The organism is Streptomyces sp. NPDC055966 (assembly GCF_042269865.1).
Lineage (GTDB): Bacteria > Actinomycetota > Actinomycetes > Streptomycetales > Streptomycetaceae > Streptomyces.
The window spans coordinates 906,903-954,654 of the sequence record NZ_JBHJYK010000001.1 but is presented as its reverse complement, the minus strand read 5'-3'; the positions used below and the strand labels follow the sequence as shown (position 1 = coordinate 954,654).

Here is a 47,752-nt window from a genome sequence, read left to right as displayed (position 1 = left end):
ACGCCCGGTTACATTCCGAACCCGGAAGCTAAGCCTCACAGCGCCGATGGTACTGCAGGGGGGACCCTGTGGGAGAGTAGGACGCCGCCGAACAAATTTTGGGAAAGGCCCACGCCATCAGGCGTGGGCCTTTCTGCGTTTCACCTACTTTTGTTCCCGAAGAACGGCGGGGCGGGCTCCTCTCAGAGCCGGCCCGCCGCTTTCAGAGCGAGATACGCGTCCGCCAGCGTCGGCGCCAGGTCTTCGGGGGTCGCGTCCACCACCGTCACCCCATGACGACGGAGCTGTTCTGCGGTGTTCCGACGCTCGCTCTGTGCCTGAGCCGCCGCCGCGGCCTCGTACACCGCCTCTGCGTTGCCCCGGGCCTTGCCCATGCGCGCGATGTGCGGGTCCGCCACCGAGGCGACCAGAACCGTGTGCCGTTGCGTGAGCTGCGGGAGCAGTGGGAGAAGGCCCTGTTCCATCGGAGCGGAGTCGAGTGCGGTGAGCAGGACGATCAAGGACCGGCGTGGCGCCGTACGGAGTGCCGTGGCGGTGAGGCCGCGTGCGTCCGTTTCGACGAGTTCCGGTTCGAGCGAGGCCATCGCGTGGACCAGGGACGGCAGGACGTCCCCTGCGGAGCGGCCCTGGACGAGGGCGCGTACCCGGCGGTCGTACGCCAGGAGCGCCACACGGTCGCCGGCCCGGGAGGCTAGCGCGGCGAGGAGCAGGGCCGCGTCCATGGAGGCGTCGAGGCGCGGGGCGTCGCCCACGCGGCCGGCGGAGGTGCGGCCGGTGTCCAGAACCAGCAGGATGTGCCGGTCGCGTTCCGGGCGCCAGGTGCGGACGGCGACGGCGGACTGCCGGGCGGTGGCTCGCCAGTCGATCGAGCGGGTGTCGTCGCCGGGAACGTACTCGCGCAGGCTGTCGAACTCGGTTCCCTCGCCGCGTGTCAGCACGCTGGTGCGGCCGTCCAGTTCACGCAATCGGGCGAGTTTCGACGGGAGATGCTTTCGGCTGGTGAACGGGGGCAGAACCCGTACAGTCCAGGGCAGCATGTGCGTGCCCTGGCGGGAGAACAGGCCGAGTGGGCCGTAGGAGCGGATCGTGACGCGGTCGGCCCGTCGGTCGCCGCGGCGTGTGGGGCGCAGTCGGGTCGTCACGCGCCTGCGCTCACCCGGGGGGACGGTCAGGCGGTGGCGGGAGGCCTCGATCTCGGTGCCGGGCTGCCAGCTGCTCGGTGGCCAGGCGTCCCGTAGCTGTGCCCGCAGGGGGCGGCGGGACGGGTTGGCGAGTGTGAGCGTGACGTCGGCGGTCTCGCCGAGGCGCGTGGAGGTGTCGCCGGAGCGGGTCAGGGCGAGACGTCGTACGGGGGCGGCGAGAGCGAAGTCGCAGGCGCAGGCCAGTGCCAGGGGGCCGTTGACCGCGAGGAGGCCTGTCCAGCCGGGTTCCAGGACGCCGACGGGGATCGAGCCGAGGGCCGCGAGCAGGGCGGCGCGTCCGGTGAGTGCCATCAGCGGGGGACCGGGACGTGGGCGAGGACGGCGTTGATGACGGAGTCGGCGGTAACGCCCTCCATCTCGGCCTCGGGGCGCAGTTGGACACGGTGGCGCAGAGTGGGCAGGGCGAGCGCCTTGACGTCGTCGGGGATGACGTAGTCGCGGCCGGTGAGCCACGCCCAGGCGCGCGAGGTGGCGAGGAGGGCCGTGGCCCCGCGCGGGGAGACGCCGAGGGTGAGCGAGGGCGACTCGCGGGTGGCGCGGCAGATGTCCACGACGTAGGCGGCGATCTCGGGGGAGACGGTCGTCTTGGCGACGGCTGCGCGGGCCGCGTCGAGGTCGGCGGGGCCGGCGACGGGGCGTACGCCGGCGGCGCGCAGGTCGCGCGGGTTGAAGCCGGAGGCGTGGCGGGTGAGGACGTCGATCTCGTCCTGGCGGGAGGGCAGAGGGATCGTCAGTTTGAGCAGGAAGCGGTCGAGTTGGGCTTCCGGGAGGGGATAGGTGCCCTCGTATTCGACGGGGTTCTGCGTCGCGGCGACCAGGAAGGGGTCGGGGAGCGGGCGTGGGGTGCCGTCGACCGTGACCTGGCGTTCCTCCATGGCTTCGAGGAGGGAGGACTGGGTCTTGGGCGGGGTGCGGTTGATCTCGTCCGCGAGGAGGAGGTTGGTGAAGACCGGGCCTTCCTGGAAGGAGAACTCGGCGGTGCGGGTGTCGTAGACGAGGGAGCCGGTGACGTCGCTCGGCATCAGGTCGGGGGTGAACTGGACGCGTTTGGTGTCGAGTTCGAGGGCCGAGGCGAGGGTGCGGACGAGGAGCGTCTTGGCGACTCCGGGGACTCCTTCGAGGAGGACGTGTCCGCGGCAGAGGAGGGCGACGACGAGGCCGGTCACGGCGGGGTCCTGGCCGACCACGGCTTTGGCGATCTCGGCGCGCAGGGCTTCCAGAGAGGCCCGGGCGGTGCCCGCGTCCCCGGTGGTTCCGGCGTTGTCAGTGGTCGGGTCCATCATGAATGGCGTACCTCTCTTTCGAGGGCGTCGAGTTGGTCGGTCAGTGCGATGAGGGCCGCGTCGTCGCGGGGCGGCGGTCCGAAGAGGAGGGGGTGCAGGGTCTGTCCGTCGCCGGAGCGGTGGGCGGCCAGGGCGGGTAGCAGGGCCTCGGGCGCGTGCGCCTGGGCGACGGGGACGCCGACGAGGGGGGCGAGCCGGGTGCGGGTGGCGGAGCGAAGAGCGGCGGCCGCGCGGTCGCGGGCGTCGGCTTTGCGGTAGAGGCGGGCGCGGCCTTCGGCTGTTTCGGAGGCGCGGATCGCGACGGGGAGTCTTTCGGGCACGAGGGGGCCGAAGCGGCGTGCCCGCCACAAGGCGGCGAGAGCGGCTGCGACGAAGAGCTGGAGCGTGCCCCAGAGCCAGCCCGAGGGGAGCAGGTCGAGGAAGTTCTTCTGGTCGCCGTCGTGGGCGGCCGAGGTGTCGGCGAGCGAGGGGAGGTACCAGACCAGATGGGGGCGGGAGCCGAGGAGTTGGAGGGCGAGCGAGGCGTTGCCCTGCTTGTCGAGGCGGTCGTTGTAGAGGATGTCGGGGGCGCCGAGCACGACGGTGTCGCCCGTCCCGGATGCCGCGGGGATGCGCAGCAGGGTGGCGAGGCGTGCGCTGGGGTAGCAGCGTTCGGCGTCGAGGCGGGTGGTGGTGTAGCGGATGCCGCCGGTGTCCGCGCTGCCCGCGCGCCGGGCCTCTGGGAGGGCGCAGCCGGGGGCGAGAGTGTCACGGCTGCTGGTGGTGGGGTCCGCGGTGACCCCGGGGGCGAGCCGCTCGATGGACCAGCTGCCGGCTGCGACCAGGACGGCGCGTCCGCCGGAGGTCGCGGTCGCCTGGTGCAACTGCTCCTGTTGGCGGGTCGTCAGCAGGTCGGGTACGGCGACCAGGAGGGTGGTGTCCGGGCCGGTGGCGGCTCGCGCCTGGCCGAGGGTGGTGACCACGCGGGTGGAAATGCCGCGGTCGGCGAGGAGTTGGGCGACGGCGCGGCTGCCGTAGGGGTCGGCGGAGCGCGGGTCCAGTTCGCCGTGCCGGGCGGTGGAGCGTACGGCGGCCATGGCGATGGCCGCCGCGAGGAGCAGGACGACGGCGAGCGTGATGCCTCGCGCGCGGGTCCACACCTGGCGGGCGGTGGGCGCTGTGGAGGTGGTCGGCGCGGAGGCCTCGGCGGTCACCGGGCCGCCCCTTGGCGGGCGTTGTGGGCTGTGCTCACGGCGCTGTGGGCGAGGGCGGGCCTGGTGCGTTCCAGGTCGCGGTCGAGTTCGGCGATGCGTTGGTACGACTGCTCGTTCGCGCTGCGCCCGCCGTATGTGATGTCGTCGAACTCCCGTGCCGCGGAGGCGAGTCGGTCCGTGTGTGCCGGGAGTGTGCGGCCGGCTTCGGTGGCCGCTTCGTCGGCGGTGCGGCCGGGGCGGACGTCGAGCAGGGCCCGCTCCTCCAGGGAGCGGACGATGGCCCGCATGCGTTCCTGGACGGCCTGGTTCCAGTGGCCCTGGGCCGCGTGTGCCTCGCCGGCCGCGCGGTGTTCGGCGGCGCTGCGGGGGCGGTCGTCGAACAGGACGGCGGTGGAGGCGGGTTGGCGGCGCGGGGTGCCCAGGCGCCACCACAGGGCGGCCAGGACGGCGACGATGAACAGGATCACGACGACCAGGCCGAGCGTGCCGCCGGGTGTCGCGGAGGCGGCCGAGCCGAGCAGCCGGTCGAGCCAGTCCCAGAACGCGTTCAGGGCGCGCTGGAACAGGCCGGGTTCGTTCTCGTGGTACATGCGCTTGGACAGTTCGCGCCGAGCCGCCTCTCGCGCGGGGTCGCGTGAGAGGGTCACCGGCGGTTTGCCGCCCGAGCCGCCTGCTGCGCGGACGGCCGTGTCCGACGCGCGCAGCAGGCCGCGTACGACCGTGTTGCCGACGCCGGCCGGGGCCGCCGCCGTGAGAACTCCCCCCGTGAGACTCACCGCATCAGCTCCCCGGGACGGGACCGGGGGTGCCGGTGCCGTAGCCCTGGACACCGGCGGCGCGGGCCAGTTCGAGGTCGAGGGCCTCGCGGCGGATGCGCTGGTCGATGTAGAGGAGCACGGTGACGCCGGCGCTGATGGGGAGGGTGAGCGTGGCGCCGACCAGCGCGCCGATTCCTTGGACGATCAGGGTGGTCCAGCCGATGTGCCCGCCGTTGGCGCCGAGCAGGTCGTTCATGCCGTCACCGCTCGCGGCGGCCCCGATGAGGGTGAAGGGGATGGTCACGACGGCCGAGACGATGAGGGTGATGAGGAGGGTGAGCAGCATGATGCCGAAGATGCGCCACCAGGAGCCGCGCACGAGCTTCGCCGAGCGCTTCAGGGACTTCACGACGCCCTGCCGCTCCAGCATCAGGGCGGGGGCGGCGAGGTAGTAGCGGATCAGCAGCCACACGCCGATGACGGTGCCGCCGAGGAAGCCCAGGGCGAGCAGTGCCGCTCCGGCGTTGTCGCCGCCGCCGGCGATCAGGACGAGCAGGCCGGGCAGTGCCCCGGCGAAGATCGCGCCGACGAAGATCAGGGCCAGCAGGATGAGCAGCCCGAGCAGTTTCAGGATCTGCGGCCGGGCGTCGCGCCAGCTCTCGCGGGTGGTGACCGGCCGGCCGAGGACGGCCCGGCTGGTGATGGTGGTGAGCAGGGCGGTCGCGATGAGCATGGCGGCCGTGCGGATCACCGAGAGGACGCCGGTGCCGATCATGGTGTCGCGCAGGGCGTGGAGTGCTTCGGAGGGGGTGGCGTTGGGGTCGCTGACCGTGGTCTGGACGTCGTTCAGCACGAAGCCCTGAAGGAGGACCATGCTGACGTTCATGACCAGGGCGACGGTCAGCGAGATGCCGAGCACCGTGCGCCAGTAGGTGCGCATGGTGGAGACGGCGCCGTCGAGGATCTCGCCGACGCCGAGCGGGCGGAGCGGGATGACACCGGGCTTGGCCGCGGGCGGGGGGCCGCCCCAGCCGCCGCCCCAGGCTCCGTAGCCGCCGGGGGCGCCGTAGCCGGTGGGCGGGCCCGCGTAGCCACCGCCGTAGCCGCCGGGGCCCGGTGTGCCGGGCTGCTGTCCGCCCCAGCCCGGGCCGGGCGGTGGGGGCGGCGGGGCCTGGTGCGGGCCGGGGGCACCGGTGGGGGCGGACCACTGGCCGGGCGGCGGCTGTTCCTTGGACCACTTCGCGCCTGGGCCCTGCGCGTCGGTGACCGGCTGCGGCGCGGGCTCGGCATCGGCGGGGCGGTCGGCGGGCTCGGCGGGGCCGGACACGCCGGGTTCCCGACCCTCGGACGACGGGGCGGATCCGGGCGAGGCCCAGCCCGGAGTGTCTGTCATCGAAGCTCCTTCTCGGTGCCGGTCCGCTGTCGCGGCGGCAGGTTGGCAGCCATCGTGCCATGGGGTGGTTGTCCCCGGACCTGCCGCGGTGGGCGCCGGACTCCTTCAATTGTCCGCGGGATCCGGGGCAGACTGATCACATGGCTGATCAGCAGGCGCGAAGCGACGGGGACAAGCGGTCGACCGAGATACCTGTGGTCCGATGGGAGGAACCACCCGAAGGTCCTGTGCTGGTCCTTCTCGATCAGACGCGGCTTCCGGCGGAGGAGGTCGAGCTGGTGTGCACGGACGCGCCGGCGCTGGTGGAGGCGATCCGTTCGCTCGCCGTGCGCGGGGCGCCGCTGCTCGGGATCGCCGGGGCGTACGGCGTCGCGCTCGCCGCCGCACGGGGCTTCGACGTGGCCGAGGCGGCGCGGGCGCTGGAGGGCGCCCGGCCCACCGCGGTGAATCTGTCCGTCGGGGTGCGCCGGGCCGAGGCGGCGCACCGGGCGGCGCTGGCGAAGAGCGGCGATCCCGAAGCGGCGGCAGCCGCGGCGCTGGCCGCCGCGCGGACGCTGCACCGCGAGGATGCCGAGGCCAGCGCCCGGATGGCGGCGCACGGTCTGGCGCTGCTGGACGAGTTGCTGTCCGGCGGTGGGCACCGGATTCTCACCCATTGCAACACCGGTTCGCTGGTGTCGGGCGGGGAGGGCACGGCCTTCGCGGTGGCCCTCCAAGCGCACCGTGAGGGGCGGTTGCGGCGGTTGTGGGTGGACGAAACGCGTCCGTTGCTGCAAGGTGCTCGCCTGACGGCGTACGAAGCGGCACGCAGTGGCATGGCGTACACCTTGCTCACCGACAACGCGGCGGGTTCCCTGTTCGCGGCGGGTGAGGTGGACGCGGTGCTGATCGGGGCGGACCGCATCGCGGCCGACGGTTCGGTGGCGAACAAGGTGGGGAGCTATCCGCTCGCTGTGCTGGCGCGGTACCACCATGTGCCGTTCATCGTGGTGGCGCCGGTGACGACGATCGATCCGGACACTCCCGACGGGGCGTCCATCGAGGTCGAGCAGCGCCCCGGCTTTGAGGTGACGGAGATCACAGCACCCCAGGTGCCGGTGACGGGAGCGGGAGGCGGGATTCCGGTGGCACCCCTGGGGACCCAGGCGTACAACCCGGCGTTCGACGTGACGCCGCCCGAGCTGGTGACGGCCATCGTCACCGAGGGGGGAGCCGTTTCGCCCGTGACCGCCGAGGCTCTTGCGGAGCTGTGTGCGAGGTCACGCCAGGTAACGATTAGCTAATGGGATGATGTCGTTTATGAAGGGACGAGTCCTTGTCGTCGACGACGACACCGCACTGGCCGAGATGCTCGGCATCGTGCTGCGTGGTGAAGGTTTTGAGCCGTCTTTCGTAGCCGACGGCGACAAGGCGCTGGCCGCTTTCCGCGAGACCAAGCCCGATCTGGTGCTGCTCGACCTGATGCTGCCCGGACGGGACGGCATCGAGGTGTGCAGGCTGATCCGGGCGGAGTCCGGGGTGCCGATCGTGATGCTCACGGCGAAGAGCGACACCGTCGATGTCGTCGTGGGCCTGGAGTCGGGCGCCGATGACTACATCGTCAAGCCGTTCAAGCCGAAGGAGCTGGTGGCCCGGATCCGGGCGCGGCTGCGGAGGTCGGAGGAGCCGGCGCCGGAGCAGCTGACCATCGGTGACCTGGTCATCGACGTGGCCGGGCACTCGGTGAAGCGTGACGGGCAGTCGATCGCGCTGACCCCGCTGGAGTTCGACCTGCTGGTCGCGCTCGCGCGCAAGCCGTGGCAGGTGTTCACGCGCGAGGTGCTGCTCGAGCAGGTGTGGGGGTACCGGCACGCCGCCGACACACGGCTGGTCAACGTGCATGTCCAGCGGCTGCGATCCAAGGTCGAGAAGGACCCGGAGCGGCCGGAGATCGTGGTGACCGTCCGTGGTGTCGGTTACAAGGCCGGACCGAGCTGACATGTCCGGGGACAGCGCCGCTTCGGCTCCCGGCCGGTCCGGGGCCCGTCAGGGGCGGCCTGTCGGCCGGAGCGCGGGTGCGCGGTTCGGGCGGCTCTTCGAGGGCGGGCTGCTCCAGGGCGGGGTCCAGGGCAGTCCGGTCCTGCGGCTGTTCCTGCGCTGGGTGCGCCGTCCGCTGCTGCCGGTGATGCGGCTGTGGCGGCGCAACATCCAGCTCAGGGTCGTCGCCACGACCCTGCTGATGTCGCTGGGCGTCGTCCTGCTGCTGGGCTTCGTCGTGATCGGGCAGGTGCGCAACGGCCTGCTGGACGCGAAGGTGAAGGCCTCGCAGAGCCAGGCCACCGGCGGGTTCGCGGTGGCCAAGCAGAAGGCGGACGAGGCGGCGAGCGGGACCGCCACGGGGACGAACGCGGCCCCCGCCACGGGCGACGGCACCTCGACCGCGGACGGGCGGCAGTCGCAGAACGTCATCCAGTGGATGAGCGACCTCGTGGAGTCGCTGTCCAGCGGTGGCGCGGGCGCCTTCGACGTGGTGACGCTGCCCGTCGGTGACGACAGCGGCGGTGGACGCAGCCCGCGCGGTTCCGGGAACGTCAACCCGACCTCCAGCGTGCCCGCGGACCTGCGCGAGCGGGTCAACAGCGGGACGACGGCCGCCCAGAGCTACACGCGCATCGTCTACTCCAACGGCAAGGACTCGCAGCCGGCGCTGGTCATCGGCAAGCAGGTCAACGACCCCAACGGGCGGCCGTACGAGCTGTACTACCTCTTCCCGCTCACGCAGGAGGAGAAGTCCCTCAGCCTGGTCAAGGGCACGCTCGCGACCGCCGGGCTGTTCGTCGTCGTGCTGCTCGGGGCCATCGCCTGGCTGGTGGTGCGGCAGGTCGTCACGCCGGTGCGGATGGCGGCCGGGATCGCCGAGCGGCTGTCCGCCGGGCGGTTGCAGGAGCGGATGAAGGTCACCGGCGAGGACGACATCGCGCGCCTCGGCGAGGCCTTCAACAAGATGGCGCAGAACCTCCAGGTGAAGATCCAGCAGCTGGAGGACCTGTCGCGGATGCAGCGTCGGTTCGTGTCGGACGTCTCGCACGAGCTGCGCACACCGCTGACCACCGTCAGGATGGCGGCCGACGTCATCCACGAGGCGCGTGAGGATTTCGACCCGGTGACCGCGCGGTCGGCCGAGCTGCTCGCCGACCAGCTGGACCGGTTCGAGTCGCTGCTGGCGGATCTGCTGGAGATCAGCCGGTTCGACGCGGGCGCGGCGGCGCTGGAGGCCGAGCCGATAGATCTCAGAGAGGTCGTCCGGCGCGTGGTCAGCGGTGCCGAGCCGCTCGCGGAGCGCAAGGGCACGCACATACGCGTGCTCGGCGACCAGCAGCCCGTGGTCGCCGAGGCGGACGCCCGCCGCGTGGAGCGCGTGCTGCGCAACCTCGTGGTCAACGCCGTCGAGCACGGCGAGGGCAGGGACGTCGTCGTCAAGCTCGCCTCGGCGGGCGGCGCGGTCGCCGTCGCGGTGCGCGACTACGGCGTCGGGCTCAAGCCGGGCGAGGCCACGCGTGTCTTCAGCCGGTTCTGGCGGGCGGACCCGGCACGCGCGCGTACCACCGGTGGTACGGGCCTCGGGCTGTCGATCGCCCTGGAGGACGCCAGGCTGCACGGCGGCTGGCTGCAGGCCTGGGGCGAGCCGGGGGGCGGCTCGCAGTTCCGGCTGACGCTGCCGAGGACCGCCGACGAGCCGCTGCGGGGCTCGCCGATACCGCTGGAGCCCAAGGACTCACGCCGTAACCGAGGCCTGGACGAGGCCGGGCTGCCCGGCGGGGGCGGGGAGAAGCGGGCCACGGTTCCGGTGCAGCAGGGCGGCGCCCAGGCACCCGCGCTGCCGCCGCGCGCGCCGATCGCGCCGCGGCTGGCCGGGGCCACCCCGGCCGTCGGCCCGACGGCCCTGCCCGGCAACGGCAACGGTGCCCGTGTGGTGCCCCGCCCCAGCGGCGGTGCGCGGCGCCCGGACGAGGGGCCCGCCGCGGGATCCGCAGCCAGCGCGGATGCGGCCCGGCCGGATGCGGCCGCACCGGAGGACTCGACCCAGCCAGGGGAGGCATTTCGTGGCCGCTGACCGCAAGGGGGGCGCCCGGCAAAGACCCGGGCGCGCGGTGGCGTACGCCGCTCTGGGAGTCGTCCTGCTGGCGGGCTGTGCCTCGATGCCCGACAGCGGGGACCTGCGGAACGTGGAGTCCACGCCCCGGCAGGACACCGGGGTGCGGGTGTTCGCGATGCCGCCGGCCGAGGGCGCGGGTCCGGCCGAGATCATGCAGGGCTTCCTGGAGGCGCTGACCAGCGACGATCCCTCGTACGACACGGCTCGCAAGTATCTGTCGGACGACGCGGCGCGCAGGTGGCGCCCGGAGCGGTCGACCACGGTCCTCGCGAACGGGCCGAGCATCGAGACCGACTGCCGCGCGGGCGCCGGCCAGGAGCCGACCGACAGCGTCACCTGTGTCCTCGCGGGCACCCAGGTCGCGACCGTGGACGCGCAGCAGGCGTACGAGCCCACCGACGGCTCCTACCGCAAGAAGGTGCACCTCACGCGGAGCACCAAGACCGGACAGTGGCGCATCGACGGGCTGCCCGACGGCGTCGTGATGGGCAAGTCGGACTTCCAGCGCAACTACACGTCCGTCGACAAGTACTACTTCGCCTCGGACACGACGGGCGGGCCGAGCGGGCAGCCGGTGGCGGTGGCCGATCCGGTGTTCGTGCGCAGCAAGGTCGACGCGATGACGCAGATGGTCCGCTCGCTGCTGAACGGCCCGACCAGCTGGCTCGGCCCGGTCGTCAGGTCCGGGTTCCCGACCGGTACGGCCTTGCAGAAGGACGTGTCGGGGCTGGCGCCCGACGACCAGAACAAGCTGACGGTGCCGCTGAACCTCAAGGCGTCCCAGGTCACGCCGGGCAAGTGCACCGAGATGGCGACGCAGGTGCTGTTCACGCTGCGGAACCTGGCGCCGACGCTGGAGTCGGTCGAGCTGCAGGGCGCCGACGACCGCAGGCTGTGCGACCTGAGCGAGGAGCGCGCCGAGTCAGCCGCCTGGCACGGGTCGGCCAAGAGCCCGGAGTACCTGTACTTCCTCGACGGCAAGCACCGGTTGGTGCGGATGCCGACGGGGAGCACGGCTACCGGAGCGCTTCCGGTGCCGGGTGTGTTCGGTGAGAGCGACAAGGGCCTGGAGTCGGTTGCCGTCTCGCGCGACGAGCACAGTGCGGCCGGCGTCGGTGACGCCGGGAAGTCGTTGTACGTGACGTCGCTGGCCTCGGGCGGTTCGCTCGGCAACGCGCTGGTGACCAGCGCGGGCCCGACCGAGGGCGACCGGCTGACGGCACCGAGCTGGGACGCCCGCGGCGATCTGTGGGTGGCCGACCGGGACCCGCACCACGCGCGCCTGTACGTCGTGGAGCAGGGCGCCGCCAAGCCGCAGGAGGTCGCGGTCCCGGAGCTGTCCGGCCGGATCAAGGACGCCCGGGTGGCGGCCGACGGGGTACGGATCGCACTGGTCGTGGAGAAGAAGGACGGCGAGCAGTCCCTGCTCATCGGCCGGATCCAGCGCGACGACGGCACCGGACAGGGCACCTCGGTGGTGGAACTGCGTTCGGCGGCGCCGGACTTGGAGCAGGTCAGCGCCATGTCGTGGGCCGGGGACAGCAGGCTGCTCGCGGTGGGCCGGGAGCAGGGCGGCGTGTTGCAGATGCGGTACGTCCAGGTCGACGGCTCCACGCTGGACGGTCCGACGCCCGGTGCGCTCACCGGCGTCAAGGCCATCGCCGCGTCCGAGGACGAGCGGGTGCCGCTGGTGGCCTACTCCGAGGACGACGGGATCGTACGGCTGCCGTCCGGAGCGCAGTGGCAGAAGGTGGACAAGGACGGAACGGCACCGGTCTATCCGGGCTGACGGCCCTGCCGTCTGCGGGGCGGGCGCGGCCGCGGGCGCGCCGAGCGCGGCGTTCCGCACCTCTGTCCCGCACCGCTGGTCCCGCACCCCTGTCATCTCCCTGTTCACTCGTATGGGTGATGGGCGTTGTGCGCTGCCCCGGGTTGTCCACAGGGCGTTGTCCACAGGGGTGGCAGGGCGGCTGCGGCGTTGGCACAGTGGTGGGCATGCGGGGGTGGTGGCGGGACCTCACCGACCTGGTGCTGCCGGCCGACTGCGCGGGCTGCGGAGCACCACGTACGGTGCTCTGCCCGCGGTGCCGGGCCGTGTTGGACGGGCGCGCGCCGCGGCGGGTGCGGCCGGTGCCGGAGCCGACCGGGCTGCCGGTGGTGTACGCGGCGGCTCCGTACGCGCAGGAGGTGCGGGAACTGCTGTTGGCGCACAAGGAGCGGGGCGCGCTGGCTCTTGCGGGAGTGCTGGGCGGGGCTCTGGCGGGGGTCGTGCGGGCGGGGCTCGGCGGGAGCGGCGGCGGTGCCCGCGACTGTCCGGACGCCGGAGGCACCGGCACCGGCGGCCGGCCGGGCGGGGCTGCGGGTGAGCGGACGGTGGTGCTCGTCCCCGTGCCCTCCGCGCGGTGGGCCGTGCGGGCGCGCGGACACGATCCGGTCCGACGGATGGCGCTCGCGGCGGCCGGGGAGCTGCGGCGTGCCGGGACGCCGGCCCGGGTGGCGGCCGTACTGCGCCAGCGCCGGCCGGTGGCGGACCAGGCCGCACTCGACGCGCGACAGCGCCTGGAGAACCTCTCCGGCGCGCTGGAGGTGACGGCGGGCGGCGGCCGGCTGCTGGACGGGGGACGGGTCGTGCTCGTGGACGACCTGATCACCACCGGCGCCAGCCTCGCGGAGGCGGCGCGGGCACTGCGGGATACGGCCCTGTCGAGTCGAGAAGAGGGGCGCGGAGTGAGAACCTCCGTGTACGCGGCCGTAACTCGGGAAGGAAGGGAAGAACGACAGAGCGGAGCGCGGTCGGACCACGGGAAGTGGGTGCATGATGCACCGGAAAAGACGGCGTCGAACACCCTCGGGTACGCGCTCCGTGCGGCCGTGGTCGCCGCTCCTCGGGATTCTTTCGAAATAAACAGGAACTGACCGTCAACCTGCATCGTTGCAGGTGGCGAGAGGGGAATTTCACCTGAACGGAGGTACGCCGCAGTAGAGGGTGACGACATCCGTCCGGGCGAGATATGTTCGGTTGTGAGGAAAGGCGCAGGCCACACCTCTCATATCCGAATGCCGTGGCGCGGGTTTTCCGCAATCACCCGCGCCCATGGGGTGGAGATCTCGCCCATGGGGGAGGAGGAGGTGAAGTCACCGAGTCCGAGGTCCGGTGAGCACCGGACCTGGTGCAAAAGGGAGTTGCTCCGCCGACCGAGCGGAGCGATCCGGGAACGGAGTTCTGCGTGGACATCGTCGTCAAGGGCCGCAAGACCGAGGTGCCCGAGCGGTTCCGCAAGCACGTGGCCGAGAAGCTGAAGCTGGAGAAGATCCAGAAGCTCGACGGCAAGGTGATCAGCCTCGACGTCGAGGTGTCCAAGGAGCCCAACCCCCGACAGGCCGACCGCTGTGACCGGGTGGAGATCACCCTCCGCTCCCGCGGTCCGGTGATCCGGGCGGAAGCGGCGGCCAGCGACCCGTACGCGGCACTCGACCTGGCGGCGGAGAAGCTGGACGCCCGGCTGCGCAAGCAGCACGACAAGCGTTTCTCGCGGCGCGGCGCCCGCCGGATCTCGGCGGCCGAGGTTCCCGACCACGTCCCCGGCGCGGCGACGCTGAACGGCAACGGCCTGCCCGTCCACGAAGAAGACATGGACGGGGTCCCGACGAAGAAGATCGGCTCGCTGGAGGTCAAGGGTGAGGGTCCCCTCATCGTCCGCGAGAAGACCCACGTCGCCTCACCGATGACCCTCGACCAGGCCCTCTACGAGATGGAGCTGGTCGGGCACGACTTCTACTTGTTCGTCGACGCCGAGACGAAGCAACCGAGCGTCGTCTACCGGCGCCACGCCTACGACTACGGCGTGATCCATCTCGACCAGGACCAGATGGTCGCTGAGGCGCAGGCCCCCGCGGCGGGGGGCACGCTGGGCGGCTGATCCACCCGGAAGAAGCGGAACCGGTGCCCCTGGCAGCGCGTGTGCGCCCCCAGGGGCACCGGTGTGCGACCAGTTCACGCCCCGCATGTCACCTCTGCGTCGCCCGGGCATGAAATCATGGCCGAACCGGCCCAACCGGTGGGCCGTTGCCTTGGGTTGGCGATGGCGCGGGACAACAGGCCACAGCCTTCAGGGGGAGGAACGATGGCGGACACCTTCGGACCGATGCGGGACGAAGACGCCGACGACGGTGTCATCGGCAGGGGCCCGGACGCGGGCTCCTCACGCAGGGAGCCGATCAGGGTCCTGGTCGTGGACGACCACGCCCTCTTCCGGCGGGGCCTGGAGATCGTGCTGGCGGCCGAGGAGGACATCCAGGTCATCGGCGAGGCCGGCGACGGCGCCGAGGCCGTGGAGAAGGCCGCCGACCTGCTGCCCGACATCGTGCTGATGGACGTCCGCATGCCCAAGCGGGGTGGAATCGAAGCCTGCACCTCCATCAAGGAGGTCGCCCCCAGCGCGAAGATCATCATGCTGACGATCAGCGACGAGGAGGCCGACCTCTACGACGCGATCAAGGCGGGGGCGACCGGATACCTCCTCAAGGAGATCTCCACCGACGAGGTGGCGACCGCCATTCGCGCGGTGGCCGACGGGCAGTCCCAGATCAGCCCGTCCATGGCGTCCAAGCTCCTCACCGAGTTCAAGTCGATGATCCAGCGCACCGACGAGCGACGGCTGGTGCCCGCGCCACGGCTGACCGACCGGGAGCTGGAGGTCCTCAAGCTCGTCGCGACGGGGATGAACAACCGGGACATCGCCAAAGAGCTGTTCATCTCCGAGAACACCGTGAAGAACCACGTCCGCAACATCCTGGAGAAGCTCCAGCTGCACTCCAGGATGGAAGCGGTGGTCTACGCGATGCGGGAGAAGATCCTCGAGATCCGGTAGGGGACGACGGCGGCGGATCCGGCGGAGGTCAGCCGAGGGCGCGGGCGAGTTCCCTGACCAGGGGCTCGCGCAGCTCCGGCGTTGCCACACGCTCCACGCGGACGTCCGTGCAGTCCACCCAGCTCGCCGCCTCGACCAGGGCCTGTGCGACCGCCGGGACGGCCTTCAGCTCGTCCACAGTGACCTGCTTGGCCACCAGCGTGCGGCCCTCGCGGGCCGGATCCACCCGTCCGACCAGCCGGCCGCCCGCCAGCACCGGCATCGCGAAGTAGCCGTAGACCCGCTTCGGCTTGGGGACGTACGCCTCCAGGCGGTGGGTGAAGCCGAAGATCCGCTCCGTGCGCGCCCGCTCCCAGATCAGTGAGTCGAACGGCGACAGCAGCGTGGTCCGGTGCCGGCCGCGCGGCGGGGTCGCGAGGGCCGCCGGGTCGGCCCAGGCGGGCCTGCCCCAGCCCTCGACCTCGACCGGCACCAGGCCCGAGTCGGCGATCACCGCGTCGACCTGCTCGCCCTTGAGACGGTGGTAGTCGGCGATGTCCGCGCGCGTGCCCACGCCCAGGGACTCGCCGGCCAGCCGGACCAGGCGGCGCAGGCACTCGGTGTCGTCCAGCTCGTCGTGCAGCAGCATGTCCGGGATCGCACGCTCGGCGAGGTCGTACACCCGCTTCCAGCCGCGCCGCTGGACGCAGACCACCTCGCCGTACATCAGCGCGCGCTCCACGGCTACCTTGGTGCCCGACCAGTCCCACCATTCGTTCGTCCTCTTCGCGCCGCCCAGCTCCGTGGAGGTCAGCGGGCCCTCCGCGCGCAGCTGCTTGATGACCTGGTCGTACGCGCCGTCGGGCAGATCGTGGTTCCAGTGCGGGCGATGACGGTAGGCGCGGCGGCGGAAGGCGAAGTGCGGCCACTCCTCGACCGGGAGGATGCACGCCGCGTGCGACCAGTACTCGAAGGCGTGCGTGTCGTGCCAGTAGGCCGATTCGACCGTCTTGCGGCCGACGGCACCCAGGCGGGCGTAGGGCACGAGTTCGTGGGAGCGGGCCAGGACCGAGATCGTGTCGAGCTGGACCGCGCCGAGGTGGCGCAGCACCCCGCGGACACCGGCCCGCCGGTCGGGCGCGCCGAGGAAGCCCTGGGCCCGCAGGGCGATGCGGCGGGCGTCGTCCGCGGTGAGGGAGGTGGTCGGGCGCGGAAGGGTCGTCATGCCCCGGACCCTAGAGGCTGCCACTGACAATCCGTGCTGAGCTGGGCGTTCGCCCCGGGCGGCTCAGCCGCGGGCCGGCAGGTACGGCGCCGTGGAGGGCAGGCCCAGGTCCGAGGGGAGCAGCGAGCCGACCCAGCAGTCCCGCCGTACCCCCTTGTTGTTCACCGCGGAGCGCAGGGTGCCCTCGATGGTGAAGCCCGCGCGCTCGGCCACCGCACGGGAGGGGTGGTTGCCGACCTCGGCGCGCCATTCGACCCGGTCGACACCGACCGCGGTGAAGATCCACCGGCAGGCCGCGAGCGTGGCCTCGGTGACGTAGCCGCGCCCGCGGTGCTCCGCCGTTCCCCAGAAGCCGACCTCCGCCACGCCGAGCGAACGCATGGTGAGACCGAGCATTCCGGCGAGTTCCCCGCCCGGCAGGAAGACGCCGAAGGTGAACATCGAACCCTGCTCCCAGCCCTCGGGGACCAGCTGCTGGGTGAAACTGCCCGCGTGCTCGGGCAGGTAGGGGGAGGGGACGGTGGTCCAGCGCTGGATGCCGGGGTCCTGCGCGGCCTCGTAGACCGCCTGGGTGTCGTGCGGGCCGACCGTGCGCAGGACCAGGCGGTCCGTGGTGAGAGTGACGGGTTCCATCGACCGATTGTGCTGGGCGTCCCGCGCGCGGGCCATCGTTTTTCGCTATGCGTGAGCGCGTGATCACATTTCGCGCAATTCCTCGCTCCGATGCGGCACTATCCCCGTGCCCCGTCCGTTGTCCTGGATGAGGCAAGCCGTCGGGCCGCCAGGCCTCCCGGCCCAGCCGGGTCCTCGCATACGATGGCCGTTGCTCAGTACGTCCAATGGAAACCGACCGTCCCAGGCCCGACCGGCAAGGAGACATACCCCCGTGTCCGTCCTCTCGAAGATCATGCGTGCAGGCGAAGGCAAGATCCTGCGCAAGCTGCACCGCATCGCGGACCAGGTCAACTCCATCGAAGAGGACTTCGTCGACCTCTCCGACGCCGAGCTGCGGGCCCTCACCGAGGAGTACAAGCAGCGGTACGCCGACGGTGAGAGCCTGGACGACCTGCTCCCCGAGGCGTTCGCCACCGTCCGCGAGGCCGCCAAGCGCGTGCTCGGCCAGCGGCACTACGACGTGCAGATGATGGGTGGCGCCGCCCTCCACCTCGGCTACGTGGCCGAGATGAAGACCGGCGAGGGCAAGACCCTCGTCGGCACGCTGCCCGCGTATCTGAACGCGCTGTCCGGCGACGGCGTCCACCTCATCACGGTCAACGACTACCTGGCCGAGCGCGACTCCGAGATGATGGGCCGCGTCCACAAGTTCCTGGGCCTGACCGTCGGTTGCATCCTCGCCAACATGACGCCGGCCCAGCGCCGCGAGCAGTACGAATGCGACATCACGTACGGCACGAACAACGAGTTCGGCTTCGACTACCTGCGCGACAACATGGCGTGGTCGAAGGACGAGCTGGTGCAGCGCGGCCACAACTTCGCCATCGTCGACGAGGTCGACTCCATCCTGGTCGACGAGGCCCGTACGCCGCTGATCATCTCCGGCCCGGCCGACCAGGCCACCAAGTGGTACGGCGACTTCGCCAAGCTCGTCACGCGCCTGAAGAAGGGCGAGGCCGGCAACCCGCTCAAGGGCGTCGAGGAGACCGGCGACTACGACGTCGACGAGAAGAAGCGCACCGTCGCCATCCACGAGAACGGCGTCAGCAAGGTCGAGGACTGGCTGGGCATCGACAACCTCTACGAGTCGGTGAACACCCCGCTGGTGGGCTACCTGAACAACGCCATCAAGGCGAAGGAACTGTTCAAGAAGGACAAGGACTACGTCGTCATCGACGGCGAGGTCATGATCGTCGACGAGCACACGGGCCGTATCCTCGCCGGCCGCCGCTACAACGAGGGCATGCACCAGGCGATCGAGGCGAAGGAGGGGGTGGACATCAAGGACGAGAACCAGACGCTCGCCACGATCACCCTCCAGAACTTCTTCCGCCTCTACTCGAAGCTCTCCGGCATGACCGGTACGGCGATGACCGAGGCCGCCGAGTTCCACCAGATCTACAAGCTCGGCGTGGTCCCGATCCCGACCAACAGGCCGATGGTCCGCAAGGACCAGTCGGACCTGATCTACCGCACCGAGGTCGCCAAGTTCGAGGCGGTCGTCGACGACATCGCGGAGAAGCACGAGAAGGGCCAGCCGATCCTCGTCGGCACGACCTCCGTCGAGAAGTCGGAGTACCTCTCGCAGCAGCTCTCCAAGCGCGGCATCCAGCACGAGGTGCTCAACGCCAAGCAGCACGAGCGCGAGGCGTCGATCGTCGCGCAGGCCGGCCGCAAGGGCGCCGTGACCGTGGCGACCAACATGGCCGGCCGTGGTACGGACATCAAGCTCGGCGGCAACCCCGAGGACCTCGCCGAGGCGGAGCTGCGCCAGCGCGGCCTCGACCCCGAGGAGCACATCGAGGAGTGGGCGCAGGCGCTGCCCGCCGCCCTGGAGAAGGCCGAGCAGGCGGTCAAGGCCGAGAAGGACGAGGTCGAGGACCTCGGCGGGCTGTACGTCCTCGGCACCGAGCGGCACGAGTCGCGCCGTATCGACAACCAGCTGCGCGGTCGTTCCGGCCGTCAGGGCGACCCGGGCGAGTCCCGGTTCTACCTCTCCCTCGGTGACGACCTGATGCGCCTGTTCAAGGCCCAGATGGTCGAGCGCGTGATGTCCATGGCGAACGTGCCGGACGACGTGCCGATCGAGAACAAGATGGTCACGCGCGCGATCGCGTCCGCGCAGTCGCAGGTCGAGCAGCAGAACTTCGAGACCCGTAAGAACGTCCTGAAGTACGACGAGGTGCTCAACCGGCAGCGCGAGGTCATCTACGGCGAGCGCCGCCGCGTGCTGGAGGGCGAGGACCTGCACGAGCAGGTCCAGCACTTCATGAACGACACGATCGACGCGTACGTCAGCGCGGAGACCGCCGAGGGCTTCCCGGAGGACTGGGACCTGGACCGGCTGTGGGGTGCCTTCAAGCAGCTCTACCCGGTGAAGGTCGACATCGACGAGCTGGAGGAGGCCGCCGGCGACCGGGCCGGTCTGACGGCCGAGTTCATCTCCGAGTCCGTCAAGGAGGACATCCACGAGCAGTACGAGTCCCGGGAGGCCCAGCTCGGCTCCGAGATCATGCGGGAGCTGGAGCGCCGGGTCGTGCTGTCGGTCCTCGACCGCAAGTGGCGCGAGCACCTCTACGAGATGGACTACCTCCAGGAGGGCATCGGCCTGCGCGCGATGGCGCAGAAGGACCCGCTGGTCGAGTACCAGCGCGAGGGCTTCGACATGTTCACCGCGATGATGGAGGGCATCAAGGAGGAGTCCGTCGGCTATCTGTTCAACCTGGAGGTCCAGGTCGAGCAGCAGGTCGAGGAGGTCCCCGTCGAGGCCGCCGAGCCGGTTGCCGAGGGCGTCCAGGACACGGTCCCGGCCCAGGCGGGGGCCCGTCCCGAGATCCGCGCGAAGGGTCTGGACGTGCCGCAGCGGCGGGATCTGCACTTCTCCGCGCCGACGGTGGACGGCGAGGGCGGTGTCGTCGAGCGCGACCTGGAGGACGACGAGCCGGTGCGGTCCGAGTCGGACGGCCTGACGCGTGCCGAGCGCCGTCGCCAGGCCAAGGGCGGACGGCGCCGCAAGAAGTGACGCGCGCGCGGTCGCAGAGCGGCTGAGCAGGGCCGGGCTCCCTCGGGGGAGCCCGGCCCTTCGCCGTGGTGCCGGTGGCGGGGTTCGCCGGGCCTCGGCGGTGGTTGTGGGGGGCTACGGGGATGGCTGGGAGCGGGCTCCGGCTTCCACCGCCGTGCAGCGCCAGCGGAGGTCCTGGCCCAGTTCCAGGCGGAAGGCCAGCGCGCGGAGCCGGCTGCCGGCGGAGATGCGGGCGAAGACCTCCAGGGCGCCGTCGCAGGGGACGTAGTAGCCGATGTCCCGGACGACGGGGCGGGCGCCGTGGGTGCGCAGGGGGCCGCGTTCGGCGAGGAGGGCCAGGTCGTCGTAGGCGCGGCCGGCGGTGTGGCGGAGCATCCAGTGGACGGGGCGCTGACCGCTCAGGACGGCCAGCAGGCGGTCCGCGAAGACGTCGGTGGGGCGCTGTGGGGGCTGGGCCGTCTCCGGGGCCCTGAGGGGCGGGCCGGCCGTCCTGGCAGGCGCCGGTGTGTCGCGGGCGCTCCTCGTCGGCGGCTTGCGGGGCGGGGCGCCGCCGGGGCGGCGGGTGTCGTGGCGGGTCGGCGGGCGGTGGCGCGGGCGGGGCTGGACGGTACGGCTCATGACCTTGTTCATGGGGTCCCCGTTCGGCGGGCTCGGTTGATACCGGTCGGTAACTCGCTGGTGGGGATCTTGTACGGGGCGCGGAGCCGGGTGGCAAGGGCGGCGGTGCGCTGCGGGGAGGGGCGGAGAAGTTCGCCTATCCGGGGGACCCGTGGGTCCTGGAACCCCGGAATCACGCGGGCGCACCGGGTGAATGCGTGGCCCGGTGTCCACGGGTTCACGGGTGTGGGCAGGGACTCGAAAGGGGACCCGCGCACGTATCCTGAAGCCTTCGAGCCCTTGATCAGGAAAGAGCGGCCACCATGCGCGTCTACGTCCCCCTGACCCTTCCCGCGCTCGCCGAGGCGCACAAGACGGGTGAGCTGGGGAGCGGCCCCTTCGTCGCGTACGCCGTCACACCCGAACTGCGTGCGTGGTACGTCTCCGAGGACGTCGAGGAGCTGGAGTACGCCGCGCTCGGGCAGGCCGCGCTGGCCTCGCTGCGGCGGCTGGCGGCGGATCCGGGCGCGGCGCGGCGCCGGGTCGTGGTCGCCGTGGACGTGCCGGACGGTGCCGCGAGCGCCGGTCCGGACCGGGGGGCGGACCCGTCCGCGCCGGGCGAGGTGACCGTGGCGTTGAGCGTGCCGCTCGCGAAGGCGGCCGCCGTGCACGTCGACGCCGACGACGCGGAGCAGGACGTGGCCGCGGCGGCGCAGGCGCTGGCGGCGGCGGACGGCGGGGACGACGACGCGCAGTCCGTCGTGGACGGGGCGGACGACCACGAGCTGCTCTGGTTCGCCACGCAGGAGATCCCCAACCTGGTCGGGCAGGGCGCCTGACGTCGGGCCCGTCGTCGGCCCGGGGCGTGCGGCCGGGGTGATTGTCAGTGGGGGCGAGTACGGTTTTCGGCATGGGGATGCACGGAAGCGCGCACATCGTCTGGGACTGGAACGGCACGCTGTTCCACGACAATGACGCGATCATCGGGGCGACGAACGCGGCCTTCGCCGAGCTGGGGCTCGCGCCGATCACGATGGAGGAGTACCGGGCGCTGTACTGCGTGCCGGTGCCGAAGTTCTACGAGCGGCTGCTCGGGCGGCTGCCGACCGAGGCCGAGTGGGAGCTGATGGACGGGGTGTTCCATCGGCACTACGCGGAGCAGCGGGGGCGCTGCGGGCTGGCCGACGGGGCGGCGGAGCTGCTCGCCGGATGGAGAACAGCCGGGCACAGCCAGTCCCTGCTGAGCATGTACGGACACGAGGAACTGGTGCCGCTCGTGCGGGGGTTCGGCATCGAGGCGCAGTTCCTGCGGGTCGACGGGCGTACGGGGCCGTCCGGGGGGAGCAAGGCCGCGCACATGGTGCGGCATCTGGCGGCGCTCGGGACGGGCGTGGAGCCCGCGCGGACCGTGGTGATCGGGGACGCGGCGGACGACGCGGTCGCGGCGCGCGAGGTGGGAGCGCGGGCCGTGCTGTACACCGGGGGGTCGCACAGCCGGGACAGCCTGGAGGCCGTGGGCGTGCCGGTCGTGGACACGCTCGCGGAGGCGGTGCAGGAAGCAGAGCGAATAGCGGCGTAGCCGGGGACCGGCACCGCTGCGGCGGTACGGCCGCTGCGCCCGCCCTCGCCCCGCCGTCCCGCCCGCCCCCGCTCTCCGCCCTGCCTCGCGCCCCTCAGCCCGCCGGTGCCGCCGCCCGCAGGACCTTCAGGAACTCGCGCATCCAGGCCGGGTGGTCCGGCCAGGCACGGGAGGAGACCAGGGTGCCGTCGACGACCGCCTCGGTGTCCTGGAAGCCCGCGCCGGCCGCCTGCATGTCCGGTTCCAGGGCGGGGTACGCGGTGACCCTGCGGCCGCGCAGGGTGTCGATCGCCGCGGTGAGCAGAGGGCCGTGGCAGATCTGGGCGACGGGCTTGTCGGCGTCGAAGAAGGCCTTGAGGATCTTGCGCAGCTCGGGGTCGTTGCGCAGGTACTCCGGGGCGCGGCCGCCGGGGACGACGAGGGCGACGTACTCGCCGGGGTCGACGTCGGCGAAGGCCAGGTCGGCGGGCCAGGTGTAGCCGGGCTTCTCCGTGTAGGTGTCGTAGCCGGGTTCGAAGTCGTGGACGACGAAGCGCAGGGTCTTGCGGGAGGGAGCGGCGATATGGACCTCGTAGCCTTCCTCCAGCAGGCGCTGATAGGGGTAGAGGACTTCCAGGGATTCCGCTGCGTCGCCGGTGACGATCAGGATCTTCGCGGGCATGTCGGCTCCTCCGGGCAGGCAGGGTGTGCTCTCAGGGTGAGGTCGGGGATCTCGCGGCGCGACCTGACACTGAGACCTACCCGGACCGGCCTCCCGGCTACCCGCGGCCGCCCCCGCCGGATACGTCACTCGGGCCCGCCCCGGCGCTGTGCAGAACGTCAAACTTCGACCCCCTGTTTTGTACACATACGGCTCATGACGAGCCCGGGGTGAGGAGCGATAGCCTTGTGGCGTGATCAGCGCGATAGTTCGCGGGGACGATCGTGTCCCTGCCCCGCGCCCGGGTTGCACGGAACACCTCCGTGGCCGGGCGGCGGTCGCTGGTCTTCGCGGGCGGGGCGGGGCCGCAGGAGCTCCCGGGGCGCCGTGGGCAACCCTGGACATGGCCGTGCCGAGAGCAGCGTCACGCCTGGCGGGTGTGACGACAATGGCCGAACTCCCCCCGCTCATCTCACCTCGCGGCATAGCGTCTGAGTGGTCCGGACACCCCGGGCTGTGGCGTCGAGCCGGAGGGAAAGAGACCGTACTTCCTTCTACGTCACGCAACGGCGCGCGACAGGAGTCAGAGGACAATGCAGACCAAGCTGGACGAAGCCAAGGCCGAGCTGCTCGGAAGGGCCGCCCGGGTAGCTGAGAACAGCCCGGTCGGGGGGCACCTACCGACCGGGACCGCGGGCGAGGGCTCCCCGGACACCCCGGACAGCGAGTCCGTGCTCGCGTTCCTCCAGCGGTACTACCTGCACACCGCCCCGGAAGACCTCGCCGACCGCGACCCGGTCGACGTCTTCGGCGCCGCGGTCTCCCACTACCGTCTCGCCGAGACCCGCCCCCAGGGCACGGCGAACGTGCGGGTCCACACCCCGACCGTGGAGGAGAACGGGTGGACCTGCAGCCACAGCGTGGTCGAGGTCGTCACCGACGACATGCCCTTCCTGGTCGACTCGGTCACCAATGAGCTGACCCGGCAGGGACGCGGCATCCACGTCGTCGTCCATCCCCAGTTCGTCGTCCGGCGTGATCTGACCGGCAGGCTGCTGGAGGTCCTGCCGACCCCGCCCGCCGGCGACCTCCCGCACGACGCGCACTTCGAGTCCTGGATCCACGTCGAGATCGACCGGGAGACGGACCGCGCCGACCTGAAGCAGATCACCGCCGATCTGCTGCGCGTCCTGTCCGACGTCCGCGAGGCCGTCGAGGACTGGGAGAAGATGCGCGCCACGGCGATCCGGATCGCCGACGAGCTGCCGACCGACCCCGCCCCCGGCGACCTGGCCAAGGCCGAGGTCGAGGAGGCGCGTGAGCTGCTGCGCTGGCTGTCCGACGAGCACTTCACCTTCCTCGGCTACCGCGAGTACGAGCTGCGCGACGACGACACGCTCGCCGCCGTGCCCGGCACCGGCCTCGGTGTCCTGCGCTCCGACCCGCAGCACGCCGAGGACGATCAGCACCCGGTCAGCCCGTCCTTCGAGCGGCTGTCGGCCGACGCCCGCGCCAAGGCCCGCGAGCACAAGCTCCTCGTTCTGACCAAGGCGAACAGCCGGGCCACCGTGCACCGGCCGTCGTACCTGGACTACGTCGGGGTCAAGAAGTTCGACGCGGACGGCAACGTCGTCGGCGAGCGGCGGTTCCTCGGGCTCTTCTCGTCCGCCGCGTACACCGACTCCGTGCGCCGGGTCCCCGTCGTCCGCCGCAAGGTCGACGAGGTGCTGCACCGCGCCGGGTTCTCGCCGAACAGCCACGACGGCCGTGACCTGCTCCAGATCCTGGAGACCTACCCGCGCGACGAGCTGTTCCAGACGCCCGTCGCCGAGCTCCAGTCCATCGTCACCTCCGTGCTCTACCTCCAGGAGCGCCGCCGGCTGCGGCTGTACCTGCGCCAGGACGAGTACGGGCGCTACTACTCGGCCCTCGTCTACCTCCCGCGCGACCGCTACACCACGGGTGTCCGGCTGCGGATCATCGACATCCTCAAGGAGGAGCTCGGCGGCATCAGCGTCGACTTCACCGCCTGGAACACCGAATCGATCCTGTCCCGGCTGCACTTCGTCGTCCGCGTCCCGCCGGGCACCGTGCTGCCCGAGCTGTCGGACGCCGACCGCGACCGCATCGAGGCCCGTCTCGTCGAGGCCGCCCGCTCCTGGGCCGACGCGTTCGCCGAGGCGCTGACCGCCGAGTGCGGCGAGGAGCACGCGGCCGAGATGCTGCGCCGCTACGGCACCGCGTTCCCCGAGGGCTACAAGGCCGACCACACGCCGCGTGCCGCGGTCGCCGACCTGGTCCACCTGGAGCAGCTCGGCGGGGACAAGACCTTCAGCCTGAGCCTGTACGAGCCGGTGGGCGCGGGTCCCGAGGAGCGCCGGTTCAAGATCTACCAGAAGGGCGGCTCGGTCTCCCTCTCGCACGTGCTGCCGGTGCTCAGCCGCCTCGGCGTCGAGGTCACCGACGAGCGGCCGTACGAGCTGCGCTGCTCGGACCGTACGACCGCCTGGATCTACGACTTCGGTCTGCGCGTGCCCCAGGCGGCGGGCGGCGGGGAGCACCTCGGCGACGACGCCCGTGACCGCTTCCAGGAGGCCTTCGCCGCCACCTGGACCGGCAAGGCCGAGAACGACGGCTTCAACGCGCTCGTGCTGGGCGCCGGGCTGTCCTGGCGGCAGGCGATGGTGCTGCGGGCCTACGCCAAGTACCTGCGCCAGGCCGGTTCGACCTTCTCGCAGGACTACATGGAGGACACCCTCCGCAACAACGTCCACACCACCCGGCTGCTCGTCTCGCTGTTCGAGGCGCGGATGTCGCCGGACCGGCAGAAGGCCGGCCTGGAGATCACGGACGCGCTGCTGGAGGAGCTGGACGCGGCCCTGGACCAGGTGGCGAGCCTGGACGAGGACCGGATCCTGCGGTCCTTCCTCACCGTCATCAAGGCGACGCTGCGCACGAACTTCTTCCAGGAGAAGGGCGACGGCACGCCGCACGACTACGTCTCCATGAAGTTCGACCCGCAGGCCATTCCCGACCTGCCCGCGCCGCGCCCGGCGTTCGAGATCTGGGTGTACTCGCCGCGCGTCGAGGGCGTGCACCTGCGCTTCGGCAAGGTCGCGCGCGGCGGTCTGCGCTGGTCCGACCGGCGTGAGGACTTCCGCACCGAGATCCTCGGCCTCGTCAAGGCGCAGATGGTGAAGAACACCGTCATCGTGCCGGTCGGCGCCAAGGGCGGCTTCGTCGCCAAGCAGCTGCCGGACCCGGCCAAGGACCGCGACGCGTGGCTGGCCGAGGGCGTCGCCAGCTACAAGACGTTCATCTCGGCGCTGCTCGACATCACCGACAACATGGTCGCCGGCGAGGTCGTGCCCCCGCAGGACGTGGTCCGCCACGACGGCGACGACACCTACCTGGTGGTCGCCGCCGACAAGGGCACCGCGACGTTCTCGGACATCGCCAACGGGGTCGCCGAGAAGTACAACTTCTGGCTGGGCGACGCCTTCGCCTCCGGCGGCAGCGCGGGCTACGACCACAAGGGCATGGGCATCACCGCGCGCGGCGCCTGGGAGTCCGTCAAGCGGCACTTCCGCGAGCTGGGCGTGGACACGCAAGGCCAGGACTTCACGGTCGTCGGCATCGGCGACATGTCCGGTGACGTGTTCGGCAACGGCATGCTGCTCTCCGAGCACATCCGGCTGGTCGCCGCCTTCGACCACCGGCACATCTTCATCGACCCCACCCCGGACGCGGAGACCTCGTACGCCGAGCGCCGCCGCCTGTTCGAGCTGCCCCGCTCCTCCTGGGCGGACTACAACACCGAGCTGCTGTCGGCGGGCGGCGGGATCTTCCCGCGCAGCGCCAAGTCGATCCCGGTGAACGCCCACGTCCGCGAGGCCCTCGGCATCGAGGGCAAGGTCACCAAGATGACCCCGGCCGACCTGATGAAGGCGATCCTGCACGCGCCGGTGGACCTGCTGTGGAACGGCGGCATCGGCACGTACGTGAAGTCGTCGGCCGAGTCCAACGCCGACGTCGGCGACAAGGCCAACGACGCCATCCGCGTCGACGGCGAGGACCTGCGTGTCAAGGTCGTCGGCGAGGGCGGCAACCTGGGTCTGACCCAGCTCGGCCGGATCGAGTTCGCCCGGCACGGCGGCAAGATCAACACCGACGCGATCGACAACAGCGCCGGTGTGGACACCTCCGACCACGAGGTGAACATCAAGATCCTGCTGAACGGCCTGGTCGCGGACGGCGACATGACCGTCAAGCAGCGCAACAAGCTCCTCGCCGAGATGACCGACGAGGTCGGCGCCCTGGTGCTGCGCAACAACTACGCGCAGAACACCGCCCTGGCCAACGCCCTCTCGCAGGCGGGCGCCATGCTCCACGCCCAGCAGCGGTTCATGCGTCACCTGGTGCGCGAGGGGCACCTGGACCGGGGGCTGGAGTTCCTGCCGACCGACCGCCAGATCCGTGAGCGGCTCGGCCAGGCGCAGGGCCTGACCAGCCCGGAGACGGCCGTCGTCATGGCGTACACGAAGATCACGGTCGCCGAGGAGCTGCTGCACACCTCGCTGCCGGACGACCCGTACCTGCGCGGCCTGCTGCACGCGTACTTCCCGACGGCCCTGCGCGAGCGGTTCGCCGAGGCGATCGACAACCACCCGCTGCGCCGTGAGATCACCACGACCGTGCTGGTCAACGACACGGTCAACACGGGCGGCACGACGTATCTGCACCGGCTGCGCGAGGAGACCGGTGCCTCCCTGGAGGAGATCGTGCGGGCGCAGACCGCGGCCCGCGCCATCTTCTCCTCGGCTCCGGTGTGGGACGCGGTCGAGGCCCTGGACAACAGGGTCGACGCCGCCGTCCAGACCCGCATCCGGCTGCACTCGCGCCGGCTGGTCGAGCGCGGCACGCGCTGGCTGCTCAACAACCGGCCGCAGCCGCTCCAGCTCGCCGAGACGGTCGAGTTCTTCGCCGAGCGGGTCGAGCGGGTCTGGCAGGAGCTGCCGAAGCTGCTGCGCGGCGCGGACCTGGAGTGGTACCAGCACGTGTACGACGAGCTCTCCGCCGTCGGCGTCCCGGACGAGCTCGCCACGCGCGTGGCCGGTTTCTCCTCGGCCTTCCCGACGCTGGACATCGTCTCGGTGGCCGACCGCACGGGCAAGGAGCCGCTCGACGTCGCCGACGTCTACTACGACCTCGCCGACCGGCTGAACATCACCCAGCTGATGGACCGCATCAGCGACCTGCCCCGCAACGACCGCTGGCAGTCCATGGCCCGCGCCTCCATCCGCGAGGACCTGTACGCGGCCCACGCGGGGCTCACCGCGGACGTGCTCGCGGCCGGCAACGGCACCTCGACGCCGGGGCAGCGGTTCGAGGCCTGGGAGCAGAAGAACTCCGCGATCCTGGGCCGGGCGCGCACCACCCTGGAGGAGATCCGCAGCTCGGACTCCTTCGACCTCGCCAACCTGTCGGTGGCGATGCGCACGATGCGGACGCTGCTGCGCACGCATTCGTAGGGTCCGCGCGTAAGGAAGGCACCGAAGACGCCCCGGGCACCCAGCGGCCCGGGGCGTCTCGCTTCTTGCCGACCCTTAAGAAACCTCGGCTAGGGTCAGCAGGATGCACGCCGCACCGTCTGACACCGAGCCCGTGAGCCGCACGGAGCCGCCGCAGAACCCCACCGCGCGGGCCGGCCGGGCTCTGCCCCAGGCCGTCGCCGCTCTCGTCGTGGTGCTGCTGCTCCTCGTGATCGTCCGCCTGCCCTGGGCGGGCGACCTCGGCATGCACGCGGCCACCATCGAGCGCCTGCGCCACAACCTGCTGCATCCCGGCAACCCGCTGGTCGACGCGGACACGCCGAGCCCGTACTACTCGCCGTGGATGCTGGTGCTGGGCCTGGTCGCCAAGCTGACCGGACTGTCGGTGTTCGTCGTCCTGCGCATCGCCGCGGTCGTCGGCCTCGGCCTGCTGGTCACGGGCGTGTGGCGGTACGTCCGCACCCTCAGTGCCCACCGCGCCGCGCCTGCCCTCGCCCTGCTGAGCCTGGTCCTGCTCTGGGGCCCGGTGCTGTTCAACTGGTCCGGGTTCGTGGGCCTGAACTCGCTGGCGCTGACGGTGTCGTACCCGAGCGTGTTCGCGATCGGCCTCACCTTCCACTTCTGGGCGTGGCTGACGCGCGCGCTGCGCGCGAGCGAGCCGGTGGCATGGGCGCGCTGGGCGGCGCTCGGTCTGCTGTGGGCCGTGATCCTGCTCAGCCACCAGTTCACCGGAGTCGTCTCGTCCCTGGGCGCGCTGGCCATGGTGATCGCGGCCCGGCCCTCCCGGCAGGTGCTGCTGCGGCTGGCCGCCGCGCTGGCGCTGGGCATGCTGCTGCTGGGCCTGTGGCCGTACTACGACTTCTTCTCCCTCTTCTCGGCGGGCTCGGACCTGGAGGCCATCCACAAGCCGCTCTACGAGCACCTGGCCGGGCACTTCGGCTTCGTCCTGCTGGGCGTGGCGGCCCTCGTCCTGCGCTTTCGGCGCGACCGCTGGGACCCGCTGGTGCTGTTCTTCGCCCTGGGCGCGCTGATGTTCGCCGCGGGCGGGCTGACCGGCCACTACTCCTGGGGCCGCGCGCTGCCCGCCGCGCTGATCCCGGCCCAGCTCGCGGCCGCGCTGGAGGCCGTGACGGCGGTGCGCAGCCGCGCGTGGGCGAGGACCGGCTGGGCGTGCGTGCTCGGCGCCGTACTGGCCGTGGGGGCGTGGACGCAGGCCGGGACGCTCGGGTACGTGATCCCGAAGAGCGCGCTGCCGTCGGCCGTCGCGGACAAGTACCACACGCCGTGGGTGGGCTACCACTGGATCACGCCGTGGGCGAAGTACGGCGACGTGGTCATGGCAGAGACGTTCCCGGCGCGGCAGATCCCCGCGTACGGGCCGTACACCGTGACGCCCGGCTATCCCGACTTCTTCCTGCCGGACGAGAAGCAGCGGGACGCGGCGGTGTCGCACTACTTCGCCACGGGCACGTCCGCCGCCGAACGGCAGGCGATCCTGCGGAAGTACCAGGTGCAGTGGGTCGTCGGGCCGAAGAGCCTGGCCGGACCCGGGTTGAAGAAGGTGACGACGGGTCCCGGGCACCAGGTCCTGTACCGCGTGCTGTGACGCCGGAAGGGGCGCGGGGAAGTCCCCGCGCCCCTTCGGCACAACGGCACCGGAACGGCTACCGGAGCACGCTCGACAGCAGCTTCGCCGCCTTACGGATCTTGGGCCGCGCCACCTTCTTGATGACCGGGCGGATCACCTTGGCCGTCACGCCCACCGGGCGCCAGCGGATCTGGAGGCGGCCGGGGTTGCGGCCCTCCGGCTCGATCGTGACGTCGTGCGGGGTCGCGCCCGAGCGGTACTCGATGCGTGCCGTGACCGCCGGGAAGTCCAGCGGGGCCAGCAGGACGCCCGAGTGCGCCAGACCCTGCTGCTGGAGCCGGATCTGCGGGTGACGCAGGCCCTCGAAGCCCTGGAGCGGGACGGGAGCCGCCGCCAGGTCCAGACGCACCGTGCCCTCGAAGAGGCCCGGGCTGACCGGGTCCAGGCGGAAGGGGACCGTCATCCGGCGGTTGCCGGGGGACAGCAGGAGGCTCGCCCGCTGCGGGCCCACCGGGAGGCGCAGGCCCGGGTCGTACGTGCGGATCGAGAGCGTCAGGGCGGCCCCGCGCTCGCGCTTCAGCTCCGTGATCTCGTGGCGGAACTGCGCGCTCGGGAACGGACGCGTGTCCAACTCCAGATCGGACAGGTCCAGTTCGCGGCGGGCGCGGTCGGTGGCCGGGACCTCGTCGCCCCAGTACGGGACGCCCGACGCGTCGGCCGTGACCTGGCGCGGTGCCACCTTGTCGCCGAGACCGCGCGCCGCGAGCTGGGCGTCGGCCAGGCGGCCGTCCCGCAGCAGCCCCAGCACCACCCGCTCCGGACGCGGCAGCCGGGCGTAGGCGCCGTCGGCCAGCGTGTCCAGGTACGGGTTCATGATCTCGGCGAAGGAGCGCATCCACTCCTCGTCGCGGTAGGGCAGGTCGCCCGCGTACATCCGGAAGTCGTGCTTGAGGAACTTGAAGTCCTTGTCCTCGCGCAGCCCCGCGTGCCCGCTCTCGACCAGGAAGTCGTCGATCATGCGCTGGACCTTGACCCGGTCCGCCACGTTCTGGACCTTGTGCCGCTGGTTGGAGATGGACGCCGAGGCGGCCGCCGCGAACGGGTCGATGTACCAGACGTACACCGGGTCCGGGATGATCGTGAACGCCGTCGCCAGGCAGTAGGCCTGGGCCGAGAACAGCTGGTCCTCGTAGTGGATGCCCTCGGGGAAGCGCAGGTCGTGCCGGTCGAGGAAGGACCGCGCGTACATCTTGCTCGTCGACAGGTGCTCGAACAGCAGGCGCGGGTCCTTCTCGATGCCCTCGACGGTGCGCCTCTCGGTCACCAGGTGGGGCATCCACGTCGAGCGCCTGCCGTTGTCCACCCGCACGCGGCGGACCGCGCCCATGGTGAAGTCGACCTCGCGCTCACGGTGCGCGGCGAGCAGCAACTCCACCGCGCGGGGCGGGAGTTCGTCGTCGCTGTCGAGGAACATCAGATACGGCGCCCGGGCGATCTCGACGGCCCGGTTGCGCGGGGCGCTGCAGCCGCCGCTGTTCTCCGGCAGCCGGAGGTAGCGCACGCGCTCGTCCTGCGCCTCCAGCCGGCGCGCCACGGTGGGCGTGTCGTCGGTGGAGTGGTCGTCACTGATGATGATCTCGATGTTCGCGTGCGTCTGTGCGCGCAGCGACTCCACGGCCCGGGGCAGGCGCTCCGCGTCGTTGAAGACGATGACCGTGACCGTGACGTCAGGGGTCGTGGTCGTGGTCGTCATGCCGAGGCCTCCTCGGGGGTCGGGGCGGGGGTGCGGTCCTCAAGCGGGAGCACCGGGGGCAGGGAGTCCTCCGGCTCGCCGAGGAACACCCGGCGTACGACCCGTTCGGCGGCGCGGCCGTCGTCGTACTCGCAGAAGCGGCGGCGGAACGCGGCCCGTGCCTTCGCCGCGCACTCGCCCTGCCAGGCGCCGGAGACGAAGATCTCCGTCAGCTCCTCCTGGGTGCGCGCGACCTGGCCGGGGTGGTCTTCCATCAGGTCGAAGTAGACACCGCGGGTGGTCCGGTAGGTCTCCCAGTCGTCGGCGTAGACGACGATCGGGCGGTCCAGGTTGGCGTAGTCGAACATGATCGACGAGTAGTCCGTGACCAGCGCGTCGGCGGCCAGGCACAGCTCCTCGACGGGGTCGTAGGAGGAGACGTCGATGATCCGGCCGGAGCGGCGCAGGCCGGTGAGCGGGGAGGCGGCGCCGCCGTAGAAGTAGTGCGCGCGCACCAGCAGGACCGTGTCCTCGCCGAGCCGGTCGGCGAATTCCGCGAGGTCCAGGCGGGGGGTGAAGCCGGCCTCGTAGTCGCGGTGGGTCGGGGCGTACAGCACGGCCTTCTTGCCGGGGGCGATGCCGAGGCGGCGGCGGGCGGCGCGGACGTCGTCGGCGGTGGCTGTGTAGAAGACGTCGTTGCGCGGGTAGCCGTAGTCCAGCGAGGTGAAGCGGGCCGGGTAGGCACGCTCCCACATACGGGTCGAGTGGCTGTTGGCGCTGACGCTGTAGTCCCACTTGTCGATACGGCCCAGCAGCGCGTCGAAGTCCAGGCCCTTGGCGGCGGCCGGGTGCTCCATCTGGTCCAGGCCCATGCGCTTGAGCGGGGTGCCGTGGTGGGTCTGGAGGTGGATCGCGTCCGGGCGCTTGACCACCGCGTTGGGGAAGTTGACGTTGTTCACCAGGTACTTGGCGGTCGCCATGGTCTCCCAGTAGCGGCGGGTGCCGGGGATGACGTAGTCGGTGCCGGGCGGCAGCAGGGCCTCGTTGCTCTTCGACACCACCCACACCGGGTGGATGTGCGGGGCCAGTTCGGCCATCTTGGCGGCGATCGCGGCCGGGTTGCAGGCCACACCGCGCTCCCAGTAGGCGGCGAACACGGCCAGGTGCGGGTTGACCGGGCGGCTCAGCGCGCGCTGGTACTGCTGGTCGCGCAGCCTGGCGCCCAGCTCCTTCTTCCGGCTCTTGACGGCCTTCTTGGCGGCGCGGCGGGTGCGGTTGGCGGCCTGGAAGGCGCGGTACTTGGTGTACGCGCCCTCCTCCAGCAGCGCGTGCCGCACGCCCTCCACGCCCGCCGGGCGCTCGTGGTTCTCGGGGCGCCAGCGGACGGCGACGAGGGAGGCGCGGCGGAAGAACTCGCGCGCGACCGCGTCGGGGAGGTTCTCGCCGGCGAAGGTGCGCACCAGGTCGCGCATCATCAGGTCGTACAGCACCGCGCGGGTGGCGCGGCGGTCCTTGGTGAGCGGGAGCAGCGACTCGTAGCGGTCGATGAGCGCGAAGCGGTCCTCGGGGTCGAGGGGCGGCAGGCTCTCGGGACGCAGCTCGCGGTTCTCGTACGCCGCCTGGTTCAGGCAGGCGACGCGGCCGGCGTGCAGCAGGGCCGCGTGGGCGGCCTGCGGCTCGTCGCCAGCGGTGAGCTGCTCCTCGTGCGCCCGCCAGAAGTCGGCGCGCAGCGCGCGGTTGCCGAGGATCGGGGTGAGGCGCAGCAGGTCGGCGGCCTCGTTCAGGGGGAGGCCCTCGCGGCCGACGGCGGCGAGCAGGCGGCCGTCGCGGGAGGCCCGGGCGGCGGTCTGCCAGGTGGTGACGACGTGGTCGAAGAGGAGCACGTCCACCGGGGCGCCGGGCTCGGCGTCGAGTTCGGCGGTGCGCTCGGCGAGCTGGCGCGGGGCGCCGGCGGGCAGGCCGTCCTTGGCGTGCACGAAGTGCAGCCAGCGGCCGGAGGCGCGGGCGGCGCCGGCCGCGCGGGCGGCGGCGTCCCCGGTGCCCTCCGGAAGGGGCACGACGATCGTCTCCGGAGCGTGGCCCTCGGCGGTCTCCCGGGCCCAGTCGCCGACCGCGGCGACGATGATCTCGGCGTCGAGGAGGGGGTGGGCTTCCACGGAGTCCAGCAGCTCTGTCAGGTGCCCCTGTGCGTTCGGTCCGTAGACGATGACGCTGAGTTGGGGCATCGCAGTGGACTCCTTAGATCGTCGGTTCAGGCCACCCTTCATAACATACTGTCACTAAGCGTATGAAAAGGATAACCGGGGTGGAGTAAGAGGGCGGCCGGATGAGGGGCCCAGAGTGGAAGACGAACTTCCGCGGCCTGGGGTTTCTCCCTACGTAACTTTCCAGCCGCCTTCTTACTGTCGTTCTTGTGATCTGCTTACTCAAGCCCTTGCGGGCCGCTTACCCGGGGGTCAGGCCGCCTTCTTCTTGGCGCCCTTCTCGCCGCTGAAGGCCTCGTACTCCTTCATGACGTCCTCGGTCGGGCCGTCCATGCGCAGCTCGCCGCGTTCCAGCCAGATGGTCCGCTCGCAGGTGTCGCGGATCGACTTGTTGTTGTGGCTGACCAGGAACACCGTGCCCGCCTTCTCGCGCAGCTCGCGGATCCGGTCCTCGGAGCGCATCTGGAACCTGCGGTCACCGGTGGCGAGGGCCTCGTCGATCAGCAGGACGTCGTGGTCCTTGGCCGCGGCGATGGAGAAACGCAGACGCGCGGCCATACCGGAGGAGTACGTACGCATCGGAAGGGTGATGAAGTCACCCTTCTCGTTGATTCCGGAGAAGTCGACGATGTCTTGATATCGCTCCCTGACCTCTTCACGGGACATGCCCATGGCGAGGCCGCCGAGCCAGACGTTGCGCTCGCCCGTGAGGTCGTTCATCAGAGCCGCGTTGACGCCGAGGAGTGAGGGCTGGCCGTTGGTGTAGATGTGGCCGTTCTCCACCGGGAGCACGCCGGCGATCGCCTTGAGCAGGGTCGACTTGCCGGAGCCGTTGGTGCCGATCAGGCCGACCGCCTCGCCCTTGTAGGCGACGAACGAGACCTTCTTCACGGCGTGCACCGTGCGCACGCCCGCCGCCTTCTCGGCCTGCTTGCGGCGCATGATGCGGTTGAGGGCGGCGGTGGCGGAGCCGCGGCCGGAGCCGGTGCCGTGGACGCGGTAGACGATGTCGACGTCGTCGACCACGATCGTGGGGACCGTCTTGGCCTTCGCGAGGCGCTCGTACCGCTCGCGCATCGCGCGTGCCTCCGGGGTCTCGCCCTCGTCGTCGCGGAGTTCGGGGTTCTGGGGAGTCTGCTCAGCCACGGCCGTACTTCTCCTCTGCCTTCCAGAAGTAGATGAAGCCGCCGACTCCGGCGACCAGGGCCCAGCCGACGGCGAGCGGCCACACGTGCGGGGGCAACTGCTTGGCGTGGAAGCTGGCGATCAGCGCGTAGCGCATGAGGTCGATGTAGACCGCGGCCGGGTTGCTCTCCAGCAGGATCGTGACGATGTGCGGCAGGTGGTCGCTCTTGGTGAGCTTGCTGATGCTCCACATCACGCCGGACATGTACATCCAGGTGCGCAGGATGAACGGCATCAGCTGGGCGATGTCGGGGGTCTTGGCGCCCAGCCGCGCCATGATCAGCGACATGCCCGCGTTGAACACGAACTGGAGGACCAGCACGGGGATCACCAACAGCCAGCTGAGGGAGATCGGCAGGCCGAAGCAGAGCAGGATGACGACCAGCGCGGCCATCGAGAACAGCAGCTGCTGGAGCTGCTGGATGCAGAAGGAGATCGGCAGGGCGGCGCGGGGGAAGTGCAGGGCGCGCACCAGGCCGAGGTTGCCGGAGATCGCGCGGGTGCCGACCTGGATCGAGCTCTGCGTGAACGTCCACACGAACACGCCGGTGACCAGGAACGGGATGTAGTCCGGCACGCCCTTCTTGGAGCCGAGCAGCACACCGAAGATGAAGTAGTAGACCGCGGCGTTCAGCAGCGGGGTCATGACCTGCCAGACCTGGCCGAGCTTCGCCTCGCTGTACTGCGCGGTGAGCTTGGCGGTGGCGAAGGCGGTGATGAAGTGGCGCCGGTTCCACAGCTGGCGGACGTACTCGGGCAGGGTCGGGCGGGCACCGCTGACCGTCAGGCCGTGCCGGGCGGCGAGGGCCGAGAGATCGTCTTCCGGGACCTGGGTGGGGGGCGGTGTGTCGAGGACCTGGCTCACATCCGCTGCTTTCGCTCGGGGGAGGGGGGTGCGCGTCCGGCCGGCCGCCGGGCGTCGAAGTCGGTCGTCCGACGTTTTCTTACGCTTCTCTTCACGTTCTCTTACGTCGGGACGCGACCGTATCGTCGCAACGCGAGAGTAGAGCCAATCGACGTCGGAACGCAACCGTATCGTCGTCGCGCACCTATGCTGTGAGTCATGACGACGAACGCCGACGAGATCCCGAAGCGTGCACGCCGCAGGACGCCTGCCGGGGCCGCCGTGCTCCGGGAGGACGTGACCGAGGCCATCCGGGCCGCGGTCTTCGAGGAGCTCGCGGCGGTGGGCTACGCCCGCATGTCCATCGAGGGCATCGCGCGGCGGGCGGGCGTCGGCAAGACCGCCGTGTACCGCCGGTGGCGTTCCAAGCTGCACCTGGTGCTCGACGTGGTCTCGGCGATGGCGGTCCTGGGCCTCCCGGCCCCGGACACGGGCGCCCTGGAGAGCGACCTCCGCCTCCTGTACGAGGTCACGTCCCGCGCCCTGCGCCATCCGGTGGCCTCGCAGATCATCCCCGACCTCCAGGCCGAGGCGGCCCGCAGCCCCGAGATCGCCGAGGCCTTCCAGAAGGCCCTGCGCGACGGCCAGGAGGGCGTGGCCAGCAAGATCCTCGCGGCGGCGGAGGCGCGGGGCGAGGTCCGGCCAGGCATCGACCCCGACCTCGCCCTGGACCTGGTCTCGGGCCCCCTGTACTGGCGCGCGGTGGTGATCAGGTCCCCGAAGCCGCCGAAGGGCTACCTGGAGAGTCTGGCCCGGGCCACGGCGGGCGCGCTGAAGGCTCTGTAGACGCGCGGCGCGGGGGTCGCGTGGGTTACGGGGCGTACGGGGCGAGGAGCCCGCGGGCCAGTTCCGTCAGGTCCGCGGCCCGCAGCACGCGCTCGCCGAAGCCCGGCAGCGGTACGTGCAGGGGTTCGGTCCAGCGGGCCGGGATCGCGCTCGGGCCGTACACCGCGCCCGCCCGCGCCCCGGTGACCGCCGCCACCGTGTCCGTGTCGCCGCCGAGATCGACCGCCGCGCGGACCGCTTCCTCGTACGAGCCCGTGGTCCGCAGGGCCCAGACCGCCGAGCCCAGGCACGGCCAGACGGCGCCGTTGCTGTGTTTTCCGGGGGACACCCCCAGACCCCCGGCGTCGCCTGATCGGGGTGCCGGTCGGGGGCGAGGACCACGGCGTAGCGCTCACGGTGGGCGGGGTGCAGGGCGCTCAGGGTGTCCGGTACGGCCGTGAGCGGGTCCGCCCCGGCCGGGGCCACCCGGACCAGCTCGTGCAGGACGGCCGTGCCCTCCCAGGCCGCCGGATCCCCGTGTGTGAGGGCGGAGAGGCGGCGGGCGGCGGTCATCGTCGCGTCGCGGCCGTGCCGGGCGAAGTGGACCGCCGAGGGTGCCGCCCGCATCAACGCGCCGTTGCCGGCGGCCCGTTGACTGACCTCGAAGTGGCGCAGGGCGGCCGTGTCCCACGGGTCGCCGCCGGTCAGGACGGCCTCCGTCTGGAGGCCGACGTCCTTCGGGCCGGCGGCCGCCCAGCGCCGGAAGCGGGCGAAGACGTCCGGCAGGTCCAGACGGCCGCGCGCCAGCAGGGACTCGGCGGTCAGGACCGCCAGCTGCGTGTCGTCCGTGGCCTCGCCCGGGTCCCAGCCGCCGCCCCCGCACGTCTCGCCGCCCGCTCCCGGCCGAGGGCGCGGTCGGCGAGACGTGCGGGGCGGGAACCGGCGGTCATGCCCGCAGGCTAGTCACGGGCCGCCTCGGGGTGGTGGTGGACCCAGCCCTCCCAGGCCGAGGTGATCATGTCCTGGACGTCGTACTTGGCCTGCCAGCCCAGTTCCGTGGCGATCCGCTCCGCCGAGGCGACGACACGCGCGGGGTCGCCGGGGCGGCGCGGAGTGACCGTCGGGGGGCGGTCGTAGCCGGTGACCGCGTTGATGCGGTCGATCATCTCGCGCACCGACACGCCCTCGCCGCGGCCGATGTTCAGGGTCAGGTCCGTGCCGGGGGCGGAGCTCAGGGCGCGGGCGACGGTGACGTGCGCCTCGGCCAGGTCGACCACGTGGATGTAGTCGCGCACGCAGGTGCCGTCCGGTGTGGCGTAGTCGTCGCCGAAGATACGCGGCGGCGCGCCCTCGGTGAGCTTCTCGAAGACCATCGGGATCAGGTTGAAGACCCCGGTGTCGGCGAGTTCGGGGGTGGCCGCGCCCGCCACGTTGAAGTAGCGCAGGGACGCGGTGGACAGGCCCGTCGCCTTGCCCGTCGCACGGACCAGCCACTCACCGGCCAGCTTCGTCTCGCCGTACGGGGACATCGGGACGCAGGGGGTCTCCTCCGTCACCAGGTCGACGTCCGGCATGCCGTAGACCGCCGCCGAGGAGGAGAACAGGAAGGACGGCACCTCCGCCGCCGTGACCGCCTCCAGGAGCACCCGCAGGCCTTCCACGTTCTCCCGGTAGTAGTGCAGCGGGAGGTCCACCGACTCGCCCACCTGCTTCTTCGCCGCGAGGTGCACGACCCCGCTGATCTCGTGCTCGGCGAGGGTGCGGGCCACCAGCTCCGCGTCCAGCGTGGAGCCCCGCACCAGCGGGACGTCCGCCGGCAGGCGCTCGGCGATGCCCGTGGACAGGTCGTCGTACACGACCGTGCGCTCGCCCGCCTCGGTCATCGCTCGTACGACGTGTGCCCCGATGTATCCGGCACCGCCGGTGATCAGCCAGGTCATGGAAAGGCCGTCCTCTTGTCCGTTGGCCCGTGGAACCGCTCGGTGGAGCAGCGGGCGTCTTTCAGTGAAGCAGCAGATGTGGGGGTGCGTGACGCTACACGCGTGCGTACCGGCTGTTTACCGGCGCAGCAGGCGCTTCAGGCGCCTCCGGGCCACCCGTGCCGCGCCGCCCGCGCCGCTCGCCAGCCGCACGGCCAGCGCGCCGGAGTGCGTCGCGTACGGCTGCACCAGCAGCACACCGTGCCGCAGGCTCGGGACGGCACGGCGGCGCAGCCGGCCGGCGCCCGTCGTGGCGTGCGCCGTGATCTCCCGCCGCGCGCCGTCCGCGAAGTGCACGGTGAGCCGCAGATCCCAGGTGCCCGCGCCGAGCACCGCCAGATCGACCGGCACCTCGGCCGTCCAACTGCCCGCGTCGGCATCCGCGTTCGCGGCCGCGCCCGTGCCGGAGGGGGTGAGCGGGACCGTCGTACGCCCCCGCGTGTGCTCGATGTCCCCGCGGTTCTCGCGCGCCACCCACTCCACGTCCAGCCCGCCCGGGCCGGCCTCGGCGACCCGGCCGTACAGCTCGTGCAGCCGCAGGCGCACCCGCGCGCCACGCGCGCGTGCGTCCAGTTCCGCGTCCACCGTGATCGGCAGGGTAGCGGTGGGGCGGGTCAGGAGCGGCGTCAGGGAGACCTGGGGGAGGTCCGCGGACCAGACGGGGAGACCGTCGCCGTCGCGGGCGTACGGCGGCAGCAGACGCGCCGGGCGCGCGGCGAGCTCCCGCAGGCGCGGCAGGTCGCGCGGCTCGGGCGCCTCAAGGACGACGCGCGCGAGCACGCGGCCCGGCGCACCCGGGTCCAGCTCCCAGTCGGCGGCGTCGTAGCGCGCGAGGTACTCCTTGGTGTGCTTCCACCACGCGCGCTGGTAGTCCGCGTCGCGCAGCCCCAGTTCGCGCGCGTACATCCGCACCTCGTGGTCGAGGAACTTCGCCCGCGCCGCCCGCGCCAGCTCCTTCTGCCCGGCGTTCAGCAGCGTCTCGTACGCCAGCGCGCACGCCTCCGTGCGCGCCTGCCAGTTCTCGATGCGCTCCCGGTCCAGCGAGAGCGACAGCCGCTCGGCGGACCGGCGCACGTGCCACACGTACACGCGGTCCGGGACGAGCGCCATGCGCGGGTCGGCGGCCAGCACGCGCGAGGTGAAGACGATGTCCTCGTAGAGGAAGCGGCCGTCGGGGAAGCGGATGCCGTGTTCGCGCAGGAAGTCGGTGCGGTACAGCTTGTTGACGCACAGCGTGTCGTGGACCAGTCGGGGGCGCTCGGTGGGGCGCGCGAGGACCGTATGCGCCGTGTAGAGGGGCTCCTGCCAGGGCGTCTCGCGCCCGGAGGGCAGCTCCCGGCGCACGCACAGTCCGCCCGTGACCTCGGCGCGCGCCCCCGTGGCCGCCGCCAGCAGCGCGTCCACCGCACCGGCCGGCAGCACGTCGTCGCTGTCCAGGAACATCACGTACGGTGCGGTCACCGCCTCGATGCCGTCGTTGCGCGGGCTGCCGCAGCCGCCGCTGTTCACCGCGCGGCGCACCACCCGCAGCCGGGGCTCCTCGGCGGCCAGCCGGTCGAGCAGGTCGGCGCTGCCGTCCGTGGAGCAGTCGTCCACGGCGACGACCTCGGCGACGGCCGGACCCTGCGCGAGCGCCGAGCGCACGGCATCGCCCACATGAGCGGCGTCGTTGTAGCCGATGACGATCACACCGACCTGCGCCGGCCGTGCCGGTGCGGTGGGCGTCTCGGTTGGCTCAGGCGTGCTGTGCGGGTCAGGTCGCATGGGGTCCACGGGCCGGGAGCGTAGAAATCTTCGGTAATACCCGGTTAAGAAAGGCTTACGGCTCGGCCCGGAAGATGATCGGAATCAGCCTCGGGTTCCGCTTTTCGCGTCCTCTTTTCATCACCTGTGCCGTCCGCCACAACCGGATGAACGAGCGTACTGCGGCAGCCGTCACGATCCCGTCGCGGGCGAGCCCCCGTCCCGGCTCGCCAGCGCCGCCGCGTCCAGTGTGCCGGTGAGCTGGTCCAGGCGGTCGCGCAGGTCGGCGATCTCGGCCGGATCGAAGCCGGTCGCGGCGACGATGCGGCGCGGCACCTCCCGGGCCCGTTCGCGCAGGGCCGTGCCCTCCTCGGTGAGCCGGACCCGGACCGAGCGCTCGTCCTCGGCGCTGCGCTCCCGGCGTACCAGACCGGCCGCCTCCAGCCGCTTGACCAGCGGAGACAGCGTGCCGGAGTCGAGCCGCAGATGTTCGCCGAGCTGCTTGACCGGCAGGTCGCCCTGCTCCCACAGGACCAGCATCACCAGGTACTGCGGGTACGTGAGCCCGAGGTCCTTGAGGACGACGCGGTAGACGCCGTTGAAGGCGCGGGACGCGGCGTGCAGGGAGAAGCAGATCTGGCGGTCCAGGCGGAGCCAGTCGGACTCGGCGTCCGCGGGGGCGCCGGCGGTGTCGGTGGTGGGGGTCGTGGCGGTCATGGGTCCAGGGTAGCTCTTGCGGGTCATTTGATTGCGCACAATTTAATTGTGTGCTCTACTTGTGGTCGTGAGGCGGCCAGGACAGGTGGCCGCCGCAACACCGACTCCGTAAAGGGAATGGTTCTCATGGACGCGCTCTACACCGCTGTCGCCACCGCCACCCACGGCCGCGACGGTCGTGCCATCTCCTCCGACGGCAAGATCGACCTCAAGCTGGCCCCGCCGGTCGAGCTGGGCGGCAACGGCGAGGGCACCAACCCCGAGCAGCTCTTCGCCGCCGGTTACGCCGCGTGCTTCGGCAGCGCGCTCGGTCTCGTCGGCCGGCAGGCGAAGGTCGACGTCAGCGACGCCGCGGTGACCGCCGAGGTGGGCATCGGCAAGCAGGGCGAGGGCTTCGGGCTGAAGGTGACGCTGCGCGTCGAGCTGCCCGACACCGTGGACGAGGAGACCGGCCGCAAGCTGGTCGAGACCGCCCACCAGGTCTGCCCCTACTCCAACGCCACCCGCGGCAACATCGAGGTCGACCTCGTCATCGAGTGACCCGCACACCCCCGGAAGGCTGCGGCACGGTGACCGCCGGGGCGCGTGTGCAGGCCGACGGCACCGGATGGCGCTCCGCGAGCGGCACCACCGCCGGCAGCGCCTCCGGCGGCTGGCCGAGCATCACATGCCGTACGACGCGTTCGGCGGCGCGCCCGTCGTCGTACGGGCAGAAGCGCTCGCGGAACGCCCCCCGCAGCTGGGCCGAGCGCGAGCCGCGCCAGTGGCCGCTCGCGAAGATGTCGGCCAGCTCGTCCTCGCTGCGCGCGACCGCGCCCGGCGGGAACGCCCGCAGGTCGAAATAGGCACCACGGGCCGCCTCGTACGCCGCCCAGTCGGCGGTGTGCACGACGATCGGCCGGTCCAGGCACGCGTAGTCGAACATCAGCGACGCGTAGTCGGTGAGCAGCGCGTCCGAGGCCAGGCAGAGGGACGGCACGCTCGGGTGGTCGCGGACGTCGATGATCCGGCCGCCCCCGGCGCCCGGGTCGTAGGGCGTGCGCGCCAGGATCACGAAGCGCGGGCCGAGGCGGCGGGCGATCCCCGCCAGGTCGATCAGCGGGCCCTGGGTGCGCCGGTGGTCGCGGTGGGCCGGCGCGTACAGGATCGCGACCGCGCCGGGCGGGACGCCGAGCGACTCGCGCAGCCGGGTCACGTCCGCCGAGGTCGCCCGCTGGAAGACGTCGTTGCGCGGGGCGCCGTACTCCAGCGTGCGGTACCGGCCCGGCAGGACCCGCTCCCAGACCAGCGTCGCGTGCCGGTTGCCGGACAGGACGTGGTCCCACTGGTCGACGGCCCGCATCAGCGCCGCGAAGTCGGTGTCCCGGGCCGCCGCCGGGCGTTCCAGCAGGTCCAGGCCCATGTGCCCGAGCGGCGTGCCCTGCCCGGTCCGGATCACCACCTGCCCGCGCCGCTTGCGCAGCCGCCGCTCCAGGACGTCGTCCGTGACCAGGTACGCGGAGCGGGCCAGCGCCGTCCAGTAGGCGGCCGTGCCCGGACGGATGTGGCGCGGGCCCGCCGGGAGGGCGTGCCGCTGCTCGGGGCGGGCGAGCCACGCGGTCCGGATGTGCGGGGCGTGGGCGCGCAGCGCCTCCTCCAGCGCACCCGGGTCGCCGGGGCCCGCCTCGGCGGAGAACACCGCCCGGTCGGCGCGCACCGGCAGCAGCAGCTGGACGCGGTAGTGCAGCCGCAGTGCCCCGGCGTGCAGGGCGCGGGCCAGCTTCACCGCCGTCCTCAGCGTGCGCCGGCGCGCGGCCGAGGCCAGCCGGAGCGCGCGGAAGGTGCGGCGCAGCCCGAAGCGGACCAGGGCGTGGCGCGGCCGCATCCGGGCGCCGGGGATGCGGTACTGGCGGTAGTGGGCGCGGGCCCGGCGCAGGAACTCGGCGTGGCTGCCGCGCGGCAGCCGGCCCCGCCTGGTGCACACCGCCGCGTAGTGGTCGATCATCCGGCGGAACAACTCCGGCCGCCACCGGTCCAGTTCGGGATGCTCCGCAAGGTAGGCGAACACCCGGTCGTACTGCGTGAACAGGTCGAAGTGGCGACGCTCGGCGCCGGCGCGGACACTGCCCCGGCGCCGCTGCCGGTAGTGCACGCAGACCCGGTCCAGGGTGGCGATCGACTCCGCCGCCATGAGCACCGGGAAGGTCCAGGGGGTGTCCTCGTAGGAGCCCGGCGGGAAGGCGAAGCCGTGCCGCTCGACGAACTCCCGCCGGCAGGCCTTGTTCCAGGCCACCGTCAGCACCCTGAGCACGGCCGGCCGGTCGGCCAGCCGGAACGGCGCGGGGCCCTCCCCGGCGAGCCGGCCGGCGAGCTGGTTGCGCACCTGGCGGCCGTCCCAGTACGTGCGCGCGTAGTCGTACACGAGGACGTCCGGCTCCCCGGTCTCCTCGATCCGGTCGGCGAGCGCCCGCAGCGCGTCCGGGGCGAGCGTGTCGTCGCCGTCCAGGAAGACCAGGTAGTCGCCGCCCGCCTCCGCCATCCCCGCGTTCCGGGCGCTGCCGAGCCCCTGGTCCTCCGCCAGGTGGACGGCCTTCACGCGCGCGTCCCCGGCCGCGTACTCGTCGATGAGCGCGCCGCAGGCGTCCGGTGAGCAGGCGTCCACGGCGATCAGTTCCAGATCCGCACACGACTGCGCGAGCACCGAGTCCAGGCACTCGGACAGATAGGCCTGGACCTGGTACGCGGGGACAATGACACTGAACCTGGGCAAGGGGCATCCATCGGTGGTCGATCGGCGCGGGGGGTCTGACCAGGAACGGCCGTTGGAGTGAATTGGTTACGGCGGCGTACGGCATGTGGGGGACCGCGCGGGAACGGCGAAGGGGCGGGCCCGGTGAGACCCGCCCCTCGGCAGAGACCCGCCCCTCGGCAGAGGGCCGCTGCAGGGCCGCTACTTCACCGCGCCCGCCATCACCCCGGACACGAACTGCCGCTGGAACGCGAAGAACACGGCCAGCGGGATCACCATGGAGATGAACGCGCCGGGCGCCAGCACGTCGACGTTGTTGCCGAACTGCCGTACCTGCGTCTGCAGGGCGACCGTGATCGGCTGGGTGCCCGACTTGGTGAACACCAGCGCGACCAGCATGTCGTTCCACACCCACAGGAACTGGAAGATGCCGAGGCTCGCGATCGCGGGCCCGCCGAGCGGCATCACCACCCGGGCGAACAGCCGCAGTTCACCGGCGCCGTCCAGCCGGGCCGCCTCCAGCAGCTCGCGCGGGATCTCCGCGAAGAAGTTCCGCAGCAGGAACACCGCGAACGGCAGCCCGAAGCCGGTGTGGAACAGGATCACGCCGAAGATCGTCCCGAACAGGCCGATCTTCCCGAACAGTTCGGCGATCGGGATCAGCGCCACCTGCACCGGCACCACCAGCAGGCTCACCACGCCCAGGAACCACCAGTCCCGGCCCGGGAACTCCATCCACGCGAACGCGTAGCCCGCGAGGGAGCCGACCACGACGACCAGGACGGTCGCCGGGACGGTGATCAGCACGGTGTTCCACAGGGAACTGGTGATGTCGCCGTTCTCCAGCAGCTTCTGGTAGCTGTCGAAGGTCAGCTGGGACGGCTTGGTGAACACCGTCCACCAGCCGCTCGCGCTCATGTCCTGCGGGGAGCGCAGCGAGGCCAGCAGCAGACCGACGGTCGGCACCAGCCAGAACAGGCCCACGAGGATCAGGAAGACGCGGACCAGGCCGCCGCCGAGCCGCTGCGCGATGCGCGAGCCGAGGGACTCCTTCGCCCCCGCCGTCCGGGCGGGTCCGGCTTTCGTCGTGCTTTTGGCGGTCGCCGTCATCGCCGTACCTCCCGCTCCCGCCGCAGCCGCCGGATGTTGAACGCCATCACCGGGATCACCAGCACCAGCAGCAGCACCGCGATGGCGCTCGCGACGCCCGGCTGGTCCTCGGCGAAGCCCCTGCGGTACAGCTCCAGGGCGAGCACGTTCGCGTCGGCCTGGGAGGAGCCCGGGGCGATGATGTAGACGAGGTCGAACACCTTCAGCACGTTGATCATCAGCGTGACGGTGACGACCGCGAGGACGGGCGCCAGCAGCGGCACGGTGACCTTGCGGAACACCTGCCACTCGGTGGCGCCGTCCACCCGCGCCGCCTCCAGCAACTCCCGGGGCACGCCCGCGAGTCCGGCCGCGATCAGCACCATCGCGAAGCCCGCCCACATCCAGACGTACGCCCCGATGATCGCCGGGGTGACCAGCGTCGGGCCGAGCCACGAGACCCCGTTGTACGGCTCCCTGAAGTTGCTCGCAGGAAGCCTGAGCCGAGCCCCGTCGGCAGACGCGGGCAGCGTGAAGGTGCCGTCGCCGGCGGCCTTGGTGGAGGCGACCACCCGGCCGTCCTTCACCGCCTCGATCCGCATCCCGGCGTAGCCCGGCTCGGACGGGTCGGGCACGCCGAGCCGGCCGACGCCCTTGCCGCGGGTGAAGTCCTGCCAGGTGGTGCCGGTGATCTTCCCCGGCTCCGGCCTCGCGGCCACGGCCCTCTTCGCGCCGTCCGGCATCTGGTCGGGGGCGACGCCGACGAGGGGGAGGGTGACGCTCTGGCCCGTGTGGACGGCCGCCTTGGTGATGAAGCCGCCCTGCTGAGCGACGAGGGGCGACTCGCGGCCCGGGTGGGCGTTCGGGAACGCCGACGACTGCGCGAAGGTGTCGTGCACCCCCACCCACACCGCGTTCGCGACGCCCTTGTGCGGATCCTGGTCGTACACCAGCCGGAAGATGATCCCGGCCGCCAGCATCGAGATCGCCATCGGCATGAAGACGACCAGCTTGAACGCCGTTCCCCAGCGCACCCGTTCGGTCAGCACCGCGAAGACCAGGCCGAGCGCGGTGGAGACCGTCGGCGCGAACACCACCCAGATGACGTTGTTCTTGAAGGCCGTGCGGATGCTGTCGTCCGAGAAGAGCGTCTTGTAGTTGTCGCCTCCGGCGAAGCCGTGGCCGGAGTTGTCCACGAAACTGCGGACCAGCGAGTACCCGATGGGGTAGACCACGAGCGCGCCGAGCAGCACCAGGGCGGGCAGCAGGAACAGCGCTGCCACGGCCCGGCGGGTGCCGGTCACGCTCTTGCGGCTCTTGGCGGAGGGGGGTGCGGCGGGACCCGGTGGGGTCCCGGCCGCCGCTGCCGACGCCATCGCCGGGTCAGCTCCCGCTTCCGTACGCCGCCGCCGCGTCCTTCTCCAGCTTCGCCTGGGTGCCCGCCACGTCCGACGGGTTGCGCAGGAAGTCCTGGAGGTCCTTCCACTCACCCTTGCCCGGGGTGCCGCCGAAGGCCTGCGGCGCCTGGTCGGACATGTCGAAGCGGAAGTCGTCACCGGACGCGATCAGCGCCTTGGCGATCTTCTGCTGCACCTCGTTCGGGTACGCCGAGACCGGCACGTTCTTGTTCGGCGAGAGATAGCCGCCGAGCCTGGCCTGGATCGTCGCCGCGTCCGGGGAGGCGAGGAAGGTGACCAGGGCCTGGGCCGCCTTGGAGTCCTTCAGGATGACCGCCGCGTCGCCGCCGGAGACCACGGGCGCGCTCGCGCCGACCGCCGGGAACGGGAACACCTTCGCGTCCGTGCCCACCTTCGCCTTGGTCTCACCGATGTTGACCTGCACGAAGTCGCCCTCGTAGACCATCGCGGCCTTCGGCTGGTCGCCGCCGGTGAAGGTCTGGGTGACCGAGGCCGGGAACTCGGTCTGCAGCGCCCCGCTCTGCCCGCCCGCGAGGTAGTCCTTCTTGCCCCAGATCTGCGCGAGCGTTTCGAGGGCCTGCTTGACCGACGGATCCGTCCACTTGATCTTGTGCTGGGTGAGCTGGTCGTACTTCGCGGGCCCCGCCTGGGACAGATAGACGTTCTCGAACCAGTCCGTCAGCGGCCAGCCGTCCGCGCCCGGCACCGAGAACGGCGTGACCCCGGAGTCGTAGACCGCCTGCGCGGTGGTCAGCAGGTCCTTCCAGGTCTTCGGTTCCTTGGCGCCCGCGTTCGCGAAGACCTTGGCGTTGTACCAGATCAGCGACTTGTTGGCGGCCTTGTAGTAGACGCCGTACTGCTTGCCGTCGACCTTGCCGATGTCCTGCCAGCCCTGTGAGTAGTTCTTCTGCAGCTCCTTCAGGGCGTCCGCTCCGAGCGGTTTGGCCCACTTCTGCTGTACGGCCTGTTTGATGGCGCCGGGCTGCGGCAGCATCGCCACGTCCGGCGGCTGGCCGCCCGCGATCTTCGAGCCGAGGAAGTTGATGATCGGGTCCTGGGCGGGCACGAAGGTGACCTTCGCGCCGGTCCGCTTCTCGAACTCGGCCAGCACCTGCTTGAAGTTGCTCTGCTCCTGGCCGGTCCAGACGGCGGCGATCTCCAGGGTGGCGCCGTTCAGCTTGGGGAGGCTGACGGTGGAACCGGTCGGGGTGGTCCCGCCGCCCTGCTTCCCCGTGTCGCTCTTGTCGCCGCCGCCGGAGCACGCGGAGAGCGCGAGGGCTCCCGCGAGCAGGGCGGTGACCGTGGTGACGGTCCTGCGTGTCCGGATGGTGCTGCTGCTCCTGCTGCGCATCACTTCCCCGTTCGTCGTTCTCCGTTGAACGTCAAGAAGACTGTCCCGTGCGGTCCGGTGTACGACGGGCCGCTCAGGGCGGGCAAGAGCGCCTGCGGGGCCGGAGCGGTCATCGTGACCGGCTCGTGACCGAGAGTGTATGCGAGCGGGTTCGAGACGAACGTGAAACGCGCGTCGGCGCGAGGGGGCGGTCAGAGCAGGGACGGCACCTGGGCCGCCGACACCTCCCGGGCCGCCCGCTCCAC

Annotated in this window: 35 protein-coding genes, 1 rRNA gene and 1 pseudogene (1 of these 37 running past the window's edge); 15 read left to right on the top strand and 22 right to left on the bottom strand. The window is 71.6% G+C overall.

Annotation, left to right across the window (positions count from 1 at the left end):
• Nucleotides 1–93: ribosomal RNA gene (rrf, locus tag ACFC8N_RS04405) — 5S ribosomal RNA — on the top strand; the annotation flags it as partial.
• An 89-nt stretch (nt 94–182) separates the two neighbouring features.
• Here the strand turns inward: rrf and ACFC8N_RS04400 are convergent.
• Genes ACFC8N_RS04400 through ACFC8N_RS04380 form a run of 5 tightly spaced genes read right to left on the bottom strand, consistent with a single transcriptional unit; the run spans nt 183 to nt 5,829 of the window.
• Nucleotides 183–1,493 carry a DUF58 domain-containing protein gene (locus ACFC8N_RS04400; RefSeq protein ID WP_356031745.1) on the bottom strand — a complete coding sequence of 437 codons (1,311 nt, stop codon included), beginning with the start codon at nt 1,491–1,493 and terminating at the stop codon, nt 183–185.
• Nucleotides 1,493–2,482 carry a MoxR family ATPase gene (locus ACFC8N_RS04395; RefSeq protein ID WP_356031762.1) on the bottom strand — a complete coding sequence of 330 codons (990 nt, stop codon included), beginning with the start codon at nt 2,480–2,482 and terminating at the stop codon, nt 1,493–1,495. The genes ACFC8N_RS04400 and ACFC8N_RS04395 overlap by 1 nt, the downstream gene beginning before the upstream one ends.
• Nucleotides 2,482–3,678 (bottom strand): DUF4350 domain-containing protein, encoded by a 1,197-nt coding sequence (locus tag ACFC8N_RS04390; RefSeq protein WP_376286216.1) that lies wholly within the window; start codon nt 3,676–3,678, stop codon nt 2,482–2,484. The genes ACFC8N_RS04395 and ACFC8N_RS04390 overlap by 1 nt, the downstream gene beginning before the upstream one ends.
• Nucleotides 3,675–4,454 carry a DUF4129 domain-containing protein gene (locus ACFC8N_RS04385; RefSeq protein WP_362823375.1) on the bottom strand — a complete coding sequence of 260 codons (780 nt, stop codon included), beginning with the start codon at nt 4,452–4,454 and terminating at the stop codon, nt 3,675–3,677. Before ACFC8N_RS04385 ends, ACFC8N_RS04390 begins: the two co-directional genes overlap by 4 nt.
• Before the next feature lie 4 nt (nt 4,455–4,458).
• Nucleotides 4,459–5,829 carry a glycerophosphoryl diester phosphodiesterase membrane domain-containing protein gene (locus ACFC8N_RS04380; protein WP_356031739.1) on the bottom strand — a complete coding sequence of 457 codons (1,371 nt, stop codon included), beginning with the start codon at nt 5,827–5,829 and terminating at the stop codon, nt 4,459–4,461.
• Between the two features lie 140 nt (nt 5,830–5,969).
• Here ACFC8N_RS04380 and mtnA point away from each other — a divergent pair, with 140 nt between their 5' ends.
• The 7 genes from mtnA (at nt 5,970) to ACFC8N_RS04345 (ending at nt 14,835) form a co-directional block, all read left to right on the top strand.
• Nucleotides 5,970–7,112, top strand: coding sequence for an S-methyl-5-thioribose-1-phosphate isomerase (mtnA, locus tag ACFC8N_RS04375; protein ID WP_356031736.1), 1,143 nt, complete (start codon nt 5,970–5,972; stop codon nt 7,110–7,112).
• A gap of 4 nt (nt 7,113–7,116) precedes the next feature.
• Entirely contained in the window at nt 7,117–7,806 is a 690-nt protein-coding gene (mtrA, locus tag ACFC8N_RS04370; RefSeq protein ID WP_191870552.1) for a two-component system response regulator MtrA, read from the top strand.
• 1 nt (nt 7,807) lies between these two features.
• Complete coding sequence (gene mtrB / locus ACFC8N_RS04365; RefSeq protein ID WP_356031733.1) at nt 7,808–9,922, top strand: MtrAB system histidine kinase MtrB; 2,115 nt, start codon at nt 7,808–7,810, stop codon at nt 9,920–9,922.
• Nucleotides 9,912–11,753, top strand: a complete 1,842-nt coding sequence (locus tag ACFC8N_RS04360) for an LpqB family beta-propeller domain-containing protein (protein ID WP_356031731.1) — start codon at nt 9,912–9,914, stop codon at nt 11,751–11,753. Before mtrB ends, ACFC8N_RS04360 begins: the two co-directional genes overlap by 11 nt.
• Nucleotides 11,754–11,959: 206 nt before the next feature.
• Nucleotides 11,960–12,880: a ComF family protein gene (locus tag ACFC8N_RS04355; protein ID WP_376286209.1), complete on the top strand. Its 921-nt coding sequence runs from the start codon at nt 11,960–11,962 to the stop codon at nt 12,878–12,880.
• 311 nt (nt 12,881–13,191) lie between these two features.
• The gene (gene hpf, locus ACFC8N_RS04350) at nt 13,192–13,884 is read left to right on the top strand and encodes a ribosome hibernation-promoting factor, HPF/YfiA family (protein ID WP_356031727.1); all 693 of its coding nucleotides are present in this window, start codon (nt 13,192–13,194) and stop codon (nt 13,882–13,884) included.
• Nucleotides 13,885–14,088: 204 nt separating this feature from the next.
• On the top strand, nt 14,089–14,835 hold the full coding sequence (locus tag ACFC8N_RS04345) for a response regulator transcription factor (protein WP_356031725.1): 747 nt from the start codon (nt 14,089–14,091) through the stop codon (nt 14,833–14,835).
• A gap of 28 nt (nt 14,836–14,863) precedes the next feature.
• On the opposite strand, the gene ACFC8N_RS04340 is transcribed toward ACFC8N_RS04345, so the two are convergent.
• Both ACFC8N_RS04340 and ACFC8N_RS04335 read right to left on the bottom strand, forming a co-directional pair.
• Nucleotides 14,864–16,039, bottom strand: a complete 1,176-nt coding sequence (locus ACFC8N_RS04340) for a winged helix-turn-helix domain-containing protein (RefSeq protein ID WP_376286204.1) — start codon at nt 16,037–16,039, stop codon at nt 14,864–14,866.
• A gap of 63 nt (nt 16,040–16,102) precedes the next feature.
• Complete coding sequence (locus tag ACFC8N_RS04335; RefSeq protein WP_356031720.1) at nt 16,103–16,672, bottom strand: GNAT family protein; 570 nt, start codon at nt 16,670–16,672, stop codon at nt 16,103–16,105.
• A gap of 253 nt (nt 16,673–16,925) precedes the next feature.
• Between ACFC8N_RS04335 and secA the strand changes: the two genes are divergently transcribed.
• Nucleotides 16,926–19,736, top strand: coding sequence for a preprotein translocase subunit SecA (secA, locus tag ACFC8N_RS04330; RefSeq protein WP_362823379.1), 2,811 nt, complete (start codon nt 16,926–16,928; stop codon nt 19,734–19,736).
• 114 nt (nt 19,737–19,850) lie between these two features.
• Here the strand turns inward: secA and ACFC8N_RS04325 are convergent, their stop codons facing one another.
• A complete protein-coding gene (locus ACFC8N_RS04325) occupies nt 19,851–20,366 on the bottom strand; it encodes an Rv3235 family protein (RefSeq protein ID WP_362823380.1) in 516 nt (171 codons plus the stop codon).
• Between the two features lie 290 nt (nt 20,367–20,656).
• Between ACFC8N_RS04325 and ACFC8N_RS04320 the strand changes: the two genes are divergently transcribed.
• Both ACFC8N_RS04320 and ACFC8N_RS04315 read left to right on the top strand, forming a co-directional pair.
• Complete coding sequence (locus ACFC8N_RS04320; RefSeq protein ID WP_356031713.1) at nt 20,657–21,172, top strand: DUF6912 family protein; 516 nt, start codon at nt 20,657–20,659, stop codon at nt 21,170–21,172.
• Nucleotides 21,173–21,243: 71 nt separating this feature from the next.
• Nucleotides 21,244–21,912, top strand: a complete 669-nt coding sequence (locus ACFC8N_RS04315; protein WP_376286199.1) for an HAD family hydrolase — start codon at nt 21,244–21,246, stop codon at nt 21,910–21,912.
• A gap of 94 nt (nt 21,913–22,006) precedes the next feature.
• Here ACFC8N_RS04315 and ACFC8N_RS04310 read toward each other — a convergent pair whose 3' ends face one another.
• A complete protein-coding gene (locus ACFC8N_RS04310) occupies nt 22,007–22,573 on the bottom strand; it encodes a DJ-1/PfpI family protein (RefSeq protein ID WP_356031709.1) in 567 nt (188 codons plus the stop codon).
• A 572-nt stretch (nt 22,574–23,145) separates the two neighbouring features.
• Between ACFC8N_RS04310 and ACFC8N_RS04305 the strand changes: the two genes are divergently transcribed.
• Together ACFC8N_RS04305 and ACFC8N_RS04300 are read left to right on the top strand one after the other, a co-directional pair.
• On the top strand, nt 23,146–28,083 hold the full coding sequence (locus tag ACFC8N_RS04305) for an NAD-glutamate dehydrogenase (RefSeq protein WP_356031707.1): 4,938 nt from the start codon (nt 23,146–23,148) through the stop codon (nt 28,081–28,083).
• 103 nt (nt 28,084–28,186) lie between these two features.
• Nucleotides 28,187–29,710, top strand: a complete 1,524-nt coding sequence (locus tag ACFC8N_RS04300) for a hypothetical protein (RefSeq protein WP_376286196.1) — start codon at nt 28,187–28,189, stop codon at nt 29,708–29,710.
• 58 nt (nt 29,711–29,768) lie between these two features.
• Here ACFC8N_RS04300 and ACFC8N_RS04295 read toward each other — a convergent pair whose 3' ends face one another.
• The 4 genes from ACFC8N_RS04295 to ACFC8N_RS04280 form a co-directional block, all read right to left on the bottom strand.
• The gene (locus ACFC8N_RS04295) at nt 29,769–31,445 is read right to left on the bottom strand and encodes a glycosyltransferase family 2 protein (protein ID WP_376286193.1); all 1,677 of its coding nucleotides are present in this window, start codon (nt 31,443–31,445) and stop codon (nt 29,769–29,771) included.
• On the bottom strand, nt 31,442–33,649 hold the full coding sequence (locus ACFC8N_RS04290) for a CDP-glycerol glycerophosphotransferase family protein (RefSeq protein ID WP_356031703.1): 2,208 nt from the start codon (nt 33,647–33,649) through the stop codon (nt 31,442–31,444). Before ACFC8N_RS04290 ends, ACFC8N_RS04295 begins: the two co-directional genes overlap by 4 nt.
• A 231-nt stretch (nt 33,650–33,880) precedes the next feature.
• The gene (locus ACFC8N_RS04285) at nt 33,881–34,705 is read right to left on the bottom strand and encodes an ABC transporter ATP-binding protein (protein WP_356031757.1); all 825 of its coding nucleotides are present in this window, start codon (nt 34,703–34,705) and stop codon (nt 33,881–33,883) included.
• Between the two features lie 61 nt (nt 34,706–34,766).
• Nucleotides 34,767–35,678 carry an ABC transporter permease gene (locus tag ACFC8N_RS04280; RefSeq protein WP_356031701.1) on the bottom strand — a complete coding sequence of 304 codons (912 nt, stop codon included), beginning with the start codon at nt 35,676–35,678 and terminating at the stop codon, nt 34,767–34,769.
• A gap of 198 nt (nt 35,679–35,876) precedes the next feature.
• Between ACFC8N_RS04280 and ACFC8N_RS04275 the strand changes: the two genes are divergently transcribed.
• Complete coding sequence (locus ACFC8N_RS04275) at nt 35,877–36,503, top strand: TetR/AcrR family transcriptional regulator (RefSeq protein WP_356031699.1); 627 nt, start codon at nt 35,877–35,879, stop codon at nt 36,501–36,503.
• A 25-nt stretch (nt 36,504–36,528) separates the two neighbouring features.
• Here ACFC8N_RS04275 and ACFC8N_RS04270 read toward each other — a convergent pair.
• From ACFC8N_RS04270 to ACFC8N_RS04255, 4 genes and pseudogenes are all read right to left on the bottom strand, one after another.
• A pseudogene (locus tag ACFC8N_RS04270) lies at nt 36,529–37,391 on the bottom strand (ADP-ribosylglycohydrolase family protein); the annotation flags it as partial.
• Nucleotides 37,392–37,441: 50 nt separating this feature from the next.
• The gene (galE, locus tag ACFC8N_RS04265; protein WP_356031697.1) at nt 37,442–38,422 is read right to left on the bottom strand and encodes a UDP-glucose 4-epimerase GalE; all 981 of its coding nucleotides are present in this window, start codon (nt 38,420–38,422) and stop codon (nt 37,442–37,444) included.
• Between the two features lie 117 nt (nt 38,423–38,539).
• Complete coding sequence (locus ACFC8N_RS04260) at nt 38,540–40,225, bottom strand: glycosyltransferase family 2 protein (RefSeq protein WP_376286277.1); 1,686 nt, start codon at nt 40,223–40,225, stop codon at nt 38,540–38,542.
• A gap of 171 nt (nt 40,226–40,396) precedes the next feature.
• Complete coding sequence (locus ACFC8N_RS04255) at nt 40,397–40,921, bottom strand: MarR family transcriptional regulator (protein ID WP_356031695.1); 525 nt, start codon at nt 40,919–40,921, stop codon at nt 40,397–40,399.
• 126 nt (nt 40,922–41,047) lie between these two features.
• On the opposite strand from ACFC8N_RS04255, the gene ACFC8N_RS04250 reads away from it, so the two are divergent.
• Complete coding sequence (locus ACFC8N_RS04250) at nt 41,048–41,461, top strand: organic hydroperoxide resistance protein (protein WP_356031693.1); 414 nt, start codon at nt 41,048–41,050, stop codon at nt 41,459–41,461.
• On the opposite strand, the gene ACFC8N_RS04245 is transcribed toward ACFC8N_RS04250, so the two are convergent.
• The 5 genes from ACFC8N_RS04245 to ACFC8N_RS04225 all read right to left on the bottom strand — a co-directional run.
• Nucleotides 41,451–43,670, bottom strand: a complete 2,220-nt coding sequence (locus ACFC8N_RS04245; protein ID WP_376286186.1) for a CDP-glycerol glycerophosphotransferase family protein — start codon at nt 43,668–43,670, stop codon at nt 41,451–41,453. The genes ACFC8N_RS04250 and ACFC8N_RS04245 overlap by 11 nt on opposite strands.
• A gap of 180 nt (nt 43,671–43,850) precedes the next feature.
• Complete coding sequence (locus ACFC8N_RS04240; RefSeq protein WP_376286183.1) at nt 43,851–44,759, bottom strand: carbohydrate ABC transporter permease; 909 nt, start codon at nt 44,757–44,759, stop codon at nt 43,851–43,853.
• Nucleotides 44,756–46,114: a carbohydrate ABC transporter permease gene (locus tag ACFC8N_RS04235; RefSeq protein ID WP_376286180.1), complete on the bottom strand. Its 1,359-nt coding sequence runs from the start codon at nt 46,112–46,114 to the stop codon at nt 44,756–44,758. The genes ACFC8N_RS04240 and ACFC8N_RS04235 overlap by 4 nt, the downstream gene beginning before the upstream one ends.
• Nucleotides 46,115–46,121: 7 nt before the next feature.
• The gene (locus ACFC8N_RS04230; RefSeq protein ID WP_376286177.1) at nt 46,122–47,507 is read right to left on the bottom strand and encodes an ABC transporter substrate-binding protein; all 1,386 of its coding nucleotides are present in this window, start codon (nt 47,505–47,507) and stop codon (nt 46,122–46,124) included.
• A gap of 191 nt (nt 47,508–47,698) precedes the next feature.
• Nucleotides 47,699–47,752, bottom strand: the 3' end of a protein-coding gene (locus tag ACFC8N_RS04225; protein ID WP_376286174.1) for an FtsK/SpoIIIE domain-containing protein. 3,507 nt of this gene lie beyond the right edge of the window; 54 of the gene's 3,561 nt are visible here — the last part of the coding sequence; the start codon falls outside the window, past its right edge — the gene reads right to left on this strand; the stop codon is at nt 47,699–47,701.

Coding starts and splice junctions, on each gene's coding strand:
- ACFC8N_RS04400 (WP_356031745.1), bottom strand. CDS start 1,493: ATGGCACTCACCGGACGCGCCGCCCTGCTCGCGGCCCTCGGCTCGATC.
- ACFC8N_RS04395 (WP_356031762.1), bottom strand. CDS start 2,482: ATGGACCCGACCACTGACAACGCCGGAACCACCGGGGACGCGGGCACC.
- ACFC8N_RS04380 (WP_356031739.1), bottom strand. CDS start 5,829: ATGACAGACACTCCGGGCTGGGCCTCGCCCGGATCCGCCCCGTCGTCC.
- mtnA (WP_356031736.1), top strand. CDS start 5,970: ATGGCTGATCAGCAGGCGCGAAGCGACGGGGACAAGCGGTCGACCGAG.
- mtrA (WP_191870552.1), top strand. CDS start 7,117: ATGATGTCGTTTATGAAGGGACGAGTCCTTGTCGTCGACGACGACACC.
- mtrB (WP_356031733.1), top strand. CDS start 7,808: ATGTCCGGGGACAGCGCCGCTTCGGCTCCCGGCCGGTCCGGGGCCCGT.
- ACFC8N_RS04355 (WP_376286209.1), top strand. CDS start 11,960: ATGCGGGGGTGGTGGCGGGACCTCACCGACCTGGTGCTGCCGGCCGAC.
- ACFC8N_RS04345 (WP_356031725.1), top strand. CDS start 14,089: ATGGCGGACACCTTCGGACCGATGCGGGACGAAGACGCCGACGACGGT.
- ACFC8N_RS04340 (WP_376286204.1), bottom strand. CDS start 16,039: ATGACGACCCTTCCGCGCCCGACCACCTCCCTCACCGCGGACGACGCC.
- ACFC8N_RS04335 (WP_356031720.1), bottom strand. CDS start 16,672: ATGGAACCCGTCACTCTCACCACGGACCGCCTGGTCCTGCGCACGGTC.
- ACFC8N_RS04325 (WP_362823380.1), bottom strand. CDS start 20,366: ATGAACAAGGTCATGAGCCGTACCGTCCAGCCCCGCCCGCGCCACCGC.
- ACFC8N_RS04320 (WP_356031713.1), top strand. CDS start 20,657: ATGCGCGTCTACGTCCCCCTGACCCTTCCCGCGCTCGCCGAGGCGCAC.
- ACFC8N_RS04315 (WP_376286199.1), top strand. CDS start 21,244: ATGGGGATGCACGGAAGCGCGCACATCGTCTGGGACTGGAACGGCACG.
- ACFC8N_RS04310 (WP_356031709.1), bottom strand. CDS start 22,573: ATGCCCGCGAAGATCCTGATCGTCACCGGCGACGCAGCGGAATCCCTG.
- ACFC8N_RS04305 (WP_356031707.1), top strand. CDS start 23,146: ATGCAGACCAAGCTGGACGAAGCCAAGGCCGAGCTGCTCGGAAGGGCC.
- ACFC8N_RS04300 (WP_376286196.1), top strand. CDS start 28,187: ATGCACGCCGCACCGTCTGACACCGAGCCCGTGAGCCGCACGGAGCCG.
- ACFC8N_RS04295 (WP_376286193.1), bottom strand. CDS start 31,445: ATGACGACCACGACCACGACCCCTGACGTCACGGTCACGGTCATCGTC.
- ACFC8N_RS04290 (WP_356031703.1), bottom strand. CDS start 33,649: ATGCCCCAACTCAGCGTCATCGTCTACGGACCGAACGCACAGGGGCAC.
- ACFC8N_RS04285 (WP_356031757.1), bottom strand. CDS start 34,705: ATGCGCGAGCGGTACGAGCGCCTCGCGAAGGCCAAGACGGTCCCCACG.
- ACFC8N_RS04275 (WP_356031699.1), top strand. CDS start 35,877: ATGACGACGAACGCCGACGAGATCCCGAAGCGTGCACGCCGCAGGACG.
- galE (WP_356031697.1), bottom strand. CDS start 38,422: ATGACCTGGCTGATCACCGGCGGTGCCGGATACATCGGGGCACACGTC.
- ACFC8N_RS04260 (WP_376286277.1), bottom strand. CDS start 40,225: ATGCGACCTGACCCGCACAGCACGCCTGAGCCAACCGAGACGCCCACC.
- ACFC8N_RS04255 (WP_356031695.1), bottom strand. CDS start 40,921: ATGACCGCCACGACCCCCACCACCGACACCGCCGGCGCCCCCGCGGAC.
- ACFC8N_RS04250 (WP_356031693.1), top strand. CDS start 41,048: ATGGACGCGCTCTACACCGCTGTCGCCACCGCCACCCACGGCCGCGAC.
- ACFC8N_RS04240 (WP_376286183.1), bottom strand. CDS start 44,759: ATGACGGCGACCGCCAAAAGCACGACGAAAGCCGGACCCGCCCGGACG.
- ACFC8N_RS04235 (WP_376286180.1), bottom strand. CDS start 46,114: ATGGCGTCGGCAGCGGCGGCCGGGACCCCACCGGGTCCCGCCGCACCC.
- ACFC8N_RS04230 (WP_376286177.1), bottom strand. CDS start 47,507: ATGCGCAGCAGGAGCAGCAGCACCATCCGGACACGCAGGACCGTCACC.